The organism is Fictibacillus enclensis, assembly GCF_001457035.1.
Lineage (GTDB): Bacteria > Bacillota > Bacilli > Bacillales > Fictibacillaceae > Fictibacillus_C > Fictibacillus_C enclensis.
Window position 1 is genome coordinate 403701 of sequence record NZ_KQ758618.1, and the last position, 56207, is coordinate 459907.

65 protein-coding genes, 1 rRNA gene, 2 pseudogenes and 2 riboswitches (2 of these 70 cut by a window edge) are annotated in these 56207 nt (G+C 42.1%); of the genes and pseudogenes, 48 read left to right on the forward strand and 20 right to left on the reverse strand.

Features of this window, described 5'->3' with window-relative positions; genetic code table 11:
• A protein-coding gene (locus AS030_RS12420) for a metallophosphoesterase (protein ID WP_061972187.1) crosses the window boundary here: on the reverse strand, positions 1-163 show its start. The gene continues 683 nt to the left of window position 1, outside the view; 163 of the gene's 846 nt are visible here — the first part of the coding sequence; its start codon is at positions 161-163; the stop codon falls past the left edge of the window.
• 158 nt (positions 164-321) lie between these two features.
• On the opposite strand from AS030_RS12420, the gene AS030_RS12425 reads away from it, so the two are divergent.
• The 10 genes from AS030_RS12425 (at position 322) to AS030_RS12460 (ending at position 9783) form a co-directional block, all read left to right on the forward strand.
• On the forward strand, positions 322-696 hold the full coding sequence (locus tag AS030_RS12425) for a carboxymuconolactone decarboxylase family protein (RefSeq protein WP_082635809.1): 375 nt from the start codon (positions 322-324) through the stop codon (positions 694-696).
• 269 nt (positions 697-965) lie between these two features.
• Positions 966-1103: a YuzK family famiily protein gene (locus AS030_RS24915; protein ID WP_170834173.1), complete on the forward strand. Its 138-nt coding sequence runs from the start codon at positions 966-968 to the stop codon at positions 1101-1103.
• A 206-nt stretch (positions 1104-1309) separates the two neighbouring features.
• Positions 1310-2095: a Fe-S cluster assembly ATPase SufC gene (sufC, locus tag AS030_RS12430; RefSeq protein ID WP_061972189.1), complete on the forward strand. Its 786-nt coding sequence runs from the start codon at positions 1310-1312 to the stop codon at positions 2093-2095.
• A 21-nt stretch (positions 2096-2116) separates the two neighbouring features.
• The gene (sufD, locus tag AS030_RS12435) at positions 2117-3415 is read left to right on the forward strand and encodes a Fe-S cluster assembly protein SufD (RefSeq protein ID WP_061972191.1); all 1299 of its coding nucleotides are present in this window, start codon (positions 2117-2119) and stop codon (positions 3413-3415) included.
• Complete coding sequence (locus AS030_RS12440) at positions 3415-4635, forward strand: cysteine desulfurase (RefSeq protein WP_061972193.1); 1221 nt, start codon at positions 3415-3417, stop codon at positions 4633-4635. Before sufD ends, AS030_RS12440 begins: the two co-directional genes overlap by 1 nt.
• On the forward strand, positions 4625-5065 hold the full coding sequence (gene sufU, locus AS030_RS12445; protein WP_061972195.1) for a Fe-S cluster assembly sulfur transfer protein SufU: 441 nt from the start codon (positions 4625-4627) through the stop codon (positions 5063-5065). Before AS030_RS12440 ends, sufU begins: the two co-directional genes overlap by 11 nt.
• Before the next feature lie 121 nt (positions 5066-5186).
• Complete coding sequence (gene sufB, locus AS030_RS12450; RefSeq protein ID WP_061972198.1) at positions 5187-6584, forward strand: Fe-S cluster assembly protein SufB; 1398 nt, start codon at positions 5187-5189, stop codon at positions 6582-6584.
• A gap of 207 nt (positions 6585-6791) precedes the next feature.
• Complete coding sequence (locus AS030_RS23055; RefSeq protein ID WP_338082330.1) at positions 6792-6926, forward strand: JAB domain-containing protein; 135 nt, start codon at positions 6792-6794, stop codon at positions 6924-6926.
• A gap of 215 nt (positions 6927-7141) precedes the next feature.
• On the forward strand, positions 7142-8653 hold the full coding sequence (locus tag AS030_RS12455) for a phospholipase C (RefSeq protein WP_074440550.1): 1512 nt from the start codon (positions 7142-7144) through the stop codon (positions 8651-8653).
• A gap of 467 nt (positions 8654-9120) precedes the next feature.
• Positions 9121-9783 (forward strand): ABC-three component system protein, encoded by a 663-nt coding sequence (locus AS030_RS12460; RefSeq protein WP_061972201.1) that lies wholly within the window; start codon positions 9121-9123, stop codon positions 9781-9783.
• A gap of 315 nt (positions 9784-10098) precedes the next feature.
• Here AS030_RS12460 and AS030_RS24820 read toward each other — a convergent pair.
• Positions 10099-10233, reverse strand: a pseudogene (locus tag AS030_RS24820) (5'-nucleotidase C-terminal domain-containing protein); the annotation flags it as partial.
• A gap of 510 nt (positions 10234-10743) precedes the next feature.
• Between AS030_RS24820 and AS030_RS12465 the strand changes: the two are divergent.
• Complete coding sequence (locus tag AS030_RS12465; protein ID WP_061972203.1) at positions 10744-11289, forward strand: MEDS domain-containing protein; 546 nt, start codon at positions 10744-10746, stop codon at positions 11287-11289.
• A gap of 1027 nt (positions 11290-12316) precedes the next feature.
• Here AS030_RS12465 and AS030_RS12470 read toward each other — a convergent pair.
• Positions 12317-12640: a hypothetical protein gene (locus AS030_RS12470; protein WP_061972205.1), complete on the reverse strand. Its 324-nt coding sequence runs from the start codon at positions 12638-12640 to the stop codon at positions 12317-12319.
• Positions 12641-12967: 327 nt separating this feature from the next.
• On the opposite strand from AS030_RS12470, the pseudogene AS030_RS12475 reads away from it, so the two are divergent.
• The 4 genes and pseudogenes from AS030_RS12475 to AS030_RS12490 all read left to right on the forward strand — a co-directional run bounded on the left by AS030_RS12475 (position 12968) and on the right by AS030_RS12490 (position 16975).
• A pseudogene (locus AS030_RS12475) lies at positions 12968-13406 on the forward strand (SMI1/KNR4 family protein).
• Positions 13407-13728: 322 nt separating this feature from the next.
• Positions 13729-14100 carry a cyclic-phosphate processing receiver domain-containing protein gene (locus AS030_RS12480; RefSeq protein WP_061972208.1) on the forward strand — a complete coding sequence of 124 codons (372 nt, stop codon included), beginning with the start codon at positions 13729-13731 and terminating at the stop codon, positions 14098-14100.
• 1262 nt (positions 14101-15362) lie between these two features.
• Positions 15363-15478 (forward strand): 5S ribosomal RNA (gene rrf / locus AS030_RS12485).
• Positions 15479-15721: 243 nt separating this feature from the next.
• On the forward strand, positions 15722-16975 hold the full coding sequence (locus AS030_RS12490; protein ID WP_061972210.1) for a dicarboxylate/amino acid:cation symporter: 1254 nt from the start codon (positions 15722-15724) through the stop codon (positions 16973-16975).
• Between the two features lie 492 nt (positions 16976-17467).
• Here the strand turns inward: AS030_RS12490 and AS030_RS12500 are convergent, their stop codons facing one another.
• Together AS030_RS12500 and AS030_RS24580 are read right to left on the reverse strand one after the other, a co-directional pair.
• Entirely contained in the window at positions 17468-17980 is a 513-nt protein-coding gene (locus AS030_RS12500; protein WP_061972214.1) for an acyl-CoA thioesterase, read from the reverse strand.
• Between the two features lie 62 nt (positions 17981-18042).
• Positions 18043-18168, reverse strand: coding sequence for a hypothetical protein (locus tag AS030_RS24580; RefSeq protein WP_276203857.1), 126 nt, complete (start codon positions 18166-18168; stop codon positions 18043-18045).
• Between the two features lie 303 nt (positions 18169-18471).
• Here AS030_RS24580 and AS030_RS12505 point away from each other — a divergent pair, with 303 nt between their 5' ends.
• From AS030_RS12505 to AS030_RS12520, 4 genes are all read left to right on the forward strand, one after another.
• Entirely contained in the window at positions 18472-18936 is a 465-nt protein-coding gene (locus tag AS030_RS12505; RefSeq protein WP_061972216.1) for a DinB family protein, read from the forward strand.
• Positions 18937-19274: 338 nt separating this feature from the next.
• The gene (locus tag AS030_RS12510; protein ID WP_061972218.1) at positions 19275-20120 is read left to right on the forward strand and encodes a DUF72 domain-containing protein; all 846 of its coding nucleotides are present in this window, start codon (positions 19275-19277) and stop codon (positions 20118-20120) included.
• Between the two features lie 86 nt (positions 20121-20206).
• Entirely contained in the window at positions 20207-21601 is a 1395-nt protein-coding gene (locus tag AS030_RS12515) for a bifunctional metallophosphatase/5'-nucleotidase (protein WP_061972219.1), read from the forward strand.
• 59 nt (positions 21602-21660) lie between these two features.
• The gene (locus AS030_RS12520; RefSeq protein ID WP_061972220.1) at positions 21661-21963 is read left to right on the forward strand and encodes a YunC family protein; all 303 of its coding nucleotides are present in this window, start codon (positions 21661-21663) and stop codon (positions 21961-21963) included.
• Positions 21964-21998: 35 nt separating this feature from the next.
• Here the strand turns inward: AS030_RS12520 and AS030_RS12525 are convergent, their stop codons facing one another.
• Positions 21999-22181 carry a hypothetical protein gene (locus AS030_RS12525; protein WP_061972221.1) on the reverse strand — a complete coding sequence of 61 codons (183 nt, stop codon included), beginning with the start codon at positions 22179-22181 and terminating at the stop codon, positions 21999-22001.
• Between the two features lie 185 nt (positions 22182-22366).
• Between AS030_RS12525 and AS030_RS12530 the strand changes: the two genes are divergently transcribed.
• Positions 22367-23161, forward strand: coding sequence for a thymidylate synthase (locus AS030_RS12530; protein ID WP_061972222.1), 795 nt, complete (start codon positions 22367-22369; stop codon positions 23159-23161).
• The gene (locus AS030_RS12535; RefSeq protein WP_061972223.1) at positions 23158-23652 is read left to right on the forward strand and encodes a dihydrofolate reductase; all 495 of its coding nucleotides are present in this window, start codon (positions 23158-23160) and stop codon (positions 23650-23652) included. The genes AS030_RS12530 and AS030_RS12535 overlap by 4 nt, the downstream gene beginning before the upstream one ends.
• A gap of 36 nt (positions 23653-23688) precedes the next feature.
• Here the strand turns inward: AS030_RS12535 and AS030_RS12540 are convergent, their stop codons facing one another.
• The gene (locus AS030_RS12540; protein WP_061972224.1) at positions 23689-24690 is read right to left on the reverse strand and encodes a M23 family metallopeptidase; all 1002 of its coding nucleotides are present in this window, start codon (positions 24688-24690) and stop codon (positions 23689-23691) included.
• 194 nt (positions 24691-24884) lie between these two features.
• Between AS030_RS12540 and lipA the strand changes: the two genes are divergently transcribed.
• A complete protein-coding gene (gene lipA, locus AS030_RS12545) occupies positions 24885-25778 on the forward strand; it encodes a lipoyl synthase (protein ID WP_061972225.1) in 894 nt (297 codons plus the stop codon).
• Positions 25779-25808: 30 nt separating this feature from the next.
• Here lipA and AS030_RS12550 read toward each other — a convergent pair whose 3' ends face one another.
• Positions 25809-26456: a YhcN/YlaJ family sporulation lipoprotein gene (locus AS030_RS12550; protein WP_061972226.1), complete on the reverse strand. Its 648-nt coding sequence runs from the start codon at positions 26454-26456 to the stop codon at positions 25809-25811.
• A gap of 111 nt (positions 26457-26567) precedes the next feature.
• Here AS030_RS12550 and AS030_RS12555 point away from each other — a divergent pair, with 111 nt between their 5' ends.
• Positions 26568-26849, forward strand: coding sequence for a YutD family protein (locus AS030_RS12555; protein WP_061972227.1), 282 nt, complete (start codon positions 26568-26570; stop codon positions 26847-26849).
• An 18-nt stretch (positions 26850-26867) separates the two neighbouring features.
• On the opposite strand, the gene AS030_RS12560 is transcribed toward AS030_RS12555, so the two are convergent.
• Together AS030_RS12560 and AS030_RS12565 are read right to left on the reverse strand one after the other, a co-directional pair.
• Positions 26868-27161 carry a hypothetical protein gene (locus AS030_RS12560; protein WP_176716390.1) on the reverse strand — a complete coding sequence of 98 codons (294 nt, stop codon included), beginning with the start codon at positions 27159-27161 and terminating at the stop codon, positions 26868-26870.
• Between the two features lie 90 nt (positions 27162-27251).
• Positions 27252-27521, reverse strand: a complete 270-nt coding sequence (locus AS030_RS12565) for a DUF3055 domain-containing protein (RefSeq protein WP_061972228.1) — start codon at positions 27519-27521, stop codon at positions 27252-27254.
• A 153-nt stretch (positions 27522-27674) separates the two neighbouring features.
• Here AS030_RS12565 and AS030_RS12570 point away from each other — a divergent pair, with 153 nt between their 5' ends.
• Together AS030_RS12570 and AS030_RS12575 are read left to right on the forward strand one after the other, a co-directional pair.
• Positions 27675-28124: a DUF86 domain-containing protein gene (locus AS030_RS12570; RefSeq protein WP_061972229.1), complete on the forward strand. Its 450-nt coding sequence runs from the start codon at positions 27675-27677 to the stop codon at positions 28122-28124.
• Between the two features lie 81 nt (positions 28125-28205).
• Positions 28206-28847, forward strand: a complete 642-nt coding sequence (locus AS030_RS12575; protein ID WP_141687078.1) for a helix-turn-helix transcriptional regulator — start codon at positions 28206-28208, stop codon at positions 28845-28847.
• A gap of 95 nt (positions 28848-28942) precedes the next feature.
• Here AS030_RS12575 and AS030_RS12580 read toward each other — a convergent pair whose 3' ends face one another.
• Entirely contained in the window at positions 28943-29932 is a 990-nt protein-coding gene (locus tag AS030_RS12580; protein WP_061972230.1) for an acrylyl-CoA reductase family protein, read from the reverse strand.
• A 318-nt stretch (positions 29933-30250) separates the two neighbouring features.
• A riboswitch (SAM riboswitch) is annotated at positions 30251-30353 on the forward strand.
• Between the two features lie 92 nt (positions 30354-30445).
• Here AS030_RS12580 and AS030_RS12585 point away from each other — a divergent pair.
• Positions 30446-31750, forward strand: coding sequence for a homocysteine synthase (locus AS030_RS12585; RefSeq protein ID WP_061972231.1), 1305 nt, complete (start codon positions 30446-30448; stop codon positions 31748-31750).
• A 63-nt stretch (positions 31751-31813) separates the two neighbouring features.
• Here AS030_RS12585 and AS030_RS12590 read toward each other — a convergent pair whose 3' ends face one another.
• Positions 31814-31999, reverse strand: coding sequence for an alpha/beta-type small acid-soluble spore protein (locus tag AS030_RS12590; RefSeq protein WP_061972232.1), 186 nt, complete (start codon positions 31997-31999; stop codon positions 31814-31816).
• 146 nt (positions 32000-32145) lie between these two features.
• On the opposite strand from AS030_RS12590, the gene AS030_RS12595 reads away from it, so the two are divergent.
• On the forward strand, positions 32146-32916 hold the full coding sequence (locus AS030_RS12595) for a TIGR01457 family HAD-type hydrolase (RefSeq protein WP_061972233.1): 771 nt from the start codon (positions 32146-32148) through the stop codon (positions 32914-32916).
• Positions 32917-32990: 74 nt separating this feature from the next.
• Here the strand turns inward: AS030_RS12595 and AS030_RS12600 are convergent, their stop codons facing one another.
• Complete coding sequence (locus tag AS030_RS12600; protein ID WP_061972234.1) at positions 32991-33488, reverse strand: phosphatidylglycerophosphatase A family protein; 498 nt, start codon at positions 33486-33488, stop codon at positions 32991-32993.
• 142 nt (positions 33489-33630) lie between these two features.
• On the opposite strand from AS030_RS12600, the gene yutH reads away from it, so the two are divergent.
• From yutH to thrB, 5 genes are all read left to right on the forward strand, one after another.
• Positions 33631-34656, forward strand: a complete 1026-nt coding sequence (gene yutH, locus AS030_RS12605; RefSeq protein ID WP_061972235.1) for a spore coat putative kinase YutH — start codon at positions 33631-33633, stop codon at positions 34654-34656.
• 88 nt (positions 34657-34744) lie between these two features.
• Positions 34745-35719 carry a 2-hydroxyacid dehydrogenase gene (locus AS030_RS12610; protein ID WP_061972236.1) on the forward strand — a complete coding sequence of 325 codons (975 nt, stop codon included), beginning with the start codon at positions 34745-34747 and terminating at the stop codon, positions 35717-35719.
• A 210-nt stretch (positions 35720-35929) separates the two neighbouring features.
• Entirely contained in the window at positions 35930-37228 is a 1299-nt protein-coding gene (locus tag AS030_RS12615; protein ID WP_061972237.1) for a homoserine dehydrogenase, read from the forward strand.
• Positions 37225-38286, forward strand: coding sequence for a threonine synthase (gene thrC / locus AS030_RS12620; RefSeq protein WP_061972238.1), 1062 nt, complete (start codon positions 37225-37227; stop codon positions 38284-38286). Before AS030_RS12615 ends, thrC begins: the two co-directional genes overlap by 4 nt.
• Positions 38271-39194 carry a homoserine kinase gene (gene thrB, locus AS030_RS12625; protein ID WP_141687079.1) on the forward strand — a complete coding sequence of 308 codons (924 nt, stop codon included), beginning with the start codon at positions 38271-38273 and terminating at the stop codon, positions 39192-39194. The genes thrC and thrB overlap by 16 nt, the downstream gene beginning before the upstream one ends.
• Before the next feature lie 65 nt (positions 39195-39259).
• Here thrB and AS030_RS12630 read toward each other — a convergent pair whose 3' ends face one another.
• Positions 39260-39499, reverse strand: coding sequence for a NifU family protein (locus AS030_RS12630; RefSeq protein ID WP_061972240.1), 240 nt, complete (start codon positions 39497-39499; stop codon positions 39260-39262).
• A 163-nt stretch (positions 39500-39662) separates the two neighbouring features.
• On the opposite strand from AS030_RS12630, the gene AS030_RS12635 reads away from it, so the two are divergent.
• Positions 39663-39989, forward strand: a complete 327-nt coding sequence (locus tag AS030_RS12635) for a YuzD family protein (protein ID WP_061972241.1) — start codon at positions 39663-39665, stop codon at positions 39987-39989.
• A 65-nt stretch (positions 39990-40054) separates the two neighbouring features.
• On the opposite strand, the gene AS030_RS12640 is transcribed toward AS030_RS12635, so the two are convergent.
• A complete protein-coding gene (locus AS030_RS12640; RefSeq protein WP_061972242.1) occupies positions 40055-41119 on the reverse strand; it encodes an NAD(P)/FAD-dependent oxidoreductase in 1065 nt (354 codons plus the stop codon).
• 230 nt (positions 41120-41349) lie between these two features.
• Between AS030_RS12640 and AS030_RS12645 the strand changes: the two genes are divergently transcribed.
• Positions 41350-41586: a YuzB family protein gene (locus AS030_RS12645; RefSeq protein WP_061972243.1), complete on the forward strand. Its 237-nt coding sequence runs from the start codon at positions 41350-41352 to the stop codon at positions 41584-41586.
• Between the two features lie 46 nt (positions 41587-41632).
• Here AS030_RS12645 and AS030_RS12650 read toward each other — a convergent pair whose 3' ends face one another.
• Entirely contained in the window at positions 41633-42211 is a 579-nt protein-coding gene (locus AS030_RS12650; protein ID WP_129480122.1) for an ECF transporter S component, read from the reverse strand.
• Positions 42212-42426: 215 nt separating this feature from the next.
• Positions 42427-42616: riboswitch (FMN riboswitch) on the reverse strand.
• A 171-nt stretch (positions 42617-42787) separates the two neighbouring features.
• Between AS030_RS12650 and AS030_RS12655 the strand changes: the two genes are divergently transcribed.
• Positions 42788-43072 carry a hypothetical protein gene (locus tag AS030_RS12655; protein ID WP_338082331.1) on the forward strand — a complete coding sequence of 95 codons (285 nt, stop codon included), beginning with the start codon at positions 42788-42790 and terminating at the stop codon, positions 43070-43072.
• Between the two features lie 32 nt (positions 43073-43104).
• Here the strand turns inward: AS030_RS12655 and mqnE are convergent, their stop codons facing one another.
• Positions 43105-44199: an aminofutalosine synthase MqnE gene (gene mqnE / locus AS030_RS12660; RefSeq protein ID WP_061972245.1), complete on the reverse strand. Its 1095-nt coding sequence runs from the start codon at positions 44197-44199 to the stop codon at positions 43105-43107.
• A 341-nt stretch (positions 44200-44540) separates the two neighbouring features.
• On the opposite strand from mqnE, the gene AS030_RS12665 reads away from it, so the two are divergent.
• The 3 genes from AS030_RS12665 (at position 44541) to AS030_RS12675 (ending at position 46403) form a co-directional block, all read left to right on the forward strand.
• Positions 44541-44726, forward strand: a complete 186-nt coding sequence (locus AS030_RS12665) for an aspartyl-phosphate phosphatase Spo0E family protein (RefSeq protein WP_061972246.1) — start codon at positions 44541-44543, stop codon at positions 44724-44726.
• A gap of 81 nt (positions 44727-44807) precedes the next feature.
• The gene (locus AS030_RS12670; RefSeq protein WP_061972247.1) at positions 44808-45164 is read left to right on the forward strand and encodes a HesB/IscA family protein; all 357 of its coding nucleotides are present in this window, start codon (positions 44808-44810) and stop codon (positions 45162-45164) included.
• A 219-nt stretch (positions 45165-45383) separates the two neighbouring features.
• Positions 45384-46403, forward strand: a complete 1020-nt coding sequence (locus AS030_RS12675) for a tyrosine-type recombinase/integrase (RefSeq protein ID WP_061972248.1) — start codon at positions 45384-45386, stop codon at positions 46401-46403.
• 962 nt (positions 46404-47365) lie between these two features.
• On the opposite strand, the gene AS030_RS12680 is transcribed toward AS030_RS12675, so the two are convergent.
• From AS030_RS12680 to AS030_RS12690, 3 genes are all read right to left on the reverse strand, one after another.
• A complete protein-coding gene (locus AS030_RS12680; protein WP_061972249.1) occupies positions 47366-48055 on the reverse strand; it encodes a hypothetical protein in 690 nt (229 codons plus the stop codon).
• A 603-nt stretch (positions 48056-48658) separates the two neighbouring features.
• On the reverse strand, positions 48659-48997 hold the full coding sequence (locus AS030_RS12685; protein ID WP_061972250.1) for a hypothetical protein: 339 nt from the start codon (positions 48995-48997) through the stop codon (positions 48659-48661).
• 95 nt (positions 48998-49092) lie between these two features.
• Entirely contained in the window at positions 49093-49332 is a 240-nt protein-coding gene (locus tag AS030_RS12690; protein WP_061972251.1) for a helix-turn-helix domain-containing protein, read from the reverse strand.
• A gap of 137 nt (positions 49333-49469) precedes the next feature.
• Here AS030_RS12690 and AS030_RS12695 point away from each other — a divergent pair, with 137 nt between their 5' ends.
• The 10 genes from AS030_RS12695 to AS030_RS12740 form a co-directional block, all read left to right on the forward strand.
• Positions 49470-49820, forward strand: a complete 351-nt coding sequence (locus AS030_RS12695) for a hypothetical protein (RefSeq protein ID WP_061972252.1) — start codon at positions 49470-49472, stop codon at positions 49818-49820.
• Between the two features lie 2 nt (positions 49821-49822).
• Positions 49823-50155: a hypothetical protein gene (locus AS030_RS12700; protein ID WP_061972253.1), complete on the forward strand. Its 333-nt coding sequence runs from the start codon at positions 49823-49825 to the stop codon at positions 50153-50155.
• Positions 50156-51931: 1776 nt separating this feature from the next.
• Positions 51932-52168, forward strand: a complete 237-nt coding sequence (locus AS030_RS24825) for a helix-turn-helix domain-containing protein (protein ID WP_061972254.1) — start codon at positions 51932-51934, stop codon at positions 52166-52168.
• 117 nt (positions 52169-52285) lie between these two features.
• Complete coding sequence (locus AS030_RS12710) at positions 52286-52615, forward strand: hypothetical protein (protein WP_061972255.1); 330 nt, start codon at positions 52286-52288, stop codon at positions 52613-52615.
• Between the two features lie 30 nt (positions 52616-52645).
• The gene (locus AS030_RS12715; RefSeq protein ID WP_061972256.1) at positions 52646-53224 is read left to right on the forward strand and encodes an HNH endonuclease; all 579 of its coding nucleotides are present in this window, start codon (positions 52646-52648) and stop codon (positions 53222-53224) included.
• A gap of 99 nt (positions 53225-53323) precedes the next feature.
• On the forward strand, positions 53324-53527 hold the full coding sequence (locus AS030_RS12720) for a hypothetical protein (RefSeq protein WP_061972257.1): 204 nt from the start codon (positions 53324-53326) through the stop codon (positions 53525-53527).
• A gap of 110 nt (positions 53528-53637) precedes the next feature.
• Positions 53638-54057, forward strand: coding sequence for a hypothetical protein (locus tag AS030_RS12725; protein WP_061972258.1), 420 nt, complete (start codon positions 53638-53640; stop codon positions 54055-54057).
• Positions 54044-54655: a hypothetical protein gene (locus tag AS030_RS12730; RefSeq protein WP_061972259.1), complete on the forward strand. Its 612-nt coding sequence runs from the start codon at positions 54044-54046 to the stop codon at positions 54653-54655. The genes AS030_RS12725 and AS030_RS12730 overlap by 14 nt, the downstream gene beginning before the upstream one ends.
• Complete coding sequence (locus tag AS030_RS12735; RefSeq protein WP_061972260.1) at positions 54655-55104, forward strand: hypothetical protein; 450 nt, start codon at positions 54655-54657, stop codon at positions 55102-55104. The genes AS030_RS12730 and AS030_RS12735 overlap by 1 nt, the downstream gene beginning before the upstream one ends.
• On the forward strand, positions 55104-56207 hold the start of the coding sequence (locus AS030_RS12740; RefSeq protein ID WP_061972261.1) for a glycosyl hydrolase family 28-related protein. Its footprint extends 1302 nt past the window's final position; 1104 of the gene's 2406 nt are visible here — the first part of the coding sequence; the start codon lies at positions 55104-55106; the stop codon falls past the right edge of the window. The genes AS030_RS12735 and AS030_RS12740 overlap by 1 nt, the downstream gene beginning before the upstream one ends.

The following is a 56207-nucleotide window of genomic DNA, read 5'->3' on the forward strand; positions in this document are numbered from 1 at the left end:
ACGCTTCGGGAAGGCGAGGCAGTTTGATGGTCACTTTCTTAATGTCAAACCAGTAAGGCTCTATGAATGAAGAATAAATTGCGGCAGTGCCTGCAACAGCTGCTATTGTCCCTAAACCAACAGATCCGGCTATCAATGATTTTTTAACTTTTTCCTCTTCCATCTCTTTCTCCTTCTGTTTTCTTATAACGTCTTTTCTCTCATTATATTCCCTTTTTAAGTGGAAACAAAAATTTCTGTTGGAAAAAGTGAAAGGCATAAGACAAGAAGCATTAACTCATACTAAGACTTGTCTACTTTAAGGACAGGAGGATGAAACAAATGGAACATCAAGAAATGGCCGGAAAGAATTCAACGCAATTTCATTTGATCAGGTATAAGGAAGGCCTTGGAAAGTATACGGACCATATGCCCGAACTGGCTCATTCCTACAATGAATTTACCCGTCACTGCTTTAAAGAGGGGGAAATCACTGAGAAAAATAAACAGCTGATTGCCTTGGGAATCAGTATTTGTGCCCAGGACGAATATTGTATTATTTATCACACAAAAGGGTGTCTGGATCAGGGAGCCAGTGAGAATGAAATCCTCGAAGCTGTTGGAGTAGCAGCAGCTTTTGGAGGAGGTGCGGCGATGAGCCAGGGAGTGACACTGGTACAGGAATGCATTCAGGAATTAAATAATCCCATGCAGTAAAAAGGAGTTCCAGAGGGAGCTTCTTTTTTCGCTTTTCAGAAAATGGAAGAACGGGAGAGGATTTAACCGGATTTATAAGGATATGGAAGGCATTAAAGTGCATCCGGTGTATACCGTATAGGCTTTTTTCATATCGTAGAATATGGAAATTGATAAGGAATCATACGTTTGTTAGGCTAATAGTGGTAATAATTAGTGTTCATAACACGAAAGGATGATTTATTATTCACTCGATTAAAGTTAACCACACTTCTGAAATGGAAAAGGCTATGCACAAGAATCATGGCATTGGTTACGCTGAGTATGAACGCAATCTTGACAAACGGTTGGATATTGAACAAGAACGTGAAAAAGAATATCAAAAAAGTTTGGAAGTAAGTAATGAAATGGAACGAAAAATCCTATAGTATATGAAGTGGGATCAGCATTCAACCAACGAATGCTGATTTTCTGTTTGATTTATCTTTTTCCGGAAAGCTCATAAGGTTGAAGATAAAATAAATTTGTTATAATATTAGAATGAGAATAAATTGAGAATGGAATGAGAGAAGCTTTCATTCTTGTTCACATTAACAATATATTTCATTGAAATATAAGATGGAGGTAAATGCATATGTCTACACCAAACTTAAAGATTGAAAACCTGCGTGTTTCTATCGAAGATAAGGAAATTATCAAAGGGTTAAACCTTGAAATAAATGGCGGGGAAATCCATGCAATCATGGGACCGAACGGAACAGGTAAATCCACTTTATCTTCAGCGTTAATGGGGCACCCAAAGTATGAAGTAACCGAGGGTAACGTTACATTTGACGGAAAAGATCTTTTTGAGATGGAAGTTGATGAACGTGCAAAAGCAGGACTTTTCCTTGCAATGCAATACCCAAGTGAAGTAAGCGGTATTACGAATGCGGACTTTTTGCGCTCTGCCATTAACGCCCGCCGTGAGGAAGGCCAAGAAATCTCTCTCATGAAATTTATCCGTGAGCTTGATAAGAAAATGGAACTTCTTGAAATGGACAGCTCATTTGCACACCGTTACTTGAATGAAGGCTTCTCCGGTGGTGAAAAGAAACGTAACGAAATTCTTCAATTAATGATGATTGAACCGAAAATTGCAATTCTTGATGAAATTGACTCCGGTCTTGATATTGACGCACTTAAAGTTGTTGCCAAAGGCGTAAATGAAATGAGAAACCCTGAGTTTGGCTGCTTGATCATCACTCACTACCAGCGTTTGCTTAACTACATTACGCCGGATAAAGTCCACGTAATGATGCAAGGCCGCATTGTGAAATCAGGAGGACCTGAACTTGCACAGCGCCTTGAAGCAGAAGGCTATGACTGGATTAAGGAAGAACTCGGAATCGAAGACGAAACTGTTGGCCAAGAGGCGTAAGCAAGTTAGGAGGATTTGTACATGTCAGTTGAAACTTCATTTAAATACGACAAAGATTATGTAAGCAAGTTCTCTGAAAGCCGCCAGGAACCACAGTGGCTTTTAGACCTTCGCTTGCGCGCTTTGGAGCTTGCACAGCAGTTGCCAATGCCAAAGCCGGATAAAACGAAAATTGATAAATGGAACCTTACTGAATTTAACCATATCAGCAGCAAAGAGAACGGAACTGAGCTGCCTGAACAAGTAAAAGCCCTTATTGGTGAAGATGGGGAAGCAGGAAACCTTCTTGTCATTCAAAACGGGAAAACGCTTCGTTCATCAGTAACTGATGAATTGGCTGCACAAGGCGTTATTTTTACTGACCTTGTTACGGCTGCGAAAGAACATGGAGACCTTCTTCAGAAATATTTCATGCAGGATGGAGTCAGCGTTGATGAAAACCGTCTGACAGCTATTCACGCTGCCTTAGTCAACAATGGAGCGTTCATCCATGTTCCTAAAAATGTTGAAGTAAAGGCTCCGCTTCAAGCGATTTATTTCCATGATGATGAGCAGGCAGGACTTTTAAATCACGTCATCGTTGCAGCAGAAGACAACAGTTCTGTAACCTATGTTGAGAACTATCTTTCCACCAACAATGAAGGAGACTCTGTCTCCAATATCGTATCAGAAGTCTTTGCAGGTCCTGGAGCGAAAGTCGTTTACGGTGCCGTAGACAACTTGGCGAAAGGCATGACTTCTTATATTTACCGCAGAGGCCGTGCGGGACGGGATGCCAGAATTGAATGGGCTCTGGGTCAGCTGAACGACGGAAATACGGTTTCAGATAATACAACACACCTTGTAGGCGATGGGTCATTTACTGATACAAAAACGGTAAACATCGGCCAAGGTGATCAAAAGCAAAACTTTGTGGCTCAAATTTTCCACCACGGAAAAAGCTCAGAAGGCTACATCCTGACACATGGTGTAATGAAGGACGCTGCAAGTTCCATCTTTAACGGAATTACGAAGATCGAGCATGGTGCGACAAAATCGAACGGTGAACAGACAGAACGCGTCTTGATGCTGAGTGAAAAAGCACGTGGTGATGCCAACCCGATCCTGTTGATTGATGAGGACGATGTTACGGCGGGACATGCTGCTTCAGTCGGACGAATTGATCCGATTCAATTGTTCTATCTTATGAGCCGGGGAATATCAAAAGCTGAGGCTGAACGATTGATCATCCATGGATTCCTTGGACCTGTGGTGAACGAAATGCCGCTTGAATCCGTGAAAAAACGTTTGGTTGAGGTAATAGAAAGGAAAGTAAGATAATGAACGCACAAGAAGTAAGAAAGCTGTTTCCGATCCTGCATCAGGAAGTCAATGGAAAACCGCTTGTTTACTTTGATAGTGCCGCAACTTCCCAAAAGCCGGTACCTGTCATTGAAGCGCTGGAAAAGTATTACCGCGAATACAATTCAAACGTTCACCGTGGTGTGCATACCCTGGGTACCCGGGCAACGGATGCCTATGAAGGTGCACGCGAAAAGGTCCGCCGTTTTATTAATGCAAAATCCACGCAGGAAGTGATTTTTACACGGGGGACAACAACTTCTATCAATACAGTGGCAGCCAGCTATGGTTTGTCCAACCTGTCGGAGGGCGATGAGATTGTCATCACGCCGATGGAGCATCACAGCAACATTATTCCATGGCAGCAGGTGGCCAAGAAAACCGGAGCAACGCTTAAATATATTCCATTAAAAGAAGATGGTTCCATCGATCTTCAGGACGTGGAAAACACAGTTACTGAACATACTAAGATTGTATCGGTTATGCAAGTTTCCAATGTTCTTGGCACCATTAACCCCGTAAAGGAAATTGGCGCCATTGCCCATAAACACGGGGCGATAATGGTGGTTGACGGAGCACAGAGCACACCTCATTTGAAGGTCGATGTTCAAGACCTCGATTGTGACTTTTTTGCTTTTTCTTCCCATAAGATGTGCGGACCCACAGGCATTGGAGTCCTATACGGGAAAAAAGCGCTTCTCAGCAAGATGGAACCTGTAGAATTCGGCGGTGAGATGATTGATTTCGTTGATCTTTACGATTCAACATGGAAAGAACTGCCGTGGAAATTTGAAGGGGGTACCCCTATTATTGCGGGTGCCATTGGCCTTGGTGCCGCGATTGATTTTCTTTCGGATATTGGGCTGGATAATATCCACAGACATGAGGAAGAGCTTGCGAAGTATGCAATCGAACAGATGTCTGAAATGGAGGGAATTACGATTTACGGACCGAAAGAGCGTGCCGGCATCGTAACCTTCAATATCGACGAAGTCCATCCTCATGATGTGGCTACTGTACTTGATGCAGAAGGGATTGCCGTTCGTGCTGGACATCATTGCGCACAGCCGCTGATGAAATGGTTAAATACCTCTTCCACTGCCCGTGCAAGCTTTTATCTGTACAACACCAAAGACGAGATTGATTCTTTCGTAAAAGGATTGGTCACGACAAAGGAGTATTTCGGCCATGTCTTCTAATTTAGATCAGCTTTACCGCCAAGTCATTATGGATCACTACAAGAACCCGCGCAACAAGGGTCAGCTTGGTGAAGATACAGTGACCATTAATATGAATAACCCGACATGCGGTGACCGCATCCAGCTCCACCTGAAAGTGGAGGATGGACAGATTGCTGATGCAAAGTTTGATGGTGAAGGCTGCTCCATCAGCCTGGCCTCTGCCAGTATGATGACGCAATCGGTAAAAAACTTATCTGTTGAGGATGCGATCAAGCTTGCTCATATCTTTTATGATATGATGCTTGGAAAAGATTATGATGACACTTCTTTTGATCTGGGGGATATCGAAGCCCTTCAGGGTGTTTCCAAATTTCCTGCCAGAATTAAATGTGCAACACTTGCATGGAAGGCAATGGAGAAGGGCGTCGGAAACGAAGAAGAGAATTAAAAAAGCGAAAAGGACAGGAGCACGGCCCCCTGCCTGTTTCCTTGTGATAAATGCATGATGTGCTACAATAAGAATAAGTGCCATTGCAAGAGAATTGTATCCTTTAAGGAGGGATGAAACGATGGCTAAAAAAATGCCTGAAATCGGCGAATACAAGTATGGTTTTCGCGATAAAGACGTTTCGATTTTCCGCTCAAAACGCGGATTGACAAAAGAAATAGTAGAAGAAATCTCCAAAATGAAAAACGAACCACAATGGATGCTCGATTTCCGTTTGAAATCATTAGAGCAATTTTATAAAATGCCTATGCCTCAATGGGGCGGAAACCTAAAAGACTTAAACTTTGATGACATTACGTACTATGTAAAGCCGTCCGAGAAGTCTGAAAAGTCATGGGATGAAGTGCCGCCAGAAATTAAAGCGACATTCGACAAACTTGGAATCCCTGAAGCTGAGCAAAAATACCTTGCTGGTGTTTCGGCACAGTATGAATCAGAGGTTGTATATCACAACATGAAAGAGGATCTTACTGAACTGGGTATTCTGTTTACCGATACAGATACTGCGCTTCGTGAGCATGAAGAGATCTTCAAGCAGTATTTTGGTACTGTAATCCCTCCATCCGACAACAAGTTCGCAGCATTGAACTCAGCTGTTTGGTCCGGTGGATCCTTTATCTATGTGCCAAAAGGCGTGAAATGTGATACTCCGCTGCAAGCCTATTTCCGAATTAACTCGGAAAACATGGGTCAATTCGAGCGTACATTGATCATTGCCGATGAGGACAGCTCTGTACATTACGTAGAAGGATGTACAGCACCGGTTTATTCAACCAATTCACTTCACAGTGCGGTTGTAGAAATCATTGTTAAGAAGAACGCCTATGCGCGTTACACAACGATTCAGAACTGGGCAAACAACATCTATAATCTTGTTACAAAGCGTGCGGTTGCCGAAGAAAATGCAACAATGGAATGGGTCGACGGAAACATTGGTTCACGTTTGACCATGAAATATCCTGCTGTTGTCATGAAAGGCCGCGGAGCAAAAGGCACTATCCTTTCCATCGCGATTGCCGGTAAAGGACAGCACCAGGATGCAGGGGCAAAAGTTCTTCACCTCGCACCTGACTGCTCATCCACCATTGTTTCGAAGTCCATTTCAAAACATGGCGGTAAAGTAACGTATCGCGGAATTTCACACTTTGGGCGCCGTTCTGAAGGATCCAAGTCCAATATCAAGTGTGATACGCTGATTATGGATAACCAATCCACATCAGATACCATTCCGTACAACGAAATTTTAAACAACAACATCACGCTGGAGCACGAAGCTACCGTTTCTAAAGTTTCAGAAGATCAGTTGTTCTATCTCATGAGCCGCGGTATTTCTGAACAAGAAGCAACAGAAATGATCGTAATGGGCTTCATCGAGCCATTTACAAAAGAACTTCCAATGGAATATGCGGTTGAAATGAACCGTCTCATCAAGTTCGAGATGGAAGGTTCTATCGGATAAATAGCGAAAAGCCTTGGTATATAAGGAATATACCGAGGCTTTTTTATGTATTTATTAATGTCTTGCCAACTTTGTGCCAACTCGAAATTTTTTATTTGTTTTTTCAGCCATTATGGTGCAAGTTTTCTTGCAGAAAGAGGGAAGTAAGTGGCTTGTGAATCGATTCCGACAAGTGAATGCTGAACCAATATAGTTGATTATTGCTGTTTGACTTTTAAATTTGTAGAAGTTATTAACCGCTTGGCACAAGCAGGTAAGACATTGGGTATTGAAGTTCTGGATCATTTAATTGTAAATGCTCAAGCAAATTATACAAGTCTTAAGGAAAAGGGCTATGTGTAAAAACAGGAGGAAGGGATGAAAATCTCTTCCTTCTATTTTTTCAAAATGCTGTTTTTATTAACTTGCCATCCTCTGGAATCAACACATATTTGTCATCCCTCAAAAAAATAAGTTTAAACTAAAACTTAAAAGCTTTGTAACTAAAAGTTAATAATTGAACATTAGTCTTGATATGTAACAGAATCTTCAATCGGTACGATATAAAGGAGACAGCTATGAAAAAGTTATTCAGTGTAATGGGAATAGCCGCTTTATGCTCTACGATGGCATGTTCTACAACGCATGCAGGGAACAACACGCAAGTTAATCCAGACCTAGATACTAAAACACCGATTAAACACGTGGTTGTTTTATTTGGTGAAAATGTTTCATTTGACCACTATTTCGGCACGTATCCACATGCTAAAAATCCAGACGGTGAACCTAAATTTACTGCTAAGCCAAACACACCATCGGTGAATGGCTTGTCAAAAGAACTTCTTACCAATAACCCAAACCAATTTAATCCAAAGCGATTAAGCCGTGCACAAGCAGTAACAGATGATATGGACCATGAGTATACTGCTGAACAAAAAGCATTCAACGGTGGGAAAATGGACAAGTTTGTGGAGAATACATCAGGTGGAACCGATAAATCCCTCGTAATGGATTATTATGATGGCAATACAGTTACCGGCCTGTGGAATTACGCGCAAAACTACGCAATGAGCGATAATTCATTTAATACAACGTTTGGGCCTTCCACTCCAGGAGCACTTAACTTGATCTCTGGCCAAACCCACGGTGGAACAGGATTTGTAAATGGTGTGAAAGTAGGAGATATTGAAGAAAATATCGCAAATGGATCAGTGATTGGTGACCCGGACCCTCATTATGACAATGCTTCTAATACAAAACGGGCACAAGCCGCTATGGATGGAAAAAATGTTGGGGATCTTTTGAACAAAAAATCCGTTACATGGGGCTGGTTTCAGGGAGGTTTCAGAGATACCACTGCTAAACACGCCAACATAGCGGGCCAATACAGTACAGATTACAATCCGCACCATGAGCCATTCCAATACTATAAATCAACAGCCAATCCGGACCACTTGCCGCCAAGTTCTGTTGAAAAAATTGGGCATAACGATCAAGCGAACCATCAATATGATCTTGAAGACTTTTGGAAAGCAGCCGATAAAGGTAACATGCCAGCTGTAAGTTTCCTCAAAGCGGCCAACTATCAAGATGGCCATGCAGGTTATTCTGATCCGCTCGATGAACAGCATTTCATCGTTAATACCATTAACCATCTTCAAAAGCTGCCAGACTGGAAACAAACTGCCGTTGTATTAGCCTACGATGATTCAGATGGTTGGTATGATCACGTGATGCATAACCCTCTGGTTAACGGTTCAGATGATCTGAAAACAGACGCACTTTATGGTCCTGGAGATGCTGGAAAGCCTCGATTGGGCTCCTATAAAGATCGAGCCGGATTTGGTCCTCGCTTGCCATTGCTTGTAATTTCGCCATATGCGAAGAAGAATTTTGTGGATCATTCATTAACGGATCAAACATCCATTCTTCGATTTATTGAGGATAACTGGAGTCTTGGAAAAATAGGAGATTATTCGTTTGATTCGGTTGCAGGCAGCATGGAAAACATGTTTGACTTAAATCATGCCCCTTCGGATAAAAAACTGTTCCTTGATCCAGAAACCGGACAGCCAATCAAGAAGAAGTAAATAAATGAAGGAAAGATGAGTTGGCCTTTTGGCCAACTCTTTTAATTAAGAAAGTGTGGATAAAATATTGTGGAATCCTTATTCTTGTTAACTAAAGCGATTGTTTCCCCGCAGTTAATGAACGAGGCTACTTTTTGTCATATTCGTGCCTTTTCCATATTCACCGTACATTGTTTTTTAATGAATGTCGGTTCAACGTTCTTCTTCTGGATCTTAACCCCCATATAGACGTTGAAGCTAACGCCAAATCAAGTAGAAATGTACTTAATAAACTCCATGTGCAATTTAGCGTTTAAAAAGTGTGCAATTTTTCTCTTAAAGTCACACCAGGTCTCTTTCTTGTATTTATTTGTTCTCAAACTAATTTCAAAAACAAAATCCTAAATATGTACCTTTTTGACTGGATCTGGAGATATGGGGAGAGATGTAGTCGGCTATATAAAATATACACAAGATGAGAACGCTGAGTGGGATACAAGCATTACAATGGACCAATTACTCCTAAAACGGCATTGTTAAAAATAGGAAAAATGATTTATTACACATATAAAAAGGAATTCTCTGTTCCTAAAAACTACTACTTTGTATCCCCAAAAGGTGCTGGGCCACAATTAAGTAAATTAATTGATAAACCTAACGATTTCAAAAAGAAGCTTTTAAAAGAATGGGATAAGACATGTAAGGATGACATTACTAAGAAGGAACAAGTGCTTTTAGAAGGTGATTTTAAGGATTATCTTGAGAGTTTCGATTTCTCGATTATTAAGGATATCGAACCCCAAGAACTTATTGTACAACACTCTGAAACAAGATATCACTTTTATAGATTTGGAGGAATAATTCCATCTAGACCTGAATCATTTTTACCACCTGACGATATAAATGAACACGAACAGATATATGTTGAGAAACTACTCGAAGCATATTCTGTTTATCACAAAAATTCAATAAATACTACTTTAGAATTAAATCAATTTGATACTGAGTTAAATCACTTTATTAGACAAAAAAATGTTTTTTTGAAGCTGAAATCTTTGAAATTATTCGAGAGAGATATTTTACCTGATGGTATTAATGCGTTTGAGGAATTAAAAAATGATGTTTTTGAAGGCATAATTGATCACGCTTAAAAAAGTAAAAGAAGTAAGCAAGATTGCGAGAAATTTATCAATTAGAACTTACCCCCTAGAATCAAAGGTTAAGGGGAATGATGTAACGCCGGTACAACGATGTGGGATGGAGGATCATGGTCATCAACCTGGATTTTTTAAACTAGACAAACAAAAAAAGGAGTGCATCTATAGCACTCCTTTCGCCATACTTATTACTTATTTATTTAACTTTGTAATTCGGCCGTCGATCGAAGGATTTACTTCGCCTTTTGACTTGATATATTTTACTAATGCATCGATATCAACGATATCAACGACTTTGTTTTGGCCATCTTATAATGTGGTATAACCATCTCCACCGCTTGCCATGAAGCTGTTCACTGTTGCAGTATAGGTTTTAGACGGGTCGAGCGGTGTACCATCTGGCAGTGTGATTTCTACAACCTTTTCTCCTGCAGGTTTAGAATCGTCATACTTTACTTAACTGGGATGGCTGCGGTGATCCCGTTTTTTTTATTGTGCTAACGGGCAGGTTAGTTCAACAAGGTTCGGCAAAAAAGAATAATGGTTTAAGCGCATATATAAATAGGGTAGTAACAATAAATAAGTAATTGACCACTTAACATAGAGCATCTATGGGGAGGTAGAACTATGGCTTACTTGTTGGGAAATCTAAAAGCATCTTTAGAGCAAACCCTAGGAACTTTTAAATCTTCTCAACGAACGTGGTGTTGAAACATTAAACATTCTTTATCCAGGACTAAATTATGGTGGAATGCTTTATTATCAGCTTTTAGAATCTTTTCACAGCCGAATCCTTGAATTTTGGAAATATATCCTGAAAAGTATGAAAATTTCAGATAAGTGCTGTTATTTAGGTAAATGACTGATTGTGAAAATATATTTTTTATTCCGATATTCACTTGTCTTGATGTATGTTTTGTAGTGTTACAATACAGTTAAAAAGGAGACCATACGTTGAAATTATCCAATGGAGAACATATATTTTATCACTTTGAACAAATTGACTATTATATAGAGAATGCTGTCTCTTTTATAGTCTCCGGTATTAAACAAGGAGACCATATAATATTAATCGAAAATGAAAGCATTTCTGTAAGGATATTTAATAAAGTTAGATTAGTGCTTACCGCTGAAGAATTGTCTAACGTACACTATACAGACAACTTTGCTTTCTACTGTAAACACGGGGATTTTCATACGCCAACGATTGTAGCGGATTTTGGCGAAATTTTAAAACCGTTCCTTGATGAAAATTTAACGATTCGAACATGGGCTCATGTAGAGTGGGGGCATCAGCTAGAAATAGAACAAAAATTAAATCAATTTGAAGAAGTAGCAAATAAAAGCGTAAATGAAATGGGGTTAGTATCAGTTTGCGCATATGATACAGCAACAATAACTGAATCTATAATGCAAAATTTAATGAAAAGCCATGAATTCCTCATGACAGACATTGAACTTCGTCCTTCCGCTTATTACATCAGAACAATTATAGAATAGTTGCTATGTTTAGTTTTGTTCTCACCTAATTCATTTTGATATTCAAAACTGACTGCATGAACGGCGGCTTTTTTCTTGTTGAACTAAAGGGTGCGTTAGTTGAGGAAGGAATGACTGCTTTGGCAGCCGGTTTTTTTGTTTCAGTATAGGGCAGGTTACGTTTAATTAAAATATATTGAATAAATGATTAAATATATAACTTACCTAATCAAGGAATTTACAACTACTTGCACGATAAGGCATAAAATTAAAGAGACTAAAATATGCAAGTTTTTATGCACTACTTGCGTATTTTGGCTCTTTTTACATTCATAAAAGATACTGCCATTTATAGCATTTTTTAATTGCCAAATAAGCTAACTGATTTGCTCTAAAGCGAATCAGTTTTTTTTTAATTGACTTTATGTAAACTAGACCACATCTACGCCCACTATTGAATATTAATATTCAAAAGTATTGCTTCGGGCTCCATTATTAAATACATGTTTATAGTTATGTTTATTAATTAGAAAAGAAACAAGGTAACGACTCCGTGTTTGTCCCTGTCTCTTCGGCGTCGAACCGCATTTAATAAGTATATAACGATTAAATTCAGTATAAGGGAGGTAAGTAAAGAAATGGCACCCCGACCGAAGGATATTGTGGTTATTGTGTTTGAAAGTATTCCCAGATCGAGACGTTTTCGTATTGCTGATTTTTCTATCATTGGCAGTGCAGGCCCGTGTAGAGAATTTCTAAGAAAAGGGGAAGATATAGTGCATGTGGAAAGTTGCCTTTTAAGAAATGGCTTTCGTGTTGTATTTGAAAGCTCGAATGTATTGTTGTTCGTTCGTAGGTAAACTGCTCCATGTAGTCTTTTTTTAATCTGAAACCAAAAGTAAAAGGGATTCGTAAATATCCGTACTAATGAAAGTAGGTAAATCGAATCCTTCTTTTAATATATCAGTTTTCAGGCGGGGGTTCTCTATGTTTAAACCCGAACATTAAACCGAATTTTTCCTTTTATTCCTGCACCAGCCAAAACTCGTCATAAACTTGCTGACCAATAAAACAAAACAAATTGGTTCTCGGTCGCCATCTGTACGTTGTAGCCTGGTTTCAACTGGCCGTTCTTCATGTGGTCTTCTTTCATGCGCATAAACGTGGCCCGGTGTCCGTTTTGGAGTAACTTTTCCGATTTCCGAATTAATTCGTTCTGTTCCTTATATTTCGCTAAACGAGGCAAGAAATCTTTGCGAATGAGCTTAAGTGGCTTCTTAAACCTACTGCGTACTTGTCGCATCTCTTTGCGTTTTTCAGTATCCTTTTCATTCTCTATACCGTTGGTAATGGGTCGAGACTTTTTCTTCAAGTCCCTGTGCGACTCCCTCTAATTCATCAAATAGTCCGTCAGGATCTTCTTCACCAAGTTCCACAGCTTCCACGCTTAAAGTAGGTATTCGGGGTAAGAATAACTGGGAGCGAAACCAGCGGGATTATATTATTGGTTCCATTACGACTCCGAAGAAAATCAATAAAGAGATTTTGAAAGTGATACAAGCAAATGGATGCCAGCAGCTGATCAGAAGCTCCTTTTCTTATGCAACTATAGGGCAGGATTGTTGAAGAAAGAAAATACTAAATAAAAGTTGAAAAGTTGAAAATCCTCTTAAAACTAATATGGCAGGTGCTTATTAAAATGAAAGATGTAAGAGATTTAATTCATACAGGGAAAATAGGGGTAGATGAGTCGGATATCAAAGCAACAGAAGATAAGTTAGGTGCAGTTTTTCCAGAGCAATATAAAGCACTTTTTAAATTAGTTAATAATGCAGAAATAGGTGAATGGATTCTTTATCCTATCAAAGACCATAGAAAATTCTAAAAAGACCTGGGATGATATTGTTAGACAAAACACTGAGTTTAGAGAAGAAGAACGTATGTCGAAAGACCTCATTACTATCGGTGATGATGGTACGGGAGATAAATTATGTCTTAAAGTAAATGACGGAATAATGGGGAATGAAATTTATATTTGGAATCACGAAGATGGAGTGCTTGAAGAGTATACCCCTAATTTGAAAGAATTTAAAATCTCAATATCAAAAGAGAACGAGGTAGATTTTGAGGACGAATAAATATTTCTTCAACAATCGGGTGCGTTTATGAAAGATCCACAAATTAAAATTCGAAGGTTTTGGTTTCCTATTCTTCTATATTAGACGATTCAGACGTCGTTTTTGGTCGCAATTCTTCATATGAAAAACATAGTTGTTCTTTTGCTGGGCTTTTTCAGTTCGATACCGATTTTTTTTATAAAAAATATGTAGAATAGTAGCTGTTAAAATCGAATATGTTATTTTGAGAAAGGATCTATGTTAAAATCAATACATAAAATCTATTTACTTTGGGATTTTTGACTTTTCTTAGTCACCCCCTTTGTAAGGAAGGGAGTAAGAAATGAATAAAATCAGTGTTTTCTTAGATGACTATAGGATAGAACCTGAAGGTTATGTTTTAGCGGAGACGATCGACGAGTGTTTAGAGTTGCTGCGAAATTTTAACATCGAACATCTTTCTTTGGATCACGATTTATTAAATAAAAACAGGAATGGTCTAATGCTAGTTCAAATGATGGTGGATGAAAAACTATTTGCTAATCGCATAACCATTCATTCAGCAAATTCGGTTGGGGGCAAAGCGATGTTCAGATGTCTAAAACAGGCACAAACGGATTCAATTCTTTCCCATTCTACCATTATATCTTTAAGACCACTGCCCCTGCATTTTTACCCGCCAGGGGTTCTGCAACATTATATAGACGTAATGTAAGTTAATACATTTTTTTAAAAAATATAGGGTCAGGATAAAAGAACACTTAAATTACGAATAAAAGAGATAAAAGCCCAGGACTTTGAATCTGAGCTGCCCTTATGATATGAGTGTGGAGATAAGGGTAAATTAAGTCTATCCGATCTTCAATTTTTATAAACAAAAGACTCGCCAATAACGAGTCTTTTTTATATTTAAGCTGAAAAAAAGTGTCATATCCCTTATTTATGAAAATGCACCTCAAAACTGAACTTATTGTTGGAGCTGATCGCCAAGGGACCATCAACGACGTGCCGATTCAGTCCCGATTGAGTTTGAAAAATCCTAAAAAGCTTTGATAAGGTAATACTAGAAACCTTGATATTTCAACGTTTTTGCAAGTCTATGACACACTATGAAAACTTCAATTAATCAAGTTCGAGATGGAGGGTGCAATCGGTTAATATTAAGAAACCCTTGGTATTTAAAAAGATATGAAATATTTTAAAAACAAAAAAATTATAAAGGCTGATTTACAGCAATTTGAGCATAATTTAAAAAGAAAAAAATTGGTGAGATAAGTTCCGTACACAAGTTCCTCTTTGGGACCCTATCTGTAGAATATATAAAAATTTTGACAACAAAGAAACAGGGTTATATCAACGTGCCGATTTTGTGCCGATTGAGTTTGAAAAACCTTAATTAGCTTTGAAAAGGAAATTCTAAAAACGTTGATTCATCAACGTTCTTAGAAACATATGATACACTATGAAAAACTCAATTAATAAAGTTCGAGATGGAAGGTTCAATCGGCTAAAGTCCAAAAGATCTTGGTATATAACGAATATACCAAGGTCTTTTTATGTGAAAATTAGAGTCGTGCCAACTCAAAATCTTTTGTTCAGTACACGCAAGATAATTAAATAATTGTCGCTTCCGAAAGAGGTATTGAATCAGAAAACACAATCAATAGATAAATTTAAAAACCCTTGTCATAATAAGGAATTATGGTAATAGTTATTATTATGATTTTGGTTCTTTTCGATTTTGTGAGGATTCAGAATTATTCTTGACAAGAACACGTTTTTGGTGTTCGTAGGAGGGATTGAAACGACCTCGAGGATATGGTTCATGTAGCTGGACGTTAGCATTAGTGAAAGTTTGAATAAAGTTATCTAGTTTTTGAGGGAATATACCTCAAAAACAAAAGGTTTGTCAGCGACAAGAGATTCGAGGAGTGAAGCTGACGAAGAAAATCGCCGTTGATCACAAACCGATAGATGTCTGGTGGCTATAGCGAAGAGGTCACACCCGTTCCCATACCGAACAGGGAAGTTAAGCTCTTCAGCGCCGATGGTAGTTGGGGGTTTACCCCTGTATGAGTAGGACGTTGCCAGGCACGATTGAAGCACTGTTGGATTTTCCAGCGGTGCTTTTTTTTTGTGAGATCGACAAAGTTCGATAAGACATATTACAATATTCACAAAATTATTTATATTGGAGGTTGTCCAAGAAAAATGTAGAAATAATTTTAGATGCGATTTTTACTTTCTCATTGAAGGTTCAAAAGAGAAAGAAATAATCTAAGAAATAATATAAAATGGGACGATGCTATTAATTTTTCGTTCAGGGAGGACAGCCTATGAAAAAGTTTTTTGCTTTTCAAGTGTTAATTGCATTGGTTATAGGAGCGCTTATCGGACATTTTTTTCCTGAACTTGGCCAAGCTTTAAGACCAGTTGGCGACGCTTTTATTCATCTTATTAAAATGATTGTTGTGCCTATTGTTTTCACTACAATTGTCATTGGGTCATCAGGCGGCGGAAGCATGAAAAAAATGGGTTCATTAGGACTTAAAACAATTATTTGGTTTGAATTCATTACCACGTTGATTCTAGGTATTGGTCTTTTACTTGCTAACACTTTAAAGCCAGGTGCCGGGCTTAATATGTCTCATCTTGCAAAGAATGATATCGCACCATTAAATGAGGGCGTTTCCAAAGTTGTTGATTTTAAAACGATGCTAGTTAACATCATCCCAAGCAACATTGTTGATGCGATGGCAAAAAGTGATTTATTAGCTGTTATATTCTTCGCTATATTATTTGGTGTTGCTGCTGGAGCCATTGGCAAAGCGTCAGAGCCGGCAATAAAGTTCATGGAGTCAGTCGCCAAAATTATGTTTAAACTGACACAAATGGTCATGGTAACTGCACCGATTGGTGTACTCGCTCTCATGGCAGCCTCTGTAGGTCAGTTTGGTATCGCCCTTTTAGTCCCTATGGCAAAGTTAATTGGGGTCGTGTATCTTGGGCTTGCTATTGTTATTTTCGGTCTGTTTCCTTTGATCGCTTGGTTCTTAAAGATTTCTTACTTTAAATTGTTTCGAATGATATGGGATTTGTTCCTTATCGCTTTTTCTACAACAAGTACGGAAACTATTCTTCCGCAGTTAATGAGTAGAATGGAGGCATATGGTTGTTCGAAACGTGTTGTATCTTTTGTTATTCCTTCTGGACTATCATTGAATTGTGATGGTTCGACATTGTACCTTTCAGTTTGCTCTATTTTCTTAGCACAAGCATTTGGAATCCCGATGGATTTTGGTCAACAGTTAATTTTAATGGGGGTTCTTGTTGCAACCTCAAAAGGAATTGCGGCTGTTCCATCCGGCTCGCTGGTTGTACTTTTAGCCACCGCCTCAGCAGTAGGGCTTCCTGCAGAAGGCGTCGCCATTATCGCAGGCATTGACCGTGTGCTGGATATGGCACGTACTGCCTGTAATACACCCGGACATGTTCTCGCTTGTATTGTGGTTTCAAAGTGGGAAAAAGAGTTCCGTCAGCAGGAATGGGTTAATACTCAAACTGAACAATCGAGCATTCGACAGGCATAAGAGAAAAGTTACATATTCTCAAAGTTGAGGTGATGGTCTTCGGACCTCACCTTTTCTGCTCCGGGTTTTCAGTCGATGATTCTCACTTTTTTATTTATTGTGACAATGGTGCTTCTAAAATCTAGTTGCCCCGGTAATAAGATTTTTGCAGGCTTCAATCGGTTCAACACTTCTTACCAAGAATGTTTACAATGTGGCTGAGTTTAGCTATGTTTCAGTCGTTGGTCTGGATGTAGCCAAAGGTGAAAGTGAAGCTCAAGTCTTTTTATTCATTAAACCGTTTATGCTATATACATCAACCTGCAAATCAAAAAATTCCATTATCTTGACAGTGGTTATTAACTTTGAGATAAATGTAAAAAAGATCAAAGAAAAAGCCAGTCTTCTCGTTAGAACGCAAAGGATTGCTACATGACAACTTGAATCATGTACATAAATCTTAACGAGATCAGTAAAGCTGCAAATATGCATTCTAATTAAGGATGGGGCTTTTCACCATGGCAAACCGGTACCGAAGTCCTTTGCCAGCTTCCCACTTTCTTTTCTTCTTTTTTTTCGGTTCGCTGCTCTCTCAGCTGCAGAATTGAATAATCCTTTTTCCTCATCCGTTTCTGGAATTACTTTTGGTACGAGGGTAGGCTTACCATCTTGATCAACTGCGACCATTGTTAAAAAAGAAAGTGCGCATACATTCCGTTCTCCTGATAATAAATCCTCTGCTATTACTTTTACAAATACTTCCATCGAAGTTCTGCCTGCATATGTAACAAAAGCCTCTAGACAGACAGCATGACTGACATGAATAGGGTGTAAGAAGTCTACAGAATCAGTCGAAGCTGTAACCGTATTTCTACGGGAATGGCGCATTGCGGCAATTGAAGCTACATCATCTATATAAGCCATTAGTTTTCCACCAAACAACGTTCCATGATTGTTTGTATCCGGTGGTAACACAATGCTCGTTTTTACTACAAATGAATCCCTGCATTTTTTTTGATCTATCATAAAATAACGACCCTTCTTTTTTTATATAGGAAGTTAGCAGTTTCCTGAAATATGCATAGGAACTATTTATCATCTTGGTATTTAATTACTTTTATATGTTCATAGGTTTTTTTAACAACCATTAATAGTTGATCATCATCCATATGGTCAGTAATTTCATTAGGTTTTTCACTTCTTTCCTCCGCCAAAAGAGTCAACTCCTTTCTCAACCACAGTATTAACGTTAGTTTTGTATTTCAATCAAATTGTAATTCCAATTGCCAAATTGTTACTTACTGCAAAGGGATGTTGCACAGTTTTCCTTTCTTAATGTATTTTTTACATCCCAGCAAGTCTTACAATTGAAGATCCTGATGGCAATCTCATTCTTATACAGATAAAAGTAGAGAAGATATTTAACGATCATATACCGTGTAGTACGAAGATGATACAGGATTTTTAAACTTTCGGTTGAATTATCTAATACGATAAACACTGAAGGAGTGAAAAAAATGATTATGTCAAAGAAGGACTATTTTGAAATGATGGAAGGCAACAGAAGATTGACTCTAAGAGCTATTGAGGCGTTTCCGGAAGACAAATTTTTTGTGTATACACCCGATGAAAAGCTTCGCCCCTTTTCCGAAATGATAAAAGAGATTGTGAATATCGAAAGCGGTTATATGCACGGTGTGGCATTGGATAAGTGGGAGTACAAGGATGTATTTGAAGGGGCAAATAAAAAGGAAGAATTTCTTCAAATCAGCCAGGAAGTTCGTGATCAAACGAGAAAGCTGTTTGAGGAAATGAATGAGGAAAGATTGAATGTGGTGATGCAAGATCCCTTCTTTGGACCGGAAATGAGCCATTTTGCACGCCTTCAATATGCATTGGAAAATGAAATTCATCATCGTGGACAGGGCTTTACATACCTTCGTCTGCTCGGAATTGAGCCTCCAGAGTTTTATGTGCGATAAGCAAGTAAGTAAACCAAACCAGAATTCAGGTTTGGTTTTTTTGTTTGAATAGATGAACGGTCAAAAGGCCGGCAACAACATGGAAAGAACGGCAAGAAACATCGTGGCATCCATGAGTATTACAGGCTCCTCCTTGCTTCGCAGACGGGAAGCAAATACTTGATATCGATTTCAAATTTTGAGATAATTATTGAAGAAGCGGGTACGTTTTGTTCCCTCTTTTTCTTTTTAAATGAGAAGATATGAATACAAGCGGACGCCAAAGGGGGTTCGCTTTTTTACATAATGAAATTTTGGGGAATAGAAAAGTAAACTTATGGCCAAAGAGGAGAATCCCAATGATATTAGTTGGAGTGACCGGCTGGGGGGATCACCAGTCTTTATACACGGAAGGGACAAAATCTACCAATAAGTTAAAGTTGTACAGCGGTTATTTTCCCGTTGTGGAAGTGGATGCATCGTTTTATGCCATACAGCCGCTGAAGAATTATCAAAAATGGATTAAGGATACACCCGACCGCTTTTCATTTGTTATTAAGGCCTATCAGGGAATGACCGGACACGCCCGGGGGAAGATTCCATTTGAAACGACGAAGGAAATGTTCGACCTTTTTAAGGAGTCCATCAGGCCGGTGATGGAAGCCGGAAAGATGAAGGCGGTTCTGTTTCAGTATCCTCCATGGTTTGAATGCAACAAGGAAAGCGTTCAGATGCTCAGGTTTACGCGCGAGATGATGGAAGGAATCCCGGTAGCACTGGAATTCCGGCACCAATCCTGGTTTACGGATGAAATGAAGGATAAGACGATTGATTTTATGAGGGACGAACAATGGATCCACACCATCTGCGATGAGCCGCAGGCAGGGCAAGGTTCTGTGCCAACCGTTCTGGAACCCACGTCTTCGGATGTAACGATTATCCGGCTGCATGGGAGAAATGTACATGGATGGAACAATCATGGACAAGCTAACTGGAGAGAAGTTCGGTATCTGTACCGGTACAATGAAATTGAGCTATTGGAATGGAAACAACATGTAGAAGCGTTAGAGAAGCAGTCCAGGGAGATTGTAGTGCTGTTTAACAATAATTCCGGCGGGGATGCAGCCGATAATGCGAGACAGTTTATTGATATGCTTCATCTGGATTATGAAGGGCTTTCGCCAAGGCAGCTGGATTTGTTTTAAAGCACAGAAGCCTTGCGTTATAATCGAAATACTATACAGCTTGACCTGCCGAGTCATTGGCAGGTTCTTAAGGTTCAGGGGGCATTATGCAAAATACATTAACCATCTATCATACAAATGATATTCACAGCCATTTTGAAAGCTGGACACGTATCGTTCACCATATAAAAACGGCACAAAAAAGAATGCAGGATAAAGAAGAGTCCGTATTTTATTTTGACTGCGGTGATTTTATGGACCGGGCGAATCCGCTTACCGAGGGGACGCTGGGTCAGGGAAACACGCTTTTATTAAACCAGGCAGGAACCTTTGCAGCAACCATTGGCAACAATGAAGGGATTACACTGACTAAAGATGAACTGGATGCTCTCTATACCAAAGCGGACTTCCCGGTTCTTGCTGCTAATATTTTCAACGAACAAGGGGTGCGTCCACCGTGGGCGAAAAGGTCTGAGGTTTTTACGACAAAAGATGGCCTGAAGGTTGGTGTCACTGGCGTAACCATCGCTTTTCAGGCGTTCTATGAATCTCTCGGATGGCAGGTGAAAGATCCTTTTCTTCTGTTGCCGGAGATTGTCGCTGAGTTGAAAAAGACCAGTGATATTGTCATTGTGCTTTCACATCTAGGATTGAATTTTGATGAAAGAATGGCGGAGGAAATAGAAGGGATCGATGTTATCCTGGGTGCCCATACGCATCACGTGCTTCCCCAGGGCAAGGAGATCAATGGAACACTGATCGCCCAGACCGGGAAGTTCGGCATGTATCTGGGTGAAGTTAACGTTCAATATGATACGTCTACCAAGAAAATCACATCTAAATCTGCCGTGCTGATCGATCCCTTCGATGAAGAGGAAGATCGGGAAGGGCTGCAGCTTTTAAACGAACTGATGATTAAAGGTGAGATGGAGCTGAAGCAGGAAGTTGGCACGTTAAAGAACCCTCTCCATATCTCATGGTATGAGCCTTCACCATTTGCCCAGCTGATGGCAGATGCGTTGAAAGAATGGTGCAAGACCTCATATTCCATGATTAATTCCGGCGTCATCCTGGAAAGCCTTCCTGCAGGGCCGGTAACAAAAGGAGACCTGCACCGGATCTGTCCGCATCCGATCAATCCTTGTCTGGTGGATCTGACGGGTGATGAAATAAAGGAGATTGTGAATGCCAGTCTGAGCCAGGAAATGATTCACAGGGAAGTGAAGGGATTTGGCTTTCGAGGCAAAGTGATGGGGCGCATGGCCTTTTCTGGAATTACAGCAGAGGAAGAGCTGCTTGAAGACCGGCAGCTCCATGTAAGACGGATTGAAATGAACGGTGAACCGATCGTAGATGAAGAGGTTTACAGGGTTGCCGTGATTGACATGTTTACGTTTGGAAAGCTGTATCCTGCGATTGCTCGCAACGAGAATAAAACCTTTATGCTTCCAGAAACGCTCCGTGATTTGCTGGAATGGAAGCTTGCATCCATGATTGGGTAAAACGTGGACGCACTCTTTCTCATCTTGTACATAAAGTATAGGAGGAAAGGGGTGGAAGCGTGATTGAATTGAACCCGGTTATCATTGACGGAAACCCATTCACTGCGGTAACCGTCCAACTGCCCAAAACAAATCTGCTAGCGGTCTACAATGACAAAGGCTATATCATGTGCGGGGCTTTGGATGTTGGCCTCCTTAATGAAAAGCTCTCTGACCGCAAAATTATTGCAGGCAGAGCTGTTGGTGTGCGAACGATAGAACAGCTCATAAACGCACCGTTGGAATCCATTACAACCGAAGCTTATGCCATAGGCATAGAAGTGGGCATGTCCGGCAGGGACGCACTTTTAAAAATGGTATAAAGAAAAACTGTACTCCATTTTCGAGTACAGTTTTTTTAAATTTTATAGCGGTCTTTCATTAATTTTATCGCTATGAGGTTAAAGCAAAGGACGCCTATCATGACCTGAATCCGTTTCGTATTGCTGGTAAGGATATAAACAAACAAAAGATAAATGCCGCTGACAAAAAAGGCAATCTGCAAGTAATACATCCATTGTAACAGCCTTTTGAAATCCAAGGTCATCCCCCCTGTATTTCAATACCTAGTTAACTCCACTATCAGTATACCAATGATAGAGACAAAATGTGAGAAAATTTCAAAAATGTAATTAAAATGAGACAAACTTTTTTCGACTTTAATCCTCGTATTATTTAAGGTAGGATAGAGGAAATAGGAATGATTAAGAGAGGTGCACGGCTGGAATGAGACAATATCTGGATTTGCTGCAGGATACACTTGAAAATGGAACAAAAAAAGAAGATCGAACAGGTACAGGAACCATCTCCGTTTTTGGACGGCAGATGAGGTACAACCTTCAGGATGGATTTCCGGTAGTAACCACCAAAAAGTTGGCGTTGCGTTCCATCATACATGAACTGCTCTGGTTTTTAAAAGGAGATACTAACATTGCCTATTTGCGTGAACATAACGTAACCATATGGGATGAATGGGCAGATGAAAATGGCGATCTAGGGCCGGTGTACGGCCATCAATGGCGTTCATGGCAGGCACCAAACGGGGAAACGATCGACCAAATCTCCAATCTGATACATGACATCAAACATAACCCGGACTCCAGAAGGCTGCTTGTTTCTGCATGGAACCCGGCTGATGTTCCAAATATGGCACTTCCGCCATGCCATACCCTTTTTCAATTTTATGTTGCAGATGGAAAATTATCCTGCCAGCTTTATCAACGGTCGGCGGATCTTTTTCTTGGGGTGCCGTTTAACATTGCGTCATACGCCTTGTTAACCATGATGATTGCGCAGGTTTGCGATCTGGAGCCGGGAGAATTTATTCATACGGTTGGTGATGCTCACATTTACTCAAATCATCTGGATCAGGTGAAGCTGCAGTTGACAAGAGATCCAAAACCGCTGCCGGTCATGAAGCTCAACCCGGAAGTGAAGTCCATTTTTGATTTCACGATCGAAGATTTTGAGCTTGTGAATTATGAACACCATCCTAAAATCAAAGGCGAGGTTTCTGTATGATTTCCTACGTGTTCGCGATGGACAGGAACCGTTTGATTGGAAAGCAGAATGATTTGCCATGGCATCTGCCCGCAGATTTGAAACATTTTAAAAAAGTAACCATGGGCAAGCCAATTCTTATGGGCCGAAAGACTTATGAATCCATTGGAAAACCTCTGCCCGGCCGTGAGAACATTATCTTAACAAGAGATGAATCCTTTCAGGCGGAAGGGTGCACCGTTTTGCACACGGTCCAGGATGCACTGGACAGGCAGGACACGGAGCTTTGCGTAATTGGAGGGTCAGAGGTCTTCCGTCTGTTTATGCCTTATGTGGAGCGTATGTACGTTACTCGTATTGATGAGTCTTTTGACGGCGATACCTACTTCCCGGCATATGATGAATCGGAATGGAACATTATTGACCGAACAACGGGGATTCTTGATGAAAAAAATAAATATCCGCATGAATTTCTTACGTTTGAAAAAAACAATGATCCCGATAAAGAATAAACAAATCCACCCGGTATCTAATGCCGGGTGGATTTTTTAATGTTTTCTGCTTGCTATGCGGTCCTGCCTTTCCCAGGCACGCAGGTAAGGATAGGGATCAAATGCCCATTCTGTATAGCCGTTATCGCGGTACATGCCGTAATGCAAATGGGGTGGAAACTTACCGGAGGTGCCGGGTGGTCCGTATCCGGAGCTCCCCACATATCCGACGACCATGCCAGGTTCAACAATGCTTCCCTTTTTTATTCCTTTATTAAAGCTGGAAAGGTGGGCGAAATAGTGATAAACATTGTTGATATCACGAATTCCGATCCGCCAGCCGCCAAACCTGTTCCATCCTTTCATTTCCACAAACCCATAGGAGGTCGCTTTCACAGGAACCCCGTAATCCGCAAAGATGTCGGTGCCTTCATGAATGCGCAGACCGCCATATCCCCTTCGGTCTCCCCAGGTATTTTTGAAGCTGTAGTTGGAGCGCAGGGGAACAACAAACGAATGGCGGGTGAGTGCGACTGTTCCATACGATTTGTAGATTTTGGCGTTTTCCATAACGATACTGACGGCTTTATCCCTTCGGTAAAAGTCCCATAAGCCGATTTTAAAATTTTCTTCATCAAAGCCGTATTTACCAATGAAATCTGAAAAGGTATAAAGCAAATCTTCATCGTTATTACGATCGGCGATCCCATCGTTGTTTCCGTCCATGCCGGCTCCGCCAAAAATCCGGATGGAACCAGGGTTCTTATCATCCATATTGGGATTAAGAGGCCCGGACCACTGAATGGGGGAGAAATAGATGCCCACTAGCCCTGAAACTTTGGGCAGGTCGGTTCTTGCACGCCGGACGCTTCGTTCGTACTGGTCAACACCTGCAAAGTAGTACCAGGGGATGTTTGTGATGGTTTCCATTTTCTTATAAAGAGCGAGCCGCTGGACATCTTCTTTACTGTATGAAGGGGCCGCAGCCTGTGCTTGTTTGACGGGCAGAATGAACCCGATGCATGAAGCAACTAAGAAAAGTCTTAGCCATTTTTTCATGGTGAGTATATCAACTCCTTTCCTGCATCATACCTTTAGTTTGGTTGCTATAAGAAATTTCATTTTATATAAATGATGGAAATATCCGTGATTGGAGTTTTTTTGGCATGTATGTTAAAGTTCTAATGTATCTCTACTTTTACAGCATAACTGAATTCTGTTGTGCTGGATGATGAAGAATTGGAGTGAGGATCTTGGCTAAGAAGGAAGAGCACATCCGGAAACCGGAATGGCTAAAAATAAAGCTGAACACAAACGATAACTATAAGGGCCTCAAAAAAATGATGCGCGAGAAGAAGTTACATACCGTTTGTGAAGAAGCACGATGTCCCAATATTCATGAATGCTGGGCAGTAAGAAAAACAGCAACCTTTATGATACTGGGTGATGTGTGCACGCGTGCATGCCGTTTTTGTGCGGTGAAAACAGGACTGCCGACAGAGCTTGACTTGCAGGAACCGGAACGCGTGGCCGAATCCGTGGAACAAATGGGATTAAAACACGTGGTAATTACAGCGGTTGCACGAGATGATTTGAAAGATGGCGGAGCAACAGTTTTTGCCGAAACTGTACGGGCCATCCGCAAACGCAATCCGTTTTGCTCTATTGAAGTATTGCCTTCTGACATGATGGGGGTTTATGAGAATCTTGAAACATTGATGGATGCCAAACCCGATATCATGAACCACAACATTGAAACCGTTAAACGCTTGACACCAAGAGTCCGTGCACGTGCGACATATGACCGGACACTCGAATTTTTGCGTCGTGCAAAAGAAATGAACGCGAACATTCCTACAAAATCGAGCATCATGATTGGACTTGGAGAAACGTGGGAGGAAATTATTGCAACCTTTGATGATCTCCGTGCCAACAATGTAGATATCGTAACGGTAGGGCAGTATTTGCAGCCAACCAAAAAACATTTGAAAGTTCAAAAGTACTATCACCCTGATGAGTTTGCTGAACTTCGCAAAATTGCGCTTAGCAAAGGGTTTAAACACTGTGAAGCAGGGCCGCTTGTGCGCTCTTCCTATCATGCAGATGAGCAGGTTAATGCAGCCAATAAAGCAGTACAAAGCAACTAAAGAAAAAGCCGGGATTTGCATCCGGCTTTTTTATTTGTTTCTGTTCATATCCGTATTGGACATATTTTCATTTTCACCCTTCATTTCACCATTCGGATTTTCGCCGTCACTCACTTTGTAGCCTTGCGGTGACTGCTTCATCTCTTTGATCAGCCGGTCAATAATACCTTCCGCATTGTCTGTGTCGTAGTTCACGGAGCGGTACTGTTCAAGCTTCCCGATCATCCCTTTTTTATCGGACACATAGACATGGTAATAGCGGGGGACAACTGAGAAAGCTGTTCTTTTCACGTTGTCGGCGATCGCCATTCTGTTCTTGCTTGTCGTTTCATAGGCCATAAGGACCTCTTCATCGGTCACCAGGACAGCCATGTCCTTGATGTTTGGCAGGCGGACGGCCATGTCGGTAATCATATCCGCCAATTTTTGGCGGTCCATTTTCGGTATTTTGTTGGCGGAAAGGGGTTTGGTGTTTTCGCCTTTGTATTCATGGCGCACATAGCCAAAGTCCCCGTATCTTCTGTCGGTTCCCATCGTATCATTATCGTTTTTGTACTCTTTATAATTGGTATTGGAAAATTTATATCCGCTTGTTGTTTCTTTTCTTGTATCATCATCTGAGCAGGCCGCTAACAAAGCAATACAAAAAATCAGAGGAGCAGCAAGTTTCTTTTTCATGTGGATTTCACCTCCTTCCCCTTAGGGTGACCACAATAATGAACTTTTTACAAAGAAATTGTTGGCTGTATTTTTAACGGACGTGGTAAACTATAAGGGTGAGGTGAGTTCATGATTTGTATCGGTGAGCATTGCTACGAACTGGTAGAAAATAACAAAGGGGCCTTTGACGAGGAGCAGTTGAAGTCAAGGTATAGTGAAATTTTACATAAATACGATTATCTGGTTGGCGATATTGGCTATGAACAGCTTCGGCTGCGCGGCTTTTTTGACGATGGCCATGATAAAGCGACATATGACACAAAGATCAGTACTCTGCCGGAATACATTTATGAGTACTGCAATTTTGGCTGTCCTTATTTTGTCCTGAAAAAAATAACCCCCGGTAAATAGGGGGTTATTTGCATTGCCTTACGCCTTAAAGTTTTGGTATGGTTCTTCTGTATTTTCATCCGGATCATCATGCGTCGGATGAGCACCCGGAAATTGACGTTCCAGCCCTTCGTGCAGATTTTTGTACTCATAGTTAAATGCACTATAAGACCGCTGGTTTTCCTTCCATGGTGTCGACTTTCCGAGTTTTGCATTGATAGGTGAGCCATAAGGCCCTTCCGGAAGGTCTTCTGGAAGAACATAGCGTCTTCCCGTTTCAACATTGGAAAAGTCCGTATAGGTCTCTTCATCCTTGTTATACAAAACAACCATTCCCTTCAGGCAGGATCAGGATGGAAAATTTCCATCCTTCTTACATTGCCCATGGAATGGCTTTTTTGTGCAGGTTTTAAAAAATTCCCATTATAGGGTTTCGTATAAAAATTCCCGGAGTTCCTGAGCATCTTCCTCCGTCAGATTGTAGGCATGCTCCAGATAGCCTTCTTCATCCAGATCATCTTCTCCAATAATAGCGAAACGGCTGCCTTGCATATCGAGGATTAAGCTCTTGCCATAGTGTCTTCCTGTTTTGACAATGGCGAGATCAAATCGCGTATTTGTACCCATGAAGCTGACAAACCGCGTTTCTGATTTTTCTGTATCGTCATATAGAAAAAAACGTTCTTCTCCCATGTTCAGTCCTCCTTGCCATCGGCCAGTTGCTTCTTTTCCATTTCATCATAGCAGACAACTGAAAAGTTGCAAATAGCATCCTGCTCACCCAATTTGTATTCCGATTTGTGATAAACTAAAAAGGAAGGACATTAACAAGGCAGGGTGGATGCTATGTATTTTGTAGACAGAAAGAAAATTGAACAAAACCTGGTATATCTTGAATTTTTGCTGAAGCATCTGGATGAACTTTCAGGCGGCGGATCTTCCATTGAGAAATTGGCATTGGAGCGTTCGGCACATGTCATTATTGAAGGCATGATGGATGTGGGGAATGCAATGATTGATGGATTTATTATGAGAGACCCGGGTAGCTATGATGACATCCTTGATATTTTGGAAGATGAGAAAGTCATCACCGCGCCAGACGCAAAAGGGTTGAAACAAGTCATATCACTAAGGAAAATGCTTGTGCAGGAGTTCTCAAATGTGGATCATGATGCCATCCATTCCATACTGGCAGACAATAAAGACCCACTGAACAACTTCCCTTTCAGAGTACGAAGCTACATTGAAAAAGAACTGGGTCCTGTTTCAGCGTTTTTACCGGAGGATCAACAATAAGCAGCGTTTTTAAACATTTTTGTTTAAAATGTACTTTTGATGATTGATGTTGTAAGATAGGGGGAAGGAAGGTGATGGTTTATGGCTATGGCTAATAACACCTCTACCCGTTCAGAACTCATTCATTTATTAAAGCGCTATCGAAAATTAACCGTTACGGAAATGGCGGGCCAGCTCGGGATTACCGAAATGGCTGTACGCCGCCATTTAAATACATTAGAGAGAGACCGACTGATTGAATCCACTCTTGTCCGGCAGGCGATGGGCCGTCCGCTGAGTGTGTATCAGTTATCCGAAGCAGCTGATGAACAGTTTCCCCGCAATTACTCAGGTCTGACTGTGGAGTTTATGAAGGACATTCAGGAAATTGCAGGCGATAAAGCGGTCCAAGAACTGTTTGTACGCCGGGAAAACCGCTTGAATGAAAAGTATAAAAAACGGATGGAGAATAAAAGCTTCGAGGAAAAAGTTGCCGAACTCGCCACGATCCAAAATGAAGCCGGCTATATGGTGGAATGGGAAAAGACCGAAGACGGACAATTTGAATTAAAGGAGTTTAACTGCCCTATTGCCAAAGTGGCAAATGAATACCAACAGGCCTGTTCCTGTGAACTGTCTCTGTTCCAAAAAATGCTTGGCACAGAGAAGATCGAACGGACACAGTGCTTGGCAAAAGGCGGCTCCTATTGCAAATACTTGATATCTGAAGAGAAAAACGCTTAAATACCCTAACGGCAGAGCAGTCGATAGGGTTTCTTTTTTAGTAGTAAATATAGAAAGGAGCCTGTTTTTTTCTGCAGTGCTCCTTTCTTTATTCATTATTGAACCTTTACAATCACGCGTCCTTTGTTGTTGCCTTCCACCGTAGCGCGTAAAATATCCGGAAGCTCATCAAGGGTGACTTCTTGTCCCATTTTATCCGCTGCATGCTCAGTTTTTAAATCTGTGGCAATTCGCTCCCAAATGGTATTCCTGACCGGTGCCGGACAAAAAACCGAGTCGATTCCGAGAAGGTTGATCCCTCGTAAAATAAAGGGATGTACTGTGGTATGAACATCGGTTCCCCCTGTCAGTCCGGAAACCGCAACAGAACCGCCGTATTGAATCGAGCTCAGAAGGAATTCAAGTGTTTTTCCTCCTACTGGATCAACGGCTGCTGCCCAGCGCTGGGAATAAAGGGGTCTGTTGTCTTTTTTCACCACTTCATCACGGTCAATGATGTCACTCGCTCCAAGTTCTTTTAAATAACTGTGCTCTGATTCCTTGCCGGTACTTGCTGTGACACGGTAGCCAAGATTGGAAAGCATGGCTACCGCTTGGCTGCCCACGCCTCCGGTTGCTCCCGTCACTATCACAGAGCCGCTTTCTGGAGTTATTCCGTGCTCCTGAAGGCGATGGACCGACAGTGCAGCAGTGAAGCCAGCAGTTCCATAAAGCATTGCATCTTTGAACGTGAGTCCCTCGGGAAGGGGAACCACCCATTCCGCGGGAACTCTTGCGTATTCACTGTACCCGCCAAAATGGGAAACACCGAGCTTATAGCCCGTTACAAGAACCTCGTCCCCTTCCTGAAAGTCAGGTGAAGAAGAATGGGAAACGGTTCCTGACAAATCAATTCCGGGAATCATGGGGTAGTTGGTTACGATGGAACTTTTATTTTGTGCTGCCAGTCCATCTTTATAATTGACGCTTGAATAAGCCACCCTTATGGTGACTTCGCCTTCTAGAAGATCGTCGAGAGATAACTCCTTTTTTGTAATATCGACCTGATCATTGTTTTTCTCGAGAACGATGGCTTGAAATGACATGAAATTCCTCCCTTATATGACTATCATCTAATAAGTAATACCCTTTCATCAGATCGGGTTAAACGGCAGAAATATTTATTTTTACTATTTTACATATTCATGTTTGTTGGAATACCTTTATTAATCGCTGCTCTCCCGGGATATTTAGTTATACTTTTAACCTGGTGGTTTAGGAAACGGAAATTATCTTTATTCAATCGCGGGTTACATGATGGCTACAAAAAAACTTTCGCCAAGGCAAAACTCTGTAAAAATAAAAAACAATTGACACGAAGGATAAAGTTCAGTATTATTCAAACTAACTTAATATTCAGATGTATCTTATCCAGAGAGGTGGAGGGACTGACCCGATGATACCCGGCAACCAGCAGGAATGCATGGTGCTAATTTCAGCAGAACAGTATGTTCTGAAAGATGAGAGCCGACGGTGTAAACTGCGACCTCTTCTTTTGGAAGGGGTCTTTTTTTTAGGCTCTTAAAGAACAAATACATATTAAGAAGGAGAGATGGAACATGAGTGAAGAAAGAGAATACGGGTTTGAAACGATTTCATTGCACGAGGGGCAAAAAGTGGATCCAACAACAGGGGCAAGAGCAGTTCCGATCTACCAGACAACATCCTATCAGTTTGACAGTACAGAGCATGCTGCGAATTTGTTTGGACTTAAAGAATTTGGAAACATCTACAGCCGGATCATGAACCCGACGCAGGACGCGTTTGAGCAGACCATCGCCAAGCTAGAAGGAGGAGTTGGGGCGCTTGCGGTTGCGTCCGGTCAGGCAGCCATTACCTATTCCATCGTAAATATTGCAGGTGCCGGAGATGAGGTTGTTGCCTCAGGATCCTTGTACGGGGGAACGTATAACCTGTTTGCCAATACGCTGCCAAAGCTTGGGATAAAAGTGAACTTTGCCGAGCTCGATAACCTGCAATCCTTTAAAGATGCCATCACAGAAAAAACAAAAGCCCTTTATATAGAAACGATCGGAAATCCAAAGATTGATGTGGCGGATATTTCAGCGATTGCGGATATTGCACACGAAGCGGGTGTGCCGCTGATTGTGGACAACACATTTGCCACACCTTATCTTTGCCGTCCGATTGAACATGGAGCCGATATTGTGGTCCATTCAGCAACCAAATTTATCGGCGGGCATGGTACGTCCATTGGTGGCTTGATTATTGATTCCGGAAAATTTGACTGGACCAACGGCAAGTTTCCAGGATTGACAGAACCGGATAACAGCTATGGAGGCGTAGTTTATACAGAAGCGGTCGGACCATTGGCGTATATCATTAAAGCACGTGTTCAGCTTTTAAGAGACCTTGGATCTTGCGTATCGCCATTCAACTCCTTCTTGTTCATTCAGGGGCTGGAGACACTGTCTCTGCGGGTAGAACGCCATTGCGAAAATGCATTGAAAGTGGCGAAGTTCCTGCAGCAGCATCCTGCAGTTGATTGGGTCAACTATCCTGGCCTCGAAGACAATCAATACCATGAGCTGGCAAACAAATATTTGCCAAAAGGTGCGGGAGCCATTCTTACGTTTGGTGTAAAAGGCGGAGTCAAAGAAGGAAGCAAACTCATCGAAAATGTGAAACTTTTCTCCCACCTTGCCAATGTAGGAGATTCAAAATCCCTCATCATCCACCCGGCGAGTACAACGCATCAGCAGTTGACTGAGGAAGAGCAACGCAAAGCAGGAGTTGCTCCTGAGATGGTAAGGCTTTCGGTTGGTATTGAAACGATTGATGATATTATTTATGATCTCGAACAGGCGCTTGCTGTCATCAGCCCTGTTCCAAGCGGTCAATAAGACGTCATACCCAACAAAGAAAAGAAAAAAACAGGAGGGGCAAGCCAGTACCCTCCTGTTTTTCTATGAAAGCTGTTGTTCTGCCATTTGAATGAGGCGTTTTGTGATTTCTCCACCTACTGATCCATTCTGTCTTGCAGCCGTATCCGGCCCAAGGTTAACGCCAAATTCTCTTGCAATCTCCATTTTCATTTGATCCAGTGCATTTTGTACGCCTTGAACAACTGTTTGGTTTGTATTTTCAGCCATATGATGCCCTCCTTTTTTTATAGAATGTGTAGTATATGGAAAAATATACATGATGAGGAAAATGATTGGTTTGCCAATCTCAATCTTTGTTAGAAACCGTTTATATTTGGTACACTAAAGCCGTTAATAAAAAAGGAGTCAAGATGATGAAAAGTTATAAAGGATATTTGATTGATCTGGATGGAACCATGTACAGAGGAAAAGAACGAATTGATGAAGCGGTGGAATTTGTAAAAGAATTAAACCGCAGAGAGCTGCCATATCTGTTTGTAACCAACAATTCTTCCAAAACCAAAGAAGAAGTGGCAAGAGTGCTTCAAAATTTTGAAATTCCCGCAACATCTGACCATGTATATACGACCAGCATGGCAACGGCCAATTACATTGAAAAGCTGAAACCAAATGCAAGCGTATATTGTATTGGGGAAGAAGGAATTCGCCAGGCTCTTGAAGAGAAAGGCTTCACTCTGACCTCTGAACAGCCTGACTTTGTCGTGATGGGAATCGACCGCTCCATTAATTACGAAAAATTAGCACTGGCCTGTCTGGCTGTAAGAGGCGGCGCCCATTTTATTTCGACCAATGGAGACATTGCATTGCCGACGGAAAGAGGTCTTTTGCCTGGCAACGGTTCACTAACCTCCGTAGTTGCTGTTTCCACACGAACCGAGCCTGTGTTTATCGGCAAGCCTGAAGCAGTCATTATGGAAATGGCACTTGAACAGCTTGGCACATCCAAAGAGGAAACCTTAATGATCGGTGACAATTACGATACCGATATTCTTGCCGGAGTCCGTTCCGGTCTTGATACTCTTCTTGTCCATACAGGGGTCACTCTTAAAGAACATCTCAGAGATGTAGAGGTTCAGCCGACCTATACCGTCAATGGCCTGGATGAATGGAAAGCATTTGAATAAAAGAAACAGCACCCTGAAGGATACTCCTGTTGTTTTTCAACAATGGGAGGCATTTTCCTAAAAGGTGCTGTTTTTTATTCTGTATTTGCTGCACGGTGGGCAAGACGGCTCGATGCTGCGGCGGCAATCGCTCCCACAATATCATCCAGAAAGGTGTGAACTTTTCCACTGGATTTGTCATTCAGTTTTTCCAGTATACCGGGTTTTTGTTTATCAATAAATCCGTAATTGGTAAAACCGATCGATCCGTATATGTTAACAATGGATAATGCAATCACTTCATCGATACCGTACAGGCTCTCATCCCGTTCCAGAATTTCTTGAAGCGGTCCCTCAAGCATCTTTTTTTCGGCGAGCATGTCAAGCTGTATTCCAGTCAGTATGGCGTTTTGTACCTCCCGCTTGGCAACTACCCGTTCCACGTTATGCAGACAGACGGACAATTCCAGGTCCGGATGGTAAGGTACCTGAAGAAAATAAACAAGCTCTGCGATATCTTTTAATGTTACGCCACGCTCAGTAAGCAGGCGCATGGCCGTTTCCTCAACATTCTCTACCTTTTTCTCTCTCATAAAAATCTCCTTATCTTCCGCGACGTTTGGGTTTTTATAGTATATGTGTCCATACCTAACTTATGAGTCCAGCCAAAAATTAATAACCAACCGTGCAGTTGGGTCATAGACTATAATTATTGATGAACTTGGGGTGAGGGCTGTGTTCGAAAGAGACGTTTATCATCATTATCAATTATATTGCGAAGGCAAGCGAAACATCAGCGGATACCGGTATTTTGTTTCTGGCGGGGAACCGTACCTTGTTGTTCCGCAAAAAAAGATCACGATCGACCGGATCGAAGAGATCGTGTACTTCAGCGATTATTTAAGATATAAGGGAGAAACCGGAATTGCGGGGCTTTTTCCAACGATGACCAACATGCCCAATGCGAATATTGAAGGTGAATCCATCCTGTTGTTTAAGATTGAACAATCCGAGCGGGATGCTTCTGAAAAAAAGCCAATGGGTGAGGAACTGGCCCTCTTTCACAGAAACGGTAAGGACCTGCCTCCGCCGCCTGTTCCGACTGAAAGTTATTTGTTTGGAAGCTGGGCGGTGCTTTGGATGAACCGGGTCGATCAGGCAAAGGAATGGTACCAGGAGGTTTTTTCCAAGCCGGTGAAAAACGAGTTTGATACCTTGTTTTTAACCACGTTTCCGTATTTTGAAGGATTATCCGAGAATGCCATTCAGTACATTATTGATTACAACCTGGAGGATTCCATGAGGGAGGAAGAAGGGCCCTCCATCGTGCACGAACGTTTTCAAGAGAACTCCTGGCTGCAGTTTGACAACGATTATGTAAAACTTCCTACTGGTTGGGTGCTTGATCACCCTGTCCGTGATTTGGCAGAATGGATCCGATCATGCGTGTATCAAAGAAACTTCAGCCCGGACATTGTCACAACCTTCCTGGATGAGTATGAAAAGGTGACTCCGTTAAAAAGAGAAGGATGGAGATTGCTGTATGGAAGGCTTCTTTTTCCTGTCTGGTATTTTGATATGATCGAAAACCATTACAAAAATGAACGGGAGATTGGCAAAGAACTGTCTCAGCATAAATTTACGGAGTATTTGCTGATGGAAGAACAGAATGAAGCGTTTTTACGCTCCTTTTTCCCGATGATCGGTCTTCCTGCAGACCGTCTGCAGATTCCCGTAGTGGATTGGCTGATCCCCAACTGACGTAAGTGCTCTATTTAAAGAGCGCTTTTTTCTTTTGAAATGAAAGCAGAATCATGAGAAAATAAGGAAAAACGCTTGGAGTGCTAGCATGAAACCGTATATATTTATTACAAGAAAAATTCCTGAAGCATCGTTGAACGAATTACAGAGGATGGCCGATGTGACCATGTGGGAGGAGGAATTGAAGCCAGTGCCCCGTGACCGTTTGCTTAAAGAAGCAGCAAAAGCAACCGGCCTGCTTACCATGCTTTCAGACAAAATTGATGCAGAGCTGATGGATCAGTCGCCAAATCTTAAAGTGGTTGCCAATCTCGCGGTTGGCTATGATAATATCGATATTCCTTATGCTGATAAAAAAGGGATGATCATCTGCAACACACCAGACGTTCTGACAGATACAACCGCGGATTTGACGTTTGCTCTATTGATGGCCACGGCGAGAAGGATTACGGAGGCTGCACAGTATTTAAAAGAAGGAAAATGGACGGGCTGGAGTCCTTTGCTGCTTGCAGGGACAGATATTCATCACAAAACATTGGGTATTGTGGGAATGGGTCGCATTGGGGAAGCTGTTGCCAAAAGAGCGGCCGGTTTTGATATGAACATCCTGTACCACAATCGCAGCCGGAAAGAAGAAGCGGAACGAAAGCTCGGATTGTCCTACCGCTCGTTTGAAGACTTGCTAAAAGCGTCGGATTATGTGGTTTGTCTTGCCCCCCTAACCGAAGAAACAAAAGATTTGTTTGATGAAAAGGCATTTCAAATGATGAAGTCATCCGCTTTGTTTATCAACGCGTCCCGTGGGGGAGTTGTGGTTGAAAATGCGTTGGACAAAGCTTTGACTAAAGGGTGGATCAAAGGGGCAGGGCTCGATGTATTTCGTGAAGAACCGATTCATCCGGAACATTTCCTATTAAAACATGACAATCTGGTTGCCCTTCCCCATATTGGGAGCGCAAGCCTGGAGACGCGGATGCAAATGGCCCGGTTAGCGTGCAAAAATATTGAGAACGTTCTGCAGGGACTTACACCTCCTGCCCCAGTAAACGTCCAGGATGCATAATGGGCAAGTCCTTCACTTCGAAGGTGGCTTCATCCGGTAAGGAGCAGTAAAATGGTGGCTTTTAACTTCAAGCTGCCCTTATCTCCTCTGTGTTTGGAAACGCTTCCAAAATCTTTACAAAAATTCTGGTTGTGCCTAGCTTAAATTACGTCTACAATTGTCCTTAATATAAAAACAAATGTATTTCTAGTAAGGACAGGAGTGTTGGCAATGGTTCAGAACGTATCTGTAGGATTATTGGGACTTGGGACAGTAGGGAGCGGTGTCGTTAGAATGGTGGAAGGGCATCAGGAAGAATTGCTCCATCGTGTAGGCTGTCCTGTCTACATAAAAAGAGTGCTTGTTCAAAATCTCGACAAGGAGCGGTCATGCCAAATCAACCCCGAGCTGTTGACGAGTACGGCGGATGAGGTCGTTAGTGATCCCGAAATTGATGTAGTGATCGAAGTAATCGGCGGAATTGAGCGCGCCAGAGAATATATTCTGCAGGCACTCAGCAATAAGAAGCATGTAATCACGGCCAACAAGGACCTGATGGCTCTCCACGGCGCTGAACTTTTATCAGCAGCTGAAGAAAATGGATGCGACTTATTTTATGAAGCGAGTGTGGCCGGTGGAATTCCGATTATTCGTACGCTGGTGGATGGACTGGCATCCGACCGGATAACAAAAATGATGGGGATTGTTAACGGAACCACCAATTATATATTAACGAAAATGGACAAGGAAAATTTAACCTTTAAAGAAGTATTAAAAGAAGCACAGGAACTTGGTTATGCGGAGGCAGATCCCACTTCTGATGTGGAAGGAATTGATGCGGCACGCAAAATGGCCATCCTGGCTTCTCTCGGTTTCTCCATGAACATTCATCTGGACGATGTAGAGGTTAAAGGCATTTCAAGCATCACAAGCGAAGACCTGGAATATGCCCGGCAGTTCGGTTATTCCATGAAGCTCATCGGAAATGCAAAAAAGGACAATGGCAAGGTGGAAGTGAGTGTAGAACCGACGTTGCTGCCGGATACACACCCCCTTGCATCCGTGCAAAATGAATACAATGCCGTTTATATTTATGGCGAGGCCGTCGGAGAAACCATGCTGTTCGGCCCGGGTGCCGGCCAGCTTCCGACCGCAACCTCCATTGTCTCAGACTTAGTAGCTGTCGTAAGGAATATGCGCTTGGGCGTCAATGGCAAAAGCGTTGTAGCTCCCCAATTTGATAAACAGCTTAAGAAGGACGATGAAATTACTGGCAAGTATTTTTACCGTCTTCATGTGAAGGATGAAGCAGGCACGTTCTCTGCGTTGACATCAATCTTCGCCAATAATGAAGTAAGCTTGGAAAAGCTGCTTCAGAAGCCGGTTGGAGATAACGGTGTGGCTGAGGTTGTCCTAGTGACCCATACGACCAGCAAGCAGCAAAACGACAACATCTATCAGCAGCTCAGGGATTCCGGAGTTGTCAATCAAATCAAAAGCCACTATCGCGTAGAAGGAGGAGCACAATGAGCTACAAAGGATTAATTCATAAATATAAGGACTTTTTACCAGTTACAGATAAAACACCTGAACTTTCGTTACAGGAAGGAAATACACCGCTTATTCCACTTGAACATCTTTCCAAAGAGTGGGGAATCGAGCTCTTTGTAAAATATGAAGGAGCTAATCCCACAGGATCCTTTAAAGACCGTGGTATGGTAATGGCCGTGGCCAAAGCCAAAGAAGAAGGCAGCAAAGCGATCATTTGCGCTTCAACAGGGAATACAAGTGCAGCAGCTGCTGCGTATGGGGCGAGAGCGGGACTTCGCTGTCTTGTGGTTATCCCGTCAGGAAAAGTTGCCCTTGGCAAGCTGGCGCAGGCAAAAATGTACGGTGCTGAAGTATTCGAGATCGAAGGGAATTTTGATGAAGCGCTCCAAATGGTGCGCAAATTGAGTGAAGAAGAACCATTAACGCTAGTCAATTCAGTAAACCCATTCCGTCTGGAGGGCCAGAAGACTGCAGCCTTTGAAATTGTGGATGCGCTTGGCTCTGCTCCGGATGTTCTTGCTATTCCTGTGGGAAATGCCGGAAACATTTCAGCGTATTGGAAAGGGTTCAAGGAATATCACGAAAAATTAGGAAGCGGGCTTCCTCAAATGCAAGGATTTCAAGCGGAGGGAGCAGCACCAATTGTAAACAAGGCCGTTGTGAAGAACCCTGAAACCATTGCGACTGCCATCCGTATTGGAAACCCTGCCAGTTGGAATTTCGCGCTGGAAGCCGTAGAGCAGTCAAGCGGCGGCGTTAATAGCGTTTCCGATGAGGAAATTGTGGAAGCTTATCATCTGTTGGCCAGAAAGGAAGGCGTCTTTGCAGAGCCGGCTTCCTGTTCTTCCATCGCAGGCGTATGGAAACTTGTCAAAAGCGGCCAGCTTGCTCCGGGAACAAAAGTTGTGGCGGTATTGACTGGAAACGGCTTGAAAGACCCTGAAACAGCGATGGACACAGTTACGGTCAATCCTGTGAAAGTATCTAATCAACTGGAGGATTTGAGGGAGGCCATGAAGGGTTGTGTATTACAATGACATTTGCTCCTTTTTCCATCCAAGTGCCAGGAAGTACGGCTAATTTAGGGCCAGGATTTGACTCTGTGGGTATGGCGCTTTCGATGTATTTAACCGTCAATGTCTTTCCATCGCGCGAGCAGAAGATCACATACTTTGGCAAAGAGCTTCAGAGCCTGAATGGTGAAAAGGATAATTTGATACTCCAAGCTGCATCCATGGTAGCCGATGCCTATGATAAAGAGCTGCCTTGCTGTTCACTTGAGGTGGAAAGCGAGCTCCCTTTATCCAGGGGGTTGGGAAGCAGTGCAGCAGCGATAGTGGCAGGGATTGAGTGGGCAAATCGTGTGCTTTCTCTGTCACTCTCTAAGGAGGAGAAAACGCTCTTTGCATGCAAGATGGAGGGGCATCCTGATAATGTAGTGCCTTCATTAATTGGTGGACTGGCGATCAGCTGGTATGATGAAAACCAGGTGGAGACAGTTCATGTTACGGATTTATCGGTTGAATTGGTTCTCACCATTCCCTCTTTTGAGCTTGCTACGAGCATGGCGAGAGAAGCATTGCCTTCAAGTTTGGCGCACTCGGAGGCTGTTCAGGCCAGTGCGGTCAGCAATGTATTGGTAGCTTCACTGCTCAGGGACGATTGGAAAAGGGCAGGGAAGATGATGAACAAGGATCGGTTTCACGAGCCATACCGGCAGCAGTGGTTTCCCGATTTTACAGAGATCAAAGAAAAAGCCGCTGAAGCCGGCGCATACGGGTCCGCCATCAGCGGTGCGGGACCTGCCATGGTTTCTTTTGTACCTGCTGGTTCAGGGGAAAGGGTATGCGAACAGATCGCCAACGCATTTGAAGGCTATGAATGCAAGGCGGTTTCTCCTGATGTGAAAGGCGTTCTTGTCCAGCAGCTTAGTCTTCCGGCATAAATAAAACCCCCGTGCCTATGAACTGTCACAGTTCACTGGGCACGGGGGTTTTTTGTTGGCGATTTTTAGAATACTTGTTCCAATTCAACAACGCCAGGTACTTCCTCAAGCAAAGCACGCTCGATACCAGCTTTTAGTGTAATAGTGGAGGAAGGGCAGCTTCCGCAAGCACCCATAAGACGGACTTTTACAATTCCATCTTCAAGGTCAACGAGCTCCACGTCTCCGCCGTCACGAAGCAAAAATGGGCGTAATTTATCTAGAACTTCTTCAACTTGCTCACGCATAGAAACTTCAGTAGCCATAATAAAAAACTCCTTTCATAAACAACTTACCCTTATTATACGGGTTTTGATTCAAAAAATCCATGTGCGTGCATCACAACATTTAAAAAGTATTCACCTTTATTAACTTCCCGGAATCGATTACAATTAAACGTGCAGGGACTTTTAAGCTGGGGTGAGGCGAATGGAAATGAAACAGATTACGATCAAGGTATTCGGCGGTGAACAGAAATGTGCAAGCTGCGTGAATTTGCCATCTTCCAAAGAAACAGCGGAATGGCTGGAAGCGGCCATTTCACGTAAATATCCTGATCAACTTTTTACCATCGAATATATTGATATCTTTTCATCGGTTGAAGGGGAGAATCAGAAGTTTGCACATCAAATTGTGGAAGAAGAGCTCTTTTATCCTGTGGTTGTTATTAATGATGAAATTGTAGCTGAGGGCAACCCAAGGCTTAAGGATATTTATGCCATCATGGAACTGAACGGTTATAAGGATGCAGGCTGAGACAATGTCTTTACCTTCTATGAAAACCCCGCAGGGATGAGCCCTGCGGGGTTTTTACAATCATTTTAGTTTTGATATTTATAAAGCCATAGAATACCGGATTTCAAAAGACGAGGCACACGTCCGATGAGAGAAGCACCGCCCATGGTTCCAAAACCGCTCTTCTTCCCTAAAGAACCCATAACTCCCTTAAGTTTAATTTCTTCGAGTTCAGGCATCGGCTGATTTTTCCACTTTTTAAGAAGAATATCTGAAATTTGCTCTGCTTGTTCCTCAGCAAGCTGGGCGCTTGGGGAGAAAGCCATGCTGGCACAGTCGCCTACGACATACACATCTTCGTTATTCGGAAGGTGGTGGTACTTCGTCAGTTTAACACGGCCTTGTTGGTCTTTTTCCACATCAAGGTCGCGAACCAGCTTGTTGGGCTGAATGCCGGCAGTCCACACAATCGCATCACATTCAATGGCTGTATCATGGTTGTACAGAACATTCTTTTCCACACGAGTAATGTTGGAATTATTAACAACTTCAACGCCATGCTGAATGAACCAGTTCTGAACATAGTTGCTCAAACGGGGTTTAAAACCATTAAGTATGATTGGACCACGGTCGAACAGAATAATTTTAAGGTCTGAACGGCTTTCATGCAGTTCACTGGCAAGCTCCACGCCGCTTAGGCCGGCGCCTACCACACCTACAACGCCATTATGAGGGAGATTGTTCAAGACCTGATACGTTTCACGAGACTTGTCCACACTCTGGATGCTCAATGTATATTCTTGCGCTCCAGGGACATTATGGTATTTATCCTCACAGCCAAGGCCAATGATTAATTCATCATATGCCACGGGTTCGTCATCTGCAAGCTGGACTTGTTTGTTGTTAAAATCAAGTTCAGTCACGATTCCGTATTTTATTTTAAGCTGTGGGTGTTCCGGGAAAGGAACACGAATATGGTGGTCAGAAATCGTTCCAGCCGCCAGTGCATAATATTCTGTTTTCAAACAATGATAAGGCTGCTTGTCAATTAAGGTAATTTGGACGTCGGTTGGAAGCTCTGGAGAATTTAACAGACGCTTTAAGATTCTCATTCCTCCATATCCTCCGCCAAGCAATACAAGGTGTTTCATTGTCTTTCCCTTCTTTCTATGGCACTATGTGTAAATAATGGCAACAATAATCGCAATAATACCGCAGTTTTTAAGGCTTCACAGGAAGCGATTTCACATTCAAACACTTCTTAGTATAGCATTTTACTATAAATTCTCAACTGTTTTCCTAAAAACAAAAGGAAGAAGTAAAAGGGTTTGACGGACAAGCCGGAGCGATATACGATAGAAAAGTAAGGCGAGGTGATAAGATGAGACCGATTATTGAATTTTGTGTCAGCAACCTGGCCAACGGTTCGCAGCGTGCACTTGAAAAACTGGAACAGGATTATGATCTCGATGTGATTGAATACGGCTGTCTCGGATATTGTGGTCAGTGTGCCCGTTCTCTATTCGCATTGGTTAATGGTGATATTGTGCGCGGGGAGACGCCGGACGAGCTGGTAGAAAATGTTTATAAATTTCTTGAAGAAAATCCAATGTTTTAATCATAATAAAAAGCTGGCTCATTCATCGAGCCAGCTTTGTTTTTATTTATGATGAATGTTGATATTGTTTGTTCAGCCAAGGCTGGAGCCTTGAATACAAGATGACAAATAGGATTGTGATGATCATGCCTTTAATCACATTAAACGGCGCAATACCTACCAGTATAAGGTTCAACATCGCTTCACCGGACATTTGCGGGGAGTTCAGGAACCAGGTGTAGGCAGGAAGAATCAGTACATAATTCAATAATGCCATCATTAAAGTCATCATGACTGTACCGACAATTAAACCGGCAGACAGACTTTTCGTTGAACGGTGCTTTCTGTAGAAGTAGGACACAGGAACAATGAAGATGGTTCCGGCGATAAAATTCGCCATTTCACCAACAGGCACTCCGGTCATGTTGCCGACGATCCCATAATGAAGAACGTTTTTAATTCCCTCAACTGCCAGGCCGGCAAGAGGGCCGAATACGATTGCTGCAAGCAATGCAGGAACTTCACTGAAGTCAATCTGCAAAAAGGCAGGCAATCCCGGAAATGGAAAATCTAATAATTGTAGTACGTACGCAATGCTGCTTAGCATGGAAACAGCCACCATCTTATACACTTTTCCCTTGTGCATGTTGAAATCTCTCCTTTGTTGCGCCATCTTTGATTTCAAATGCAGTGCATGCTTCTACAATAGAAAACCCTTAGCGGATAGAACGCTAAGGGAGAGTAGTCAGGCATCGTCAAATAAACATTTCAAGGTGATGTGTATCTCCTTAAAACGTACTGAGCGAGGGCTCAGTCATTTTGCAATAGCTCACTTTATTGCAAATCAACCGAACCGTGCACCGTCATCTTCTCCCATCCAGACTGTACTGTCGGCTCTGGAATTACACCAGATCAGCAAATAAGAAAAGCAAAGATGTCTAGCTTCAACGCCTAGACAGGCGTTGAAGCTTTTCTTACAGCTCACGGGCTGATGAAGAGGGAATCTTCAAATACCGCCGGTCGGGAATTTCACCCTGCCCCGAAGATGGATCGCTATTTTTTTATACTGAGATTATTATACTGCAGAAAAAAGATTTTGGAAACCATTTTGACTTACAAAAGTTTAGTGTTGATTTTTCAATCAGCAGGTTACTTTTAAGTGAGACTGGGGTAAAAGAAATCACACAGCTTTGTTGGCATGTAGTATACAATAGAAGAACACTTGAAAATAAAAGGAGGGAAACCTGGCTTCATTCAGAAAAAGCCAGTAGTTATGCTAAACTTTGAACATTCTTGGCCCTACGAAAAAATGATGGATGATATTTATATAAATGAATGCCCATACTGCCATACTTCCAATGTGCTGACCACATTTTCGGAAGACAAGCTGAATAATGCAAAGGAAGGGATCAAGCAGCTGCTTGTTATGCCCTGCTGTCACAGCAAGCTGACGATACTTAACGCTGATGAAGATTATTTTTGGACAGAGGAGAAGTTAAGATCATAAAAAAAACTGCCGGAGGACCGGCAGTTTGCTTCTTAATATTCTTTGATGACATTGTAGAATGTGTCGCGTTCGACTGGTTTTTTGTTGGCTGTTTTAATGAGGTGAACTAACTCTTTTCGAGTAATTCCCTGGGAAGTCAACGCCCCAACAGAGTGAGAAATTCGTTCCTCGATAAGCGTTCCGTGAATGTCATCCGCACCAAAGGACAGTGCCATTTGTGTTAACTGTACGCCAATATTGATCCAGTATGCTTTAATGTGATCAAAGTTATCCAGCATCAAACGGCTGATGGCTATCGTACGCATATCATCATAAGCAGATGTACGGCGTGTCAGTCCCATAGTCGCTGTTCTCGGCTGCATGGCAAGCGGGATAAACACCATAAATCCATTCGTTTTATCTTGAAGCTGGCGTACACGGTCCATATGGATCAAACGCTCTTCTTTGGATTCAATGGAACCGTACAGCATTGTTGCGTGTGTGCGGAGACCCAGGCCATGGGCGAGCTCATGTGCTTCCAGCCATTGATCGGTTGAGGCTTTGTCAGGGCTCATTTTCTCACGGTAGCGCTCGGTAAGAATCTCAGCTCCGCCTCCAGGCAGGGTGTCCAGTCCGGCTTTGACAAGCTCTTCGAGAACTTCTTTCATGGATAGGCCGGAAATTCGGGAAAAGAATTCAATTTCTGCCCCTGTATAGGCTTTAACTGTAGCGTTTGGATAATTTTTTTTCAGCACGCGGATGGTGTCCAAATAATAATCAAATGGAACTTCATTGTTATGGCCGCCTACAATGTGGAATTCTCGGATGTTATCGTTCCATCGTTTTTCTACATATTCCAGAAGCTGTTCTTCATTCATTGTGTAGGCACCGTCTTCACCCGGCTTGCGCTTAAAGCCGCAGAAGCTGCAAGAAGCTTCGCAAACATTGGTCGGGTTAATATACATATTTTCAATGAAATAAACACGATCGCCGTTTTTCTGCAGGTTAGCCTCGTTTGCCAATTGAGCGACACTTAAAATATCGTTGGTTTCGTATAAAAACAAACCGTCTTCAATTGAAAGACGTTCACCGTGACGGATTTTTTCAGCAATGTCATGGATTCTTGTATCCTGTGTAATGATGGCCATTACTTTTCCCCCGTTTCTTATTGGTATGTATATATGTTTTATTGTGCAGGGTCTGAACCTGCTGACTCAAACATGTGAAGTATTCCGCCACCTGGTTTGGGTCAGCGAATACGGTGTCTATTATACGCTCATTTATTTGGAAGGACAAGAAAGGAACCATTTCCCCTTGATGTCACATGAATGTAACATAGGTTACGTCTTGTTTACGTTTTGGAAAGAGTATCCACAAATGCGATAAAATATTGCAAAATACAGAGGGGTACCAGGTGATTGTCAATATATTGAATTTAGAGTAAAATTATGGTACAGCCAGGTATGGAACGAACCAGGGAGTGTTGCACATGACAAATTTATTGGATGTCGAACGACTTGATAAATATAATGAACAGATCGAACACCTGCGCCAGCAAATGATTGATACGGCCAACAGTTTGGGCCTGAATCACCCTCAAGTATTGAACTACAGCCAGAAAATAGATGAAACACATAATTTAATCTTAAAGATGGAACAAGGAAAACAGTATTAATAAAGGCAGATGCCTTGAGAGTTTTCTTTAGCACTTGTATACTATAAGTATAAAACCTTCAATGAAGGAGAGTGGATAATAATGATCGTAAACTTTACTGATGCTGCAATCGGCCAAATCAAAGAAATGATGGCTGCAGAAGAGGAAACAGGGCTATTTCTCCGTGTCGGTGTAAAAGGCGGCGGATGCAGCGGCCTTTCGTATGGCATGGGATTTGATAAAGAAACACAAAGCACAGATCACGAGGAAGAAATCAACGGGCTTAAAATTGTCGTTGATGCGGAAAGCGCGAAAATTCTTAACGGAACTACGGTTGACTTCAAGCAAAACATGATGGGCGGAGGATTCACCATCGACAACCCGAACGCCATCGCGTCCTGCGGATGCGGATCTTCCTTCCGTACAGCCGTCAATGCCGGAACTCCTGAAGAGTGCTAAGCGGTAAAGCCCGGTATATCAACGTTTTAAGCACCGAGATATTATTTCGATAATCTCATCGGCAACTTATCCGAAATAACACGGAGGGTTGCGGATGACAGTGCGAAAATGACGATAAACAATTCCGAATCGGTACGTTAACATCCCCGATTTGGAGCAATAAGGGTTAATAACTACGACTTTCTTGACGGAAATAACGTCTAGGAGGTCGTATTTTTTATGCCGTTAAAGAAACGCGTTAAACGAACGCAAACCAGCAGCGCGGATTATCCGCAATTAACGTTTGAACAGGCGATCGATTTAGTGATTGCCGGAAAGAGAGCGGAAGGGTTACGGGAGAGAACGCTTAAAGACTACGTGAAGTCTTGGGAGTACTTCGTAACATGGATCCGAGTGAATTACGATTATGAAACAGTGGACAAGCTTACAGTCGATGTTTTCCGCAATTACATCAATTATCAAAAGTACGATGCAAAGCGATATGACGGACATAAGTACATTGCATCCGATCAACAGCGTGTTGGACTGTCGGATACTACCATTAATATTAGGCTGCGCGTATTAAAAGCGGTATTTAATTACCTGGAGCGCGAAGAACTGATCGAGGTAAATCCGATTGAGAAAATAAAGTTGTTGCGCCAAGATATGGATTTAACTAATTGCCTATCGGAAGAAGAAATAAAAGCGTTGCTTAGACAACCGGAACAGAAGGATTATGTAGGCTTCCGTGACTTTGTTGGCATGAATCTGTTATTAGACTCAGGGTTGCGCGGTCAGGAGATGTTGAGTTTGCGGACAGGCGATATCGACTTTCAATCAAGATTTATAACTTTAAGCGCGGAAATCAGTAAAAACAGAAAGCCTAGGTTAGTACCTATTTCCGCGCAAGTATCTAAGTTGTTACTGCAGTTGATTTCTGAAAATCGGCAGCACTTTAAAACAGATCGTATTTTCTTATCTTGTTATGGAGAACCATTAGGCCACAATCAGTTTAATAAACGATTAAAGTATTATGGCTTAAAGGCTGATATCGATGCGAAGAAAATGACCTGCCACGTTTACCGCCACACTTGGGCGAAGAATATGATTTTGAATGGGTGCGATCCTTTTACGCTTCAAAAAATGGGAGGATGGAGCGATATTAGGACTATGCGCAGATATATTCAGATGGATACAAAAGACATTCGAAGAAGTCACGACGACTTTTCGCCAGTTATGCGATTGAGAGGACGGAACTAGTGACCAAAAAGAACGCCCGGTGTTAACGCACTGGGCTTTTTTATTTACGCAGAAAACGTAATCCCAACGAGGAAATACGATTTAGTAAACGAGTATAAGGCGCAAACGTCAGTGGTACATTTTAACGGGGGTGATAATTAATATGAAGAAACCGAAAAAACTCGTACCGACTTCGGAGCAAATGCGGAAGATAGCGGATATATTAAAGCCTGAAATACGGGAGCTAATTAAGAAGCGCAAAGCAGATAGAAACAAACGATAGTGGTGCGGCGTCCAACGAAGAGTTTAAGGTAGGGTGTGGCGTCATCGTTACGTTGTAACATATTTATGACCAGGTACTAATAATGCGTAAACGCTTGCGGCTGTAAGGATTATCGCGATGATACAGGTGTAACGCAACGTTACGCTATTTACATACGTTTACGAAATACGGCTACCCACGGCTTCCCATTTCGTCAGCACGAGGCGGCTGGGGCGGACAGCCGTCCGAAACCGGGGGTAGTTACGTTATGTTACCGCCGGCAGCCCCGGTATTATTTATGCAAGAAACGCGGGAAATAATCGAGGGGATAACGGTAGAAACCGCGCCAGATCAATGATGTATAAAACCGTGCATAATTAAGAATAACGGGGATCAACGCAAAGCTAGACGTAGCAAGGGTTTCGAATAATCGTTGGTTCCCGAGAATTAGTATTATGTTAACAAGATTTTGCATGCGAAATGAATAATTGAATAAAATTAAATTATTTAATAAATGATTCTGCGTTCTGCCGGGGTAATAATTTTGTTTACCCCCATGCCACTTCGAATAATTCGCGTTGTTTGATGATTGGAAAATCCGCGCAATTTTTTAAACACACGGGAGAATTTGATGAAATTAAATGTGAGTCTGCGCTTCGTACTATTATATAGGAATAAAAAAAGAGCGCCTCTTGCTATGCTATGGCGCTTTTAAGGAAACTCAATAATCGATATCAAAATTTCTTGCTTGTTCCAAAAGTTGTTTTTTATTATATTTTTCAGTGGTTTGTTTCAAAGTTGGTCTTAACCAAACTTCAAATAAGTTAATTGCTTCATTAATTTTTGGGGTTAATAAATCGTATTTAGAATTTTCTCCAGAGTAATACATCATTTCTCTTAAATCCCTTTTCTTCTTTTCGATTTCCTTCAAATAAAAAGGATCTTTTAGTGATTCTAAATAGTCCCTAATTGATAAATTAAGAACTGTCTTACATTGTCTGAGAGGTCTAATAACATATTGATAATCGGGGCCCCATTCAACTTGGGCTTCCAGGTTTAGTCTTTCAAGTTTTATAAATGCCTCATTTAAACCTTTAAAACGATTTTGATATACATAAACACTTCCTTCATACTTATGCTCGTCTTTTAAGTTGCCAGTCAATGGACCTTGAGTGATGGTCTTGTTTTCAGGGTATTCAAACTGATACACTAGTGGATTGCGCACATCCATAAATGCATCTCTGACTTCATAGACAGCAATTAAAAGTGATTTCGCGATTTCATATCTGGATTTTCCTATAAGCTGTTTTCTCCAGATATTGACCCCCCTATATGCAAGGTACGCTGTACCTAAAGTTGCTAATGCTACTATTTGGTCTGAATTTTCCCCTAGTGCGTGCCAAAAGTTCATAAAGTAATCCTCCTGCATTATGTATGAGAATAAAAAAAGACGCACTAGGGCGCCGGATCTGGTTATTCTCTTTGCTAGACCACTCATTCAGTATTGTTGGACTAGGTTTTTTAAAAACGAGTGTCAGGAAAATAATTGATAGTTCGAATCCTTGAAACATATCCCATAGTGTTTTCATAAGCAACACTCCCATCGTTAGGATATTTTCTGATATGAGATGGTCCGCGAAGGCCTTGGCCCAGCAAAAAGAATAACTTGTATAATATCATTATAACATAATTAGTAAATATTGTCAAGTTTGTATCTTACAATACAGTAGTGATGCTCCAAAAAATTAAGCGCCGCTGCAGCCGCAGTGTGCGCTTTTTTGTCGTCTGTACAACCGTTTAAGCTGTACGTTTGGCGTGCCTTCTCGCCTCAGCTTATGCGTGTGGGACGCTAATAATGCAGGTACCGCGTTAATAAAAATTCTACCCAAAAATACGAGTAAGTAGAGCGATCACTCCACCGGTAATAAGTCCAGCGATAATATGCATGTCTCTGCGCCTCCTAACGTTTGTAGTATAACGTCTGTAGTTTGCGCAAAGGTGATCAGTTTATACGTTATAGTCTCGCCAGAAAGTCGCGTATGTCTATAGCGTGGCGAATAACGATGTAACCGCAAACGGTCGATAAGACGTACTCGAGCGCCTTGGTACGATTTCCTAGCATCCACAAACCACCTCCGAACATTAACGTTCCTACGCAAAGCCAATCGGCTAATTTAATGCCGGTATGATATAAAGTGCCGAATGTATCTGGATCCGCTGCAAAGCCAATAGTGGGTGCGAGTGCGATGTATATGGCTGCGTTAATCAGTATCGGCTTAACTAACGATTTATTGCTTTTCTCCCCATTATCTCCGTTAAGAAAGCCCCGAAAGTTAATCGTTGTTGTTTTCATTTTAACGCCTCCGTTTCGCGATATACCTTTAGCGTATGACTTTAGAAGTTTTACTATTACATAATAAAAAGCACCTCCGACTTTTTGGAGAGTGCTTATTTTTTGTATATAAAAATGTCACTAATTTCTATGTCACGTGTGATACCGCGTTTTGTTTTCATTCCGTTTAGCGAGTCCAAGATTGCAAGTAGAGTTTTAAATTCAACACGTTTTGGTAATCCATTCACCATGTCTTGAATCGTAGCTGGCCTAACTTTCGCATCAACGGCCAAAGCATTTCTGGTGATATCCAGTTCTTCTAAGGTTTTGTCTAAAAGCCATTTTATCTCACTCATTTGGCACCTCCTGGACCAAATATAGCATGCGGATAAATTAAAGTAAAACTTTTTTAGAAATACTATTGACGTATTACTCTAAACGTAATATATTGTTACTACAACCGTAATACATTTTAAGAAAGGGATTGATTATAATGGCGTGGACAGTCTTGAATGGCCCTTTAGATGTAAAGAAAGTAAACATTAATAATGAAGACGAATCTTTCGATGGGTTCGCGGTAGGAGCTAGTACAGCGGTTTATAAAGTATACGGAACGGTGTTTCTTACTCAAGTCAGATGGTTAGATGACAACACGGTCCGCGCAGAAAGTTCCGGTTTGATACTAGAAGAGAACTATAGCAAGAAATTAACGAAAGCCACCGTTAAAATCCTCGTTAATAAGTTAAGCCATTTAAATGGTTGGATACTGTTGACTAAACTTATGGCCCATTCGGTTAACGAGCATGCGAATTTCAACTTACTAAATTTTGAAGGAGTGAGATAACAATGAAAAAAATCGTAATGTTAATCGACCTAGGGAACGAGTACGAAGCAAATGAGGGGCTTTTAATGGACGATGGTAAGCATGGAGTCTTCCACGAATCAAATAAGTTATGTATGGTACGCGTTAGTAAAACGGAGGATCCGGACGTGTACCGTCAAAACGGTGGAAGCATGATAATCGGCGATTTCGAAGGTAACGACTTCGCACCGGCCGTAGCGGGATTTGTTGCGCGAATGAGACGTAAGAGCGCGCTAGACTTTTTCACCGAAACGATTATTCCTGCGGACGAGGATATCACGTTTAATCTTCTCGGTACCAATCGTTGCTCGCGTTAACATGGACGGCAATGATGCGGGCATGTAACGGCGATAGAAACTGTCAGGCGCTTTGGACGGCGACCATAGCGCTGGATATTCTTCCTATAATTACGTATTAAGGTTCGTACGTTCATTCGGGCGCACAACGTATGAGCCCCGGCTAAGACCGGTTATAAAGCGGAAATAGAGCGGCAACTCTTCCCGTTGGATAACCGGCCTGGGATTCCGGTTGACCTGGCATACCTCGGTAAAAGATGCTCGGAAACGGGCGTTTTTTTTTTTGGTACCCTTTTCGTAAAAACTGTATCAGTCTAAAAATCGTATATAACACAAACTGTACTAGTTTCGGTACGACGTCCACAGACGCCCTAGAACGCCCGTAGAGCAATTTTAACGGCTTGGGGCTTTGCGTAGGGGTTAAACACCGCTTAAAAGCCGAATACGACGCCGTAGAGACGGTAAGAACACGTTTAAAAACGGCTGGCGAAACCGTATAAAAACGCCGTACGTGTTTTAAGCGTCCTAGAAGGCCCGTAGAGCGATTTTAGCGTCTGGGGGTTGCCTAGGTATTCATGCGGCTAGAAAAACGCCAGAAGCACGCTTAAAATGCTTGAGAGACACGTGCAAATCGATATGAGACGTCTAGTACGCCGAAATTCGAAAAAATAGCGGTAACCCTAACCGAGATATTCAAAACGATTTAAAACCCCGTGACGGCGCTTCTAGGGGCCTTAAAATCGATTCTAAAGGCAGACAAAGAACTTTAATTACTCAAAGGCATTTTTTAAAGTGCGTAGATGTTTGTTCCGCTTGCGCTACACAAACTTTAGATACCCCTTCGCTTATCCCTTGCCTGCCTCGCGATTTTGTGGCCCCTCTACTCTGTGAAGGGGCGCAAAAATCACAAGTCAGTCAAGTGATTACGCGAAGCCGCCGACGATAAAATAATCAAAAAATGAGCTTAAAATCGGGTCTGGAGCTTTATTTTTAGAGTGTTTTGGTACCCTTTGTCGTAAAAAACATCACTTTTTTAAAAATATTTTTTTAAACTTCGTAAAAAAACTTCTTGACATTTAATCTACAGTATGTTATTTTAAAAGATTTTTAAAGTTCTTTAAGTTCTTTAAAAGATTTAAGATCTTAAAAGATTTAAAACATACCGACTCCCTATGGTCGTCGGCGCATATTTTTAATAAAACCTTTACTACGTTAAAGTAATTTTCGCGAAAATGTATTAAGACATAAAAGAATTATGTGCCAGGAGTGAGGAACGAACGACTGGAAGGTTTGAAGTACTTAAAACATAGCACTCCTAAAGTCGTGCTGACAGAAGTTTATTATCGAGCAGATCGGCGCCGCAACTTTGTACAGGTCACGATTTTAAGACGTGTTTTAACCGCGTAGAGTCAACGCAGGAGCAACGTTTGGGTCTTCCGAGGGGTAAGACAGCCTAGCGCCTTAAACCTCCTAATTTCGCGCGTAGAGACGCCTTGAAAACGAAGGGGTTTCTGTAAGCCGACGAAACGATGCGGTACCATACGTAAAACTAGTACAGTTCGTCTGAGACGATTAGTACAGTTTTTTAAAACGTGACATTTTTACACAATAGCAACGGTTTCCCTTCGCGTGCAGCGATCATCTTTACAAGTACGGGAGTAAATCCGTTTTATAAATTTCTGCTTGGTGGCGCAGAAAAGCTGTCGTCTGGACTACATGCCTGATAGTCCGGGCGGCTTTTTTAATACCGTTATGGTAAGGTTTTTTACCAATTTATTTAAAGGGGGGTGAAGCAAGGTGGAAATTAGCTCAGTCGAATTTCGTAAGATCCGCGAAACATTCCGGATGTCTCAGTCGGTATTCGGGCAAGCACTCGGTATTTCTGCAGCGCAAGTTAATCGTATTGAACGAGACAAACGCAATCTAACCGACCGTGTTAAACGTACATTAATCGATGAATTCGTACTCACTCCGGAAACATTAGCGGAAACACTAGCGATTCACGACAGATATAAAAGACCGAGCTGCGGCTGACACCTTGCTGCATCTCCTAAAGTCGATGCCACATATACATTTTCGAGCGCCTGTTTCGCGGTTAACCCGTTGAAATTGGCGTTTTTAATATGCAAAAAAACGAGGAGGAAATTGAGTATGAAATTAAATGTTAAACATCAAGTCACGCGCAAGTCAGACGGTATTTACGGGTTTTGCGAACTGTCTAATCCAGACGGTGGGGTATTAATGACGTTTGAAAAGACATTTGACCGCGGATCCAATGAAATTTACGCGGCTTATAAGTCGTTCCAGGCGGTTATTCCGACAGCTCGCCGACTGCGTGCGGAGTACTTAGACATCGAAAGCAACAACGCATGTTTTCTAAATGAAATTCGCGGCGATCGTAACGTTAATTCGCGACTATATGAACAAACAATCGACCGGCTTTACACGATTGAAATAGTATCCGTAAAACTGGTCGGCTAAAAATAAAAAATGGAAAAGGGAGAATGGAAAATGAAAAACGAAAAAAAGTGTACAAAATGCGAGCAATTAAAGTCTAAAAAGGAATTTCATAAAGACAAAGCGAGCAAGGACGGTCGTATGAATATTTGCGCTGATTGTCGTGCTATCAGCCGAAAGGAAAACGATTTTCAGTTTAAACAACGATATTACCACATTCGCAACAAAATGAAGACGTTAGGTTGTACGGACACCCTAACTTTTGCGGAATATAGCGAGGTAGCAAAAGCTACTACTTGTACCTATTGCGGCCGTGCACGAGAAGAAGGCGAGATTTTCCACATTGAGCACGTGATGAGTCCTTCGCTAGGTTATCCGAACAGTCGAGCTAATATTGTTCCGAGCTGCGAGGCATGTAATCGTTCCAAGTATAATCAGCCGGTTTTAACGTTTTATGAGCGGTCAGACACGTTTACTCCCGAATTATTCCAGTCGTTCTTAGAGGACTTCGCGGCAAGAAACGGTCATTCACCGGATGAGATGTTAGGGATGCTTTGCACGCATCAAGCTGGGGAAAAAATGATAAAAGAACGTAAACAGGCGCGCAAGGCCTCCAGAAAGGTCGGTGCGTAATGGAAAAGCTCACACTAGAAACTGTTTACGATATCCGTGAATTATTAGTCCGCATAGAAACAAAGCTCGATATTATGAGCGAAAAGCGAGGTGATTGCGATGCCTCGCAAGACTAGGCGGCAAGTAACTGCCGGTGATCCTGTGAACATCCGAAAGAAATTATCAAATAAGCGATTTGGTCGCGCGGTAAGAAGAATCGAGGGGGAGTGCGCTAGTGGCACGAAAGAGCAGCGGAAAAGTGCGTCAATCGAATATGAGTCAACGGCAACAACGGAGACTGGAGAAGAAAAAGAAGAACAGTAATCCACGTAGGGATCGGTTTGATTGGACGTATATAGTAATGAAAAAACTTCGGGAGGCTAGTCAATGAAAAAATCCATTGGCAGACGGTCCTGGGACGAGGGGGAAAACGAATGAAAAAACTGATTATCACGAATATAGAACGGGTGGAAGACACGGAATTTCTGGTCGCCGTACTTTACGGCAAGGACGGATTTATCGCGGACGAAATAATCACGCCGTTCGAAGGCTACGAAAGGGCAGTCGATAAGCTGCTGGAACTAGCAGGCGGAGATACGACGGACGTATGGACGGCTAGTGGACGGATTTTCAAAGAGTGCCTTATGATCGGTGGCCTGGCACCACAAATAAAACATTCCAGCGACGTTAAGGACACGAAAGAACGCTGCGAACGATACTACGACATTTTACTGGATGTACACGAATTAAAGCCACTACGCAAACCCTCCAAAATGAGGGTTATTTTAGTGCGCATTTTTAGAGGAATCACAAAACTAATCGAGGGAGATGGATTTGATTATGATGAAGTTTGATAAATTGGATGCTTATTTTGAGCAAAAAGAAAGCCAACAAAGCAGCTTTGACGCGTTAGTAGAGCGTGAACAAAAGGTACAAGAAGAACTTGTCGCTTTAAAACACAAATATGAAACGCTTTTCACGGAATCCCTAAAAACCGGAGTGGATAAGTCGAAGGAACTCGACAGCCTATCGGTAAAAATCGAGGAGACGGATCGCAGTTATAAAAACCGCCAAAAAGAACGATCCGTTTACACAACGCTAGTACCCCATAAAATTACCGCGGAATCCTTGAAGGCGGACTTTATGCAGTTTAAGAAAGAATTCGAAAAAGCGGAAGTACAACCGAAGCTCGACGCCATCTTAGAAGTGAAAAAGCAATTTACCCGGGCGGTATTCGATTACATCGCGGTACTTGACGCGTACCAAGCGGAGAAAAACGCTGTAGAAGCCGAAATCGGCCGCGACTGGGCGTTCGATATCCTTGGATCCGTCGGCCCGCAAACTACCGCAGAAGTCGAGCGCTATTTCATTACGCCTGATGCCATAAGACAAATTGAACGCGGACATTTACCGGCAGGCGTAACAGAAGACGACATTAGGGGGACGAAATAATGGAAAAGTTTATTAACGAATCAGAACTAGAAGCGCTAAAACTCCAGGCGCGCGGCAATCCTGCGAAAATGGCGGCGTACGCCACCGCAAAACGCGAGTACCAGGCGCAGGTAGACGCGCACTTTACCGAAGAACACCCGTTTAATAACACATTTAGCGAGTCACACCTAGAGTCTTTGCGTAAGTTTGCGGAAGAAAATCCGGAAGATGATTCCGCGCAAGCTCGGTTTATCATTCAGCAAAACCGTTTTGACGCGCAAGAAAAGGCGAAGACAGCGCAAATCGATCGGCGTTTACTGCAGAGCGAACTAAGTAGGAAATTGACGGCCGGAGAAGTAAATAAAACCGACCTTGAACGCGCAGCACTACTCGCAAAGACAAACGGCAATCCGGAGAACAGAGCACTTTACGCGTCAATAAAAAATCAACTAAACAGAGGTAATGAATAGTGGCGACAAATAAGACGGCGAATCTCGGGCTAAACAGTTGGATCGGTTCGGATAGTGTTAAACGGGCGGAAATCAACGAGAACTTCGACAAGCTCGATGCGAAGGCGAAAGAAAATGCGGATAAAATTAACGTCCTAAACAGCCAACAAATTAACGTAAAAGACGCAGCTTACGGCGCAGTAGGTGACGGTATTAACGTAGACTTTCCTGCGATCGATGCGGCTTTGACTGCGACTAACGGAACCATTAAAGAAGTCGTTATACCTGACGGCGTTTATCTAATCAACAACACAATCGTTGTACCACGTAACGTACGGTTGAAACTCGGGCAGAACGCGGTAATCAAGCCGGTTACCGGTGACTTTAACGTCTTCCAGTTAAAACCGCAGTCGAGTATTTCCGGAGGCCAAGTCGACCTTTCGGGCGTCACTTTTACGAAGGCGATTTTCTACTTTGATGCGGACGATGTATTTCAATTTTACGGTCAGTCTCATTATCTCGAAAACATCAATTGCTTGGCGGCTAATCCGGGCAATGGTGCTTTCACAGGGACCGGAATTCTTATGGAAGCCAAAGCGCCAGGATCCGTAGCCATGCCGTTTATTGATAACGTTAAGTGTAATAATCTAACGTTTATCAACTTAGAGAAAGTCATTCACTTGCGAGTGGATTCGGCTTGGGAAGCGGCATACGCGTCCGACAATACCAAGATGGCGTGGGTGAACGCGAACTATTTCCATCAGATCACAGCGCAAAACTTTAAGTACGGAATTTATCTCGAAGGCACCAGTAATGTTCCGCGCGACGTAGCCGGTAACTACTTCCACGGTCAGTTCCAAGCGGAGCCAACTACCGAAGCGGTGTTGTATTGCGAATCAGCTTATAACATTTTCGATATTTTCCTTTGGGACGTTCACAAAATGCCGAAAGACAAACCGGCAATTTGGTTCGGAAGCAAGGCGAAATTCAATCGGGTTATTTCCGCGACAACACTCGAAATGGCGAATAACTGGCGCAATGACAATCCGGGTGGTCAAAACCATATTGATGCGCCAGGTAATTTTACGCAATCGAAAATGTTCGCGAGTGGTCTAAACATGCCA

Excerpts from the sequence above, each read along its gene's own strand:
- AS030_RS12425 (WP_082635809.1), top strand. The coding sequence starts at position 322 with ATGGAACATCAAGAAATGGCCGGAAAGAATTCAACGCAATTTCATTTG.
- AS030_RS24915 (WP_170834173.1), top strand. The coding sequence starts at position 966 with ATGCACAAGAATCATGGCATTGGTTACGCTGAGTATGAACGCAATCTT.
- sufC (WP_061972189.1), top strand. The coding sequence starts at position 1,310 with ATGTCTACACCAAACTTAAAGATTGAAAACCTGCGTGTTTCTATCGAA.
- sufD (WP_061972191.1), top strand. The coding sequence starts at position 2,117 with ATGTCAGTTGAAACTTCATTTAAATACGACAAAGATTATGTAAGCAAG.
- AS030_RS12440 (WP_061972193.1), top strand. The coding sequence starts at position 3,415 with ATGAACGCACAAGAAGTAAGAAAGCTGTTTCCGATCCTGCATCAGGAA.
- sufU (WP_061972195.1), top strand. The coding sequence starts at position 4,625 with ATGTCTTCTAATTTAGATCAGCTTTACCGCCAAGTCATTATGGATCAC.
- sufB (WP_061972198.1), top strand. The coding sequence starts at position 5,187 with ATGGCTAAAAAAATGCCTGAAATCGGCGAATACAAGTATGGTTTTCGC.
- AS030_RS12455 (WP_074440550.1), top strand. The coding sequence starts at position 7,142 with ATGAAAAAGTTATTCAGTGTAATGGGAATAGCCGCTTTATGCTCTACG.
- AS030_RS12480 (WP_061972208.1), top strand. The coding sequence starts at position 13,729 with ATGAATAAAATCAGTGTTTTCTTAGATGACTATAGGATAGAACCTGAA.
- AS030_RS12490 (WP_061972210.1), top strand. The coding sequence starts at position 15,722 with ATGAAAAAGTTTTTTGCTTTTCAAGTGTTAATTGCATTGGTTATAGGA.
- AS030_RS12500 (WP_061972214.1), bottom strand. The coding sequence starts at position 17,980 with ATGATAGATCAAAAAAAATGCAGGGATTCATTTGTAGTAAAAACGAGC.
- AS030_RS12505 (WP_061972216.1), top strand. The coding sequence starts at position 18,472 with ATGATTATGTCAAAGAAGGACTATTTTGAAATGATGGAAGGCAACAGA.
- AS030_RS12510 (WP_061972218.1), top strand. The coding sequence starts at position 19,275 with ATGATATTAGTTGGAGTGACCGGCTGGGGGGATCACCAGTCTTTATAC.
- AS030_RS12515 (WP_061972219.1), top strand. The coding sequence starts at position 20,207 with ATGCAAAATACATTAACCATCTATCATACAAATGATATTCACAGCCAT.
- AS030_RS12530 (WP_061972222.1), top strand. The coding sequence starts at position 22,367 with ATGAGACAATATCTGGATTTGCTGCAGGATACACTTGAAAATGGAACA.
- AS030_RS12535 (WP_061972223.1), top strand. The coding sequence starts at position 23,158 with ATGATTTCCTACGTGTTCGCGATGGACAGGAACCGTTTGATTGGAAAG.
- AS030_RS12540 (WP_061972224.1), bottom strand. The coding sequence starts at position 24,690 with ATGAAAAAATGGCTAAGACTTTTCTTAGTTGCTTCATGCATCGGGTTC.
- AS030_RS12550 (WP_061972226.1), bottom strand. The coding sequence starts at position 26,456 with ATGAAAAAGAAACTTGCTGCTCCTCTGATTTTTTGTATTGCTTTGTTA.
- AS030_RS12555 (WP_061972227.1), top strand. The coding sequence starts at position 26,568 with ATGATTTGTATCGGTGAGCATTGCTACGAACTGGTAGAAAATAACAAA.
- AS030_RS12560 (WP_176716390.1), bottom strand. The coding sequence starts at position 27,161 with ATGGTTGTTTTGTATAACAAGGATGAAGAGACCTATACGGACTTTTCC.
- AS030_RS12565 (WP_061972228.1), bottom strand. The coding sequence starts at position 27,521 with ATGGGAGAAGAACGTTTTTTTCTATATGACGATACAGAAAAATCAGAA.
- AS030_RS12570 (WP_061972229.1), top strand. The coding sequence starts at position 27,675 with ATGTATTTTGTAGACAGAAAGAAAATTGAACAAAACCTGGTATATCTT.
- AS030_RS12575 (WP_141687078.1), top strand. The coding sequence starts at position 28,206 with ATGGCTATGGCTAATAACACCTCTACCCGTTCAGAACTCATTCATTTA.
- AS030_RS12580 (WP_061972230.1), bottom strand. The coding sequence starts at position 29,932 with ATGTCATTTCAAGCCATCGTTCTCGAGAAAAACAATGATCAGGTCGAT.
- AS030_RS12585 (WP_061972231.1), top strand. The coding sequence starts at position 30,446 with ATGAGTGAAGAAAGAGAATACGGGTTTGAAACGATTTCATTGCACGAG.
- AS030_RS12590 (WP_061972232.1), bottom strand. The coding sequence starts at position 31,999 with ATGGCTGAAAATACAAACCAAACAGTTGTTCAAGGCGTACAAAATGCA.
- AS030_RS12595 (WP_061972233.1), top strand. The coding sequence starts at position 32,146 with ATGAAAAGTTATAAAGGATATTTGATTGATCTGGATGGAACCATGTAC.
- AS030_RS12600 (WP_061972234.1), bottom strand. The coding sequence starts at position 33,488 with ATGAGAGAGAAAAAGGTAGAGAATGTTGAGGAAACGGCCATGCGCCTG.
- AS030_RS12610 (WP_061972236.1), top strand. The coding sequence starts at position 34,745 with ATGAAACCGTATATATTTATTACAAGAAAAATTCCTGAAGCATCGTTG.
- AS030_RS12615 (WP_061972237.1), top strand. The coding sequence starts at position 35,930 with ATGGTTCAGAACGTATCTGTAGGATTATTGGGACTTGGGACAGTAGGG.
- thrC (WP_061972238.1), top strand. The coding sequence starts at position 37,225 with ATGAGCTACAAAGGATTAATTCATAAATATAAGGACTTTTTACCAGTT.
- AS030_RS12630 (WP_061972240.1), bottom strand. The coding sequence starts at position 39,499 with ATGGCTACTGAAGTTTCTATGCGTGAGCAAGTTGAAGAAGTTCTAGAT.
- AS030_RS12635 (WP_061972241.1), top strand. The coding sequence starts at position 39,663 with ATGGAAATGAAACAGATTACGATCAAGGTATTCGGCGGTGAACAGAAA.
- AS030_RS12640 (WP_061972242.1), bottom strand. The coding sequence starts at position 41,119 with ATGAAACACCTTGTATTGCTTGGCGGAGGATATGGAGGAATGAGAATC.
- AS030_RS12645 (WP_061972243.1), top strand. The coding sequence starts at position 41,350 with ATGAGACCGATTATTGAATTTTGTGTCAGCAACCTGGCCAACGGTTCG.
- AS030_RS12650 (WP_129480122.1), bottom strand. The coding sequence starts at position 42,211 with ATGCACAAGGGAAAAGTGTATAAGATGGTGGCTGTTTCCATGCTAAGC.
- mqnE (WP_061972245.1), bottom strand. The coding sequence starts at position 44,199 with ATGGCCATCATTACACAGGATACAAGAATCCATGACATTGCTGAAAAA.
- AS030_RS12665 (WP_061972246.1), top strand. The coding sequence starts at position 44,541 with ATGACAAATTTATTGGATGTCGAACGACTTGATAAATATAATGAACAG.
- AS030_RS12670 (WP_061972247.1), top strand. The coding sequence starts at position 44,808 with ATGATCGTAAACTTTACTGATGCTGCAATCGGCCAAATCAAAGAAATG.
- AS030_RS12675 (WP_061972248.1), top strand. The coding sequence starts at position 45,384 with ATGCCGTTAAAGAAACGCGTTAAACGAACGCAAACCAGCAGCGCGGAT.
- AS030_RS12680 (WP_061972249.1), bottom strand. The coding sequence starts at position 48,055 with ATGAACTTTTGGCACGCACTAGGGGAAAATTCAGACCAAATAGTAGCA.
- AS030_RS12685 (WP_061972250.1), bottom strand. The coding sequence starts at position 48,997 with ATGAAAACAACAACGATTAACTTTCGGGGCTTTCTTAACGGAGATAAT.
- AS030_RS12690 (WP_061972251.1), bottom strand. The coding sequence starts at position 49,332 with ATGAGTGAGATAAAATGGCTTTTAGACAAAACCTTAGAAGAACTGGAT.
- AS030_RS12695 (WP_061972252.1), top strand. The coding sequence starts at position 49,470 with ATGGCGTGGACAGTCTTGAATGGCCCTTTAGATGTAAAGAAAGTAAAC.
- AS030_RS12700 (WP_061972253.1), top strand. The coding sequence starts at position 49,823 with ATGAAAAAAATCGTAATGTTAATCGACCTAGGGAACGAGTACGAAGCA.
- AS030_RS12710 (WP_061972255.1), top strand. The coding sequence starts at position 52,286 with ATGAAATTAAATGTTAAACATCAAGTCACGCGCAAGTCAGACGGTATT.
- AS030_RS12715 (WP_061972256.1), top strand. The coding sequence starts at position 52,646 with ATGAAAAACGAAAAAAAGTGTACAAAATGCGAGCAATTAAAGTCTAAA.
- AS030_RS12720 (WP_061972257.1), top strand. The coding sequence starts at position 53,324 with ATGCCTCGCAAGACTAGGCGGCAAGTAACTGCCGGTGATCCTGTGAAC.
- AS030_RS12725 (WP_061972258.1), top strand. The coding sequence starts at position 53,638 with ATGAAAAAACTGATTATCACGAATATAGAACGGGTGGAAGACACGGAA.
- AS030_RS12730 (WP_061972259.1), top strand. The coding sequence starts at position 54,044 with ATGATGAAGTTTGATAAATTGGATGCTTATTTTGAGCAAAAAGAAAGC.
- AS030_RS12735 (WP_061972260.1), top strand. The coding sequence starts at position 54,655 with ATGGAAAAGTTTATTAACGAATCAGAACTAGAAGCGCTAAAACTCCAG.